The organism is Maricaulis sp. B-26, assembly GCF_056857855.1.
Window position 1 is genome coordinate 53,925 of record NZ_JBSXNX010000027.1, and the last position, 55,151, is coordinate 109,075.

Here is a 55,151-nt window from a genome sequence, read left to right on the forward strand (position 1 = left end):
CATGGCGACATGAACAGCGTCTGGCAGCGCAGCCATGCGTGTGAGCACATCCGTCCCCCCCTCCAGATAGTCCAGCTGCACGCCGTCACGGCGGGCAGTGTCGATAATGACCATTGCGGGCGGTGTGGCGGCAGTCCAGCCTCCCCGTTGCAGATTGACGGCCTGAAGCTGAACCGAAACGAGCCATGGTTCGAGCGGCTGAAGGGCCGAGACCGGCAATCCGAGGCGTCCCGCGGCGGTCTCTACTCTGTCGAACAATTCCGGTTCGACGGCGTCCGCCAAATCGCGGCCATCGCGGAACACGCCCAATTCCACGACCGCGGCCTGCATCTCTGCCTGCGCATCGGCGCTGGTATTGTCCGCCTCGAGTACGATGCGATCCGCCGCGGAAAGCGCGGCATCGAAGCGGGCGTCCCGCCAATCCGTCCCGTCGCTCATGAATTGCGGCAGGCCGAACAGGTGGATCGTCGTGTCCGCGTCCCGCAGGGTCCAGAGCGCCGGCGCGGGCAGGGCCACGTCCGGCTCACCGCCTTGAGCGAATGCAGAAGAGCCAGCCGTCAGCCCCCACATTGCAGCCGTTGCAGCCAGGATCGGACGCAGCAAAGCTCGTCGTGCTGAAATCAGCATCGTCAGTCTCCTCTTCAAATAAAGTTTAGGTGTGCGGTTCGGCGGGCTAGCCGGTTTCCGCCTCATCGGTCAGGGAGAAAACCTCTTCTACCGGGACGCCGAAATAGCGCGCCAGCTTCAGGGCAATCACGGTCGACGGCACGAACCGCCCGACTTCGACCGTCGAAATCGTCTTGCGAGACACATCGATCGCTGCGGCCAGCTCGCTCTGGCTGATATTGCGGGAGGCTCGCAACACGCGTATCCGATTGGCCAATGGTGCACTCATCACGGATTCCCTGCGCCATGCTCGACGCGCCCCAGAAGGAAGAAGCTCAGCGAGAACACGAGAAGCGCACATGCGATCATGCCGTCGAGCAAAACCGGAGCCGCGACTTGCGAGAGCAGATGATCACCCAGCAGCGTCAACAGGATCATGCCGAGCATCATGGCGCAGAATGCCGTCAGCGCGGCGCGGCGCAGGACTGTTCCGAAGAACTCGTCCCCTTTCCAAGGATCGACCGCCGCACCGCCGAACCCCGTCTTCAAATGATAGAAGAGCGGCAACAAAACGACCAGAACGGCAAGACCGCCGATCAGTTGCGCCGTGTCGAGCCAGCTGGACACCGGACTACCGGTATACGCCTCCATGACCTTCGCGAAATAGACCAGACTCGCCAGGCCGGTTCCGGTCGCCGTCAGGATCGCCAGACTGTCGCTGGCCTCCGCCCGTGAAGAAGGCTTCAAGAAAGACATCGCATACCTCTGAGCATCATCATGATACCCTAAGGTTACAAATGATACCCTTCGGTGTCAATATGAGTATTCAAGGTATCACATTAACGCCCCGCCGCCTCGCCGATTTCGTCCAGACGGCTGTCCGCTTCCTGCGCGAAATCCACGATCGCCGCCGAGGCGTCCTGGAAGAAATCCAGCGTCATGTTTTCATAAGTGTCGGTCGGCTGATGGTAGTGCGGGTGAAAGTCGACGCCGAGATAGATGAAGGGGATGCCCTCCGCATGGAAGGCGCCACTATCGGTCAGCATGGTCCAGTCCGCGCCCGGCTGTTCGCTTGGCTCGTCATAGCCCATGGGCATGGACACGCTGGCCCGTTCCGCAACCGTCTCCACCAACGGGACGAGGAAGGGATAGTGATAGGTGCCGACCGCCCAGAGGATACGGTCCTCAGACATGGCCACCATGTCGAGATTGAGATTGAAGGCGATCCGCGCCTGCTCGACCGGCGGCTCATCCACGAAGGCAAAGGCGCCCGACAGCCCCTTCTCCTCGGCATCGAGCGCCACGAAGATCACGTCATGCTCCGGCGGGTTCGCCGCGAAGGCATCGGCAACGGCGAAAAGCGCGGCGACGCCCGATGCATTGTCGTCCGCGCCGTTCCATATCTGCTCCTCGGCCATGCCTTCATGGTCGTAATGTGCGGACACGACCATGACCCGGTCGCTATCGCCGGTGCCAGCGATCCGGCCGATGATGTTGACGCCTTCGCGCATGGCGCCACCGTCCTCGCGGGATTCGAATTCGAAGACCGACTCATACCCATCGCCGACCGGTTCGATGCCCAGAGCCTCGTAGCGTTCGATGATATAGGCTCGCGCCCGTGCATTGCCGGGCGTCCCGGTCTCACGGCCTTCCATCTCGTCCGAGGCGAGCACACGCAGATCGGTCAGCAATTGTTCGCGGTCGAGTGCATGAGCAGTCCCGGAGGCCTGAGTCTCTGGCGCCGAACAGGCGCTCGCGAACAAGACACCCGCAAGGGCGGCGGACAGAGTGAAACGATGCATGGAAGCTCCCCGGACTGGCATTGATCCGCGGGAGTTTGGCATGACCGGCGCGTCAGCCCCACTGAAAATTCGGTAGGGAAGCCGGTCGCGTCAGAACCAGCGGCTGGGCCGGGCAGCCGGTTCGCCCTCCAGCGCCGGCCATTCCGCCTCCGAGCGTTCGAGATAGCCCGGGATATCCTCCTCCCAGCGTCTCTGGATGCGCGGGCTGAAATTCATGTAGAGCACGCCGTCCACGACCCGGTAGGCGAGCGGATCGGACCGCACCTTGCGGCCGTCCGCCAGCGCATAGGCGCAATGCCCGTCATAGGCCGGCGCGTAGCGGACCGGGTCGACGATGAAGGCATCGCGATTGGCCTCGCTGGCGAAATACCAGGTCACGCCATTGTATTCGGCAGTAATGCTTTCCAGCCCCATCACCGGGCCGTCCGCGTCGAAATAGCTGACCACGTCGTAGCCGCCGACGGGACGTCCATCCCGGTCGAGATATTGCTCGCCCGCATCGGCGATTCCGGCCAGAAAAAGCACGGCGAGCACGAGGTTTGCGAGCCCCAGTGTCATCCGGACGATTGTGCGTACTGCGAAGATGTCTGCCATGGCCTTTTCCCTTGCCGTCACTCTGATTAGCTTGCAGACGATATGCCCCCTTGCCGCTTCGGCGATAAGGGCCTCATCGAACACGAACGCTCACGGCCCGGCGCAATCGCGTGATCGGCCGGGAGCGGCAGCGAAACCGGAACCGACGCCATGCCCATGCCTGCAGACGACATCATCGCCCTGATCAAGGCCGGTATTCCCGATGCCGAGGTCGAGATGGAAGATCTCGCCGGCGATAACGACCACTGGAAGGCCGTCGTCACGAGCGAGAGCTTCCGCGGCAAGCTGCGGGTTGCCCAGCACCAGATGGTCTATGCTGCCCTCGGCGAGAAAATGGGCGGGGAACTCCACGCCCTGGCGCTGGAAACCCGGACGCCCGATGCCTGACCCGGCACGGACGCGACCCGCTCGATGATCGACAACCCTGCTCTCAGCCGGCTCGGTTTCGGCGTAACCGGCCCTCATGCCGGACTTGGCCAGTCGCGGCGCGCGACCCATATGCTGATCCGCGAGGCAGTCGGCCTTGGCATGACGCTGTTCGACACCGGTCCGGCCTATGGCCGCGGCGAAGGCGAGCGGCGGCTGGGCGAAGCGCTGCGCGGGATACGGCGCGATCGGGTTTTCCTCTCGACCAAGGCCGGCATCCACGCCGGCGGACGACGCGATTTCTCTGCCGGTGCCGTCGAGATGTCGCTCAAGGCCTCGCTCGACCGGCTACGGACCGATCATGTCGACCTCCTGCTGCTGCACGGGCCGTCACCCGAAGACATGTCCGACAAGCTGTTGCGGCGCCTCCAGGCGTTCAGGGAGCGGGGCATGATCCGCCATATCGGCGTCTGCGGCCGGGGCGGCGAGCTCGATGCCGCGATCGATGCGAAGGCTTTCGACGCCATCATGGCCCCGCTTCACCCCGGTCTCGACGAAGCCGCCCTCGCCCGCCTCGACCGGGCGAAATCGGCAGGCCTGTCCGTAATCGGGATCGAGACCATGGCCGGCACGGCGGGCGGATTGAGACTGCCGCTCAGCCGGGGCGCAGCCTGGTATGCCGCTCGCCGGATCAAGCAGATGATGACGGGCCGGGTCCAGCCGCCCACGGACGTCTCGCCTGCCGAAGCCCTGAAATGGGCTCTCGCCCGACCGGCCTGCAATGCGGTAATATGCCTGACGACGCGCGCGGCCAATCTGGAAGCGAATGCGCGGCTTGCCGGACTTGAACCGGGCCGCCGGGTTTCCTAGGTCAGGCGCAAGATTTCACTCAGGAGACATCCATGTCCGACACAGCCCACGACGCCATCAAATCCACCATCGAGTCCAATGACGTGGTGCTGTTCATGAAGGGTACGCCGGTCTTCCCGCAGTGCGGCTTCTCTTCTGTGGTGGCCCGTGTCCTGGATCACCTCCAGGTCGATTTCGAGAGCGTCAACGTGCTTGAGAACGACGAAATCCGCCAGGGCATCAAGTCCTTCTCCAACTGGCCGACCATTCCCCAGCTCTACATCAAGGGCGAGTTCGTCGGCGGTTGCGACATCGTCAAGGAGATGTTCGAGTCCGGCGAGCTGCAGGGCTATCTCCGCGAGAAAGGCCTGATCGAGGCCGCCTGATAATGCGATGCTGACCCTGTCCCGCCTCCGCCTGGAACCCAGCCCGAGCCACCCGATCACCATTCGGGCTTCGGACGGGCAGGTTACAGTGCGGGCCGGGTCCGGCATTCTCGCCCGCAGCGAGCGGGCGCTGATCCTTCACGAACACGCCTATGCGCCGGTCGCCTACTTCCATCGTCAGGATTGCGCGATGGAGCGGCTGGAAGCGTCCGAGCATCATTCCTGGTGTCCGTACAAGGGCGAGGCGCGCTATTTCCATGTGCGGCTGGAGGACGGGTCCCTGCTGGAAAACGCCGCCTGGACCTATGAGACCCCGTTCGGCTCCGTCGAGGAGATCGCAGGTCGGCTGGCCTTCTATCCCGGCAAGGTCGAGATCGTCGAGGCCTAGCGGCGCGCAGCGACCTGCGTGCGCTCCTCATACCAGTCCCAGGGCCGGTTATCGACCGGGTTGAGAAGCACGATCTGGCCTCCGGGCGGCACGCCGAGTTCCTCGAAACCGAAGCCCAGCTGGATCCCCCAGGGGACATCGCCGCTGCAGCGGTCTTCCATATCCCGCACCAGACTGACGGTGTAGATGTCCTCGTGATACTGCACCACATTGACCACGAAATCGGAGCGGGCCGTACAGCCATTGGTGTCGGCATGCACGATCAGGATGTCGTCCTCGATCACCCGCCAGTAGATCACCGGCTCGAGCGACGGGTCCGGGCGCGGCGCCTCGCGACTAGTTCCCGGAATACGCACGTCAGAAATCTTGATGACCGGCAGTGACGGGATGGAGGGCATGGGCGGCAGGAAGCGCGTTCGAGCCTCCTCGCTCTCACTATTCGTTGTTGCACAGGCCGACACAGATACGGCCACGCAGATCGCAGCCAAGACACCCCACACCGATTTCACGATACGCCCCCAATTTACCCCATAACCCTGTTGCGCCAGTCTTTTGTAGCCCCGGACCGGCTGCAACCTGGACATCTAGTCGAAAGATTTACGAAGAATCAACCATATGCGCGTGTGAGGGGAAGCCGGAGCGCAGATCGCGTCATCCGCGAGCAGGCCTGCCCCCAGACCGGGCAGATAAAAAGGCCGCCCCGGATAACCGGAGCGGCCTTTTCTGATCGATGTCGTCCTCGATTACGAGGAGTAGAATTCGATGACGAGGTTCGGTTCCATCTGCACCGCGTACGGCACTTCGGCGAACTCCGGCATGCGGACGAAGGTGGCCTTCATCGCTTTCGGATCGAGATCGACATAATCCGGGATATCGCGCTCCGGGCTTTCCAGGGCTTCCAGGACCAGGGCCATCGAACGCGAACGCTCGCGGACCTCGACCACATCGCCCGGCTTGCAGCGGTAGGACGGGATATTGGTGCGCACGCCGTTCACCAGCACGTGGCCGTGGTTCACGAACTGACGCGCCGCGAAGACGGTCGGAACGAATTTGGCGCGGTAGACGATGGCATCGAGGCGGGACTCGAGAAGGCCGATCAGCAGCTCGGCGGTGTTACCCTTCCGGCGCGAGGCTTCGTCATAGGTGCGGCGGAACTGCTTCTCGGTGATGTTGCCGTAATAGCCCTTCAGCTTCTGCTTCGCCATCAGCTGCAGGCCGAAATCGGACATCTTGCCCTTGCGGCGCTGACCGTGCTGGCCCGGGCCGTAGGAGCGGGAGTTCACCGGAGACTTCGGACGGCCCCAGAGGTTTTCACCCATGCGGCGGTCGATTTTGTATTTCTGCGAATGACGCTTCGACATTCTGATCTCTCTTGTATTCGACGCGGACCGGCAACCCCACTATCGGGATTGCGTTTTCAACGGCGGCGCTCGCATCACCCGTCATGTGTCCCGCATCCGGAAAGACCCCGGGCGCGAGAAGCGCGGGTTTTACCTGTGTGGACAGGGAAGTCAATGGGTGTGGACTGCGGATGCTTCCGCGGCACTCTCGGAGTGCGATCATATTGACGCTGCGCGGCCAATCGGACTTCATGGGCGCCATGAAAACTCTGGTTGTAATTTCACTGCTTGCTGCTGCGTCGACCTTCGGTCCGTTTGCCGGCCTCGCCCGCGCTCAATCCGGGATGCCGTCCTGCCGCTTCGAGACCGAAGCAGCGGGCTGGGACATAGAGACACGCCTGCGCGGCCGCATGAACCTGCCACGCTTGGACGCGACCATGCAGGGCGAAACCATCAGTGTGAGCCTTGAATCGGATCCCCCGGAATGGGTTGTGCGAACCGTCGAGCTGACGATGCCGGTATCCGGCGAAGGAGAGCGCCCGGAGACTGCCAGCCTACTGCTGGAAGTCAGCGAAACAGTCGGGATGCTCCTTCCCGTATCAGACGGCGACCTCCGCCGGTCCTGGCGCAATGCCCGGCGCCCCTTGGAGGCGAGGCTTCGCGTGAGCGACGAGGACTATCAGCACATCATCAGGGCGGTTGATGGCCCCGCCAGGTTGACGCTTGTCGAAGGGCCAGACGCGGACGGCGAAATCACCAGAACCGAAGAGAGCATGACAGTCGACCTGACCGGGTTCCGGGAAGCGAGCAATATTCTGCACCAAGAGACGAACCAGCTGATCAATCGCTATAGCCGCGGCGTTTGCTGGACCGACGACTAGCGCAGCAGCCCGCCTCAGTCCTCCCGCACCACACGGGCCTTGCCGCGGCCGAGCGCCAGCGCCTTGACGGCACCGCGGAAGGTGCGGACTTCCTGTTCGGTCCAGCGGCCGCGAATGAAGGCATTGCGCAGATTCTGGATCATGAGCGGCGTCTTGGACGGCGGATAGAAGAAGCCGGCGCGCTCGAGCTCGTATTCGAAATGCTCGAACATGCGCTCCAGGTCCTCGCGCTTGGCGATATCGGAAACCGGCTCGAACTCGACCGGGGCGCCCTCTTCCGCCTGCCATTCATACGCGATCACGGCGACGGCCTGGGCAAGATTGAGCGAGGAGAAGGAGCGGTCGACCGGCAGGGTAATGATGGCATCCGCCATGGCGACCGCCTCATTGGGCAGGCCGGACTTCTCGCCACCGAAGAGAACGCCGACCCGCTCGCCGGCACCGATGGCGGCGCGCATCTCGGCGACAGCCTCGCGGGCGGTGAGGACCGGCTTTTCCATACCGCGGGGCCGGGCTGTGGTCGCATAGATCCGCGAGAAGTCGTGGATCGCATCGGACATGCGGTATTCGACGCGGGCATTGTCGAGCACGGGCGAGCCTGCCGCCATGGTGATCGCCTTGTCGTTGGGCCAGCCGTCGCGCGGATCGACGACGACGAGGTCCGGCAATCCGAAATTGCCCATCACACGGCAGGCAGCGCCGATATTCTCGCCCAGCTGCGGGTTCATCAGCACAAAAGCGGGCGTACCGGGTTTTTGGGTCATGGAACCGGGCCTTCACCTTGGCGCGCACCGATGCTAGAGAGCGCGCGAATTTCACGTCCGCGCTGTCCTAGCGCGTCTCACGTACGTCCGAAAAGAAAGTAGAACACCATGGCGAAGATCAAAGTCGATACCCCGGTCGTCGAACTCGACGGCGATGAGATGACCCGCATCATCTGGCAGATGATCAAGGACAAGCTGATCCTGCCCTATCTCGATATTGATCTGGAATACTACGACCTCTCGGTCCAGAAGCGCGATGAGACGGACGATCAGATCACGATCGATGCCGCCAACGCGATCAAGAAGCACGGCGTCGGCGTCAAATGCGCCACCATCACGCCGGACGAGGCCCGCGTCGAGGAATTCGGTCTCAAGAAGATGTGGCGTTCGCCGAACGGCACCATCCGCAACATTCTCGGCGGCGTCGTCTTCCGCGAGCCGATCGTGATCTCCAACGTTCCGCGCCTGGTTCCGGGCTGGCAGAAGCCGATGGTCATCGGCCGTCACGCCTTCGGCGACCAGTATCGTGCCACCGATTTCCTCGTTCCGGGTCCGGGCAAGCTGACCATGACTTTCGTGCCGGAAGGCGGCGGCGAGCCGATCGAGCGCGAAGTCTACGACTTCCCGAGCTCAGGCGTCGCCATGGGCATGTACAATCTGGACGAGTCGATCCGCGACTTCGCGCGCGCCTCGTTCAATTACGGCCTGCAGCGCGGCTGGCCGGTCTACCTGTCCACCAAGAACACGATCCTCAAAGCCTATGACGGCCGCTTCAAGGACCTGTTCCAGGAAGTCTTCGACGCCGAGTTCAAGGACGCCTTCCAGTCCAAGGGCATCTCCTACGAGCACCGCCTGATCGACGATATGGTCGCAGCCGCCATGAAATGGTCCGGCGGCTTCGTCTGGGCCTGCAAGAACTATGACGGCGACGTGCAGTCCGACACCGTGGCCCAGGGCTTCGGCTCGCTCGGCCTGATGACGTCGGTCCTGATGTCCCCGGACGGCAAGACGGTCGAAGCGGAAGCTGCCCACGGCACCGTCACCCGTCACTACCGCCAGCACGAGCGCGGCGAGCAGACATCGACCAACTCGATCGCATCCATCTTCGCCTGGACGCAGGGTCTCTATCACCGCGGCCGTATGGACGGAAACGACGATCTGATGGCCTTCTCCAAGAAGCTCGAAGAGACGATCATCAAGACCGTCGAGAACGGCTATATGACCAAGGACCTCGCCCTCCTGGTCGGCGACCAGCAAGGCTGGCTGTCCACGGAAGGCTTCCTCGACAAGGTCGACGAAAACTTCCAGAAGGCGATGGCCAGTTAAGGCCCCCTCGCCACGCAGCGAACACGAAAAGGCGGAGCCGGCGGCTCCGCCTTTTTCTTGGCCGAGACTCACGGGATCAGACCGGACGGCTCAGCGTCGCGGGCAGCTTGTCCGGATTTCGCATCACATAGATCCAGCCGATCCGGCTCGAATCCCCGTTAGACGGCGTGACCGTCATCAGGAAATCCGCCTCGCTGCCGTCGAGAATGGCGATGGCCGGGCGGCCATTGACCCAGACCAGGTCCGGCTTGCGATGCGGCGGCTTGCGGGTCGCGAGCGCGTGCATGACCTGGGCGGTCTCCGCCGCTCCGAGTAGCGGCCGCAATGCCGCGCGTGCCCGCCCGCCGCCATCGCTGACGGCGACGACATCCTGGGCGAGGAGTTCCGCGATTTCGGCCAGATCGCCCTTCGCATAGGCGGTCATCATTTGTGACATCAACGCCATGATCGCTTCCGGGGCGCTGTCCGGACGGGCCGGACCGGCCTGCGTCTTGCGGCGTGCCCGCGAAACGAGCTGGCGGCACGCGGCCTGCGACCGGCCGAGTATTCGCCCCAGCTCGCCATATCCGATATCGAACGCTTCACGGAGGATAAAGGCGGCGCGCTCGTCCGGCGTCAGGCACTCCATCGCCCAGAGGAGAGCCAGCTCGGCCTGCTGGGCCGTCTCGACCCGAGCGACCAGATCGCCCGCCGGGTCATCCAGCCAGGGTTCGGGCAGCCAGGGACCGGTATAGGCTTTGCGCCGGACCCGCATTTTCCTCAACTCGTCGATCGCGAGCCGCGTCGTCGCGGAAGTCAGCCAGGCTTGGGGATTGTCGACCCGGCCGGGATCGGCCGCCTCCCAGCGCAGCCAGACGTCCTGGACCACATCCTCGGCCGCCATGCGCTCGCCGAGCATGCGGTAAGCGATGGCGACGAGGCGCGGGCGTTCGGCCTGGAAGGCCGTCAGTGCCGGGTCGGGTGTCATCATACGGCGTTGACTGTTTCGCTTTGCCCGTCCACGTCAAGCCGCCGGCAGACAGAGCCGTACCCCATCAGCTTCTTCAGAGCGGGATATGTCCGCGACACGGTGACGGTCAGGCTGATCGTGGCAAGGCTGGCCTCGCCGCACCGGTCGATAATCGCCTCGCGCAGCGTGTCGGCCTCGACATCACCGGCCAGCACAGCTTCCACGAAGCGAAAGCCGAGCTCCGACAGCGGGTGCGCCGCCTCGAAATCACGCCGAAGAAGCGCACGCATTTCGTCTGGCTCAGCACCGTCTGCCCGCATCATGTCGAGCGTGAGCTGGGCGCAGGGGCCGCAATCTTCATGCAGGCTCGCAGCAAGCGCCGCACCATGGCGCAGCGGGGCGGGCGCCTCACGGCTGGCCTGAGCGATAGCCTGCAGCGCCATCAGGAAGCGTGCCGAATCCGGTACCAGATCGAGCAGCCGGTGCTGGTATGTCGCATCGTAGGACCATTGCGCCTCGAACCGTTGCAGCCCCGCATGGAGAAGACGGGCCATGCCCGCGCCCAACCCGCGCATCGGCGTATTGATGGCAGCCACGAGGAGGATCATGGCGGGCAGGATCACCCCGCCGGCATCGGTCCACCAGGCCAGGGTGGACACGGCTCCGTGCTGGACGAGGCCGGCGACATGAAACGCGCCGTGCAGGACAGGCCAGCCCAGCCCGGCCAGGATCAGGCTGCGCTGGCGCAGCCAGACGCCCGCACCGATCGCCGCTCCGGAGACCAGAAAGGCGAAGGCGATATCGATGATGAAATGCCCGTTATAGCCGCCGGTCTCGGCAACGCCCGGCGTGCCCTGAAACCAGTCGACCGGACCGCTCAGCATGCTCACGCCGATCACGAGATAATAGGCGGCGCCGATATAGAGTAGACTGCGAGACATCATCGGGAACTCCCTTGCTTGTTCGGGAGTCAGACGTTTCTCGCTCGCAATTTGTGACAGACGCGGCTGCGCTAAACAGGGCCGCCCGCGCGCTTGAGTGTCACGAAGGTCTCGCTCTCTATGCGCCAGGCGGCGCCGTCGAAGCGCCATTTGGCGAAATAGCGGCCGGTATAGCGGATCTCGAAGCCTTCCGACGTCCAGCCACCGCGCCAGCGTCCGGTTTCGGCGGCCAGGCCGCCATCCTCGCTGATCTCGATACGCTGCGGCGATCGGGTATAGCTGGCGTCATCGGACTGACCGAAGATGGACGACCACGCGTCCAGCTGGGCCTCGCGGCCGCAGATCGGATCCGCCTCGTCGCCGGGCACCAGCCAGCAATTCTCGGCCAGCGCCTCGGCAATGGCGTCGATATCGCGCGATCCGATGGCCTCGTTGAAGCGCGCCCGGATGGCCGCAATCTCGCGCCCGGCCGCCTTGTCGCCCGTCAGCTGGATATCGGACCCGGCCGGTTTGCGCGAACGGGCCATCAGCCAGCGAGCGCCTCGCGGATGGCCGCGAGACCGGCATCAGCCTTGGCGCCGTCCGGTCCGCCAGCCTGGGCGAAGTCGGGACGTCCGCCACCGCCCTTGCCGCCTACGGCTGCGGAGCCCGCACGAACGAGTTCGACCGCGCTATAGCTGTCCTTGAGATCGTCGGTGACGCCCACGGCGAGCGCCGCCTTGCCGTCATTGACGCCGATAAAGGCCGCCACGCCGGAACCCATCTGGGATTTGGCCTCGTCGATCAGACCGCGCAGATCCTTGCCGCCCACGCCCTCGACGACGCGGCCGATGAAGCTCACGCCATTGACCGTCTCCGGTCCCGCCGGCGCGGCACCGGCGCCGCCGCCCATGGCGAGCTGCTTCTTGGCCTCGGCAAGCTGACGGTCGAGCTTCTTGCGCTCGTCCATCAGCGCCCTCACGCGGTCGGCGAGATCGGGCGGGGAAATTTTCAACGCATCGGCCGCGGCGCGGCCATAACCGATCTGCTCTTCCATGTACCGGCGCGCGCCCTCGCCGGTCATCGCCTCGATCCGGCGCACGCCGGAGGAAACGGCACTCTCGGACACGATCTTGAAGAGCGCGATATCGCCCGTGCGCGCGACATGGGTGCCGCCACACAGCTCGACCGAATAGGTCTTGTCGCCATCGGCCAGGTCTCGTCCCATGGAGAGCACGCGAACGCTGTCGCCATACTTCTCGCCGAAGAGCGCGAGCGCCCCCGCCTCGATGGCGGCCTCCGGGCTCATCTCGCGCGTGACGACCGGAGCGTTCTGCCGGATGACAGCGTTCACCTGGGCCTCGATCTTCGCAATGTCCTCGGTGCTCAGCGACGTGTTGTGGCTGAAGTCGAAACGCAGCCGGTCGGGGCCGACATAGGAGCCCTTCTGGGTTACGTGCGGGCCGAGCACATCGCGCAGCGCCGCATGAACCAGGTGGGTGGCCGAGTGATTGGCCTTGGTCGAGGTCCGGCGCTCCGCCGCGACGTCCAGCGTCGCCGCATCGCCGAGCGTCACCTCGCCATGCTCCATCACGCCCATATGGACATGCATGTCGCCGCCGCGCTTCTGCGTATCCTCGACACGGAAGACGGCGCCATTCTCGAAAGTGATCAGGCCGGTATCGCCGCACTGGCCGCCACTTTCGCCGTAGAAGGGCGTTCGGTCGAAGACGAGCTCGCCCTGCTGGCCGGTGCCGATCGCCTTGGCCTCGGTCGCATCAGCCACGATGGCGACCAGCTTGCCGTCGCCTTTCGTGCCGTCATAGCCAAGGAATTCTGTCGCACCGACCTTGTCGTGAATGGAGAACCAGACCGCATCCGGCGCCACCTGACCGGACGAGAACTTCGCGGCCCGCGCACCGGCGCGCTGTTTCTCCATGGCCGCGTCGAAGCCGCTCTCGTCGACCGTCATACCCTTGGCGCGCAGCGCATCCTGGGTGAGATCGAGCGGGAAGCCATAGGTATCGTAGAGCTTGAAGGCGGTCTCGCCGGACAGGGCATCGCCCTCGCCAAGGTCCGCTGTCGCTTCCTCGAGCAGGCCGAGGCCGCGGCCGAGCGTGCGCTGGAAGCGCTCCTCCTCGACCCGCAGCGTTTCCTCGAGCAGAGCCTCGGCGCGGCCGAGTTCGGGATAAGCATCTCCCATCTCGGTCTTCAGCGCCTGCACCAGTTTCCACATCACCGGCTCGCTCGCGCCGAGCAGGTGCGCATGGCGCATGGCACGGCGCATTATGCGGCGCAGCACATAGCCCCGGCCTTCATTGGAGGGCATCACCCCGTCCGCCATCATGAAACAGGTCGAGCGCAGATGGTCGGCAATGACGCGGTGCGAGGCAAGCGTATCGCCCTCGGCCTTCACACCGAGTACGTCCTCGCCGGCCCGGATGAGATTGGCGAAGAGATCGACATCGTAATTATTGTGCTTTCCCTGCAGGATCGCTGCGATGCGCTCCAGGCCCATGCCGGTATCGATCGAGGGCTTGGGCAGATCGATCCGGTTGTCCGGCGCGAGCTGCTCGTACTGCATGAAGACCAGGTTCCAGATCTCGATGAAACGGTCGCCGTCCTCATCCGGCGAGCCGGGCGGGCCGCCGGGAATATCCGGGCCATGATCGAAGAAGATTTCGGAACAGGGGCCGCAGGGGCCGGTATCGCCCATGGACCAGAAATTGTCCGAGGTCGAAATGCCGATAATGCGGTCGTCGCTGATGCCGGCGATCTTGCGCCAGAGCGCCCGCGCCTCGTCATCCTCGGAAAAGACGGTCACAAGGAGCTTGTCCTCGGGCAGGGCGAATTCCTTCGTCACGAGTTGCCAGGCATGCTCGATCGCCTGTTCCTTGAAATAATCCCCGAAGGAGAAATTCCCGAGCATCTCGAAGAATGTGTGGTGACGCGCCGTATAGCCGACATTGTCGAGATCATTGTGCTTTCCCCCGGCCCGCACGCATTTCTGCGAAGAGGTGGCCCGCGGAATCTCGCGATGTTCCTTGCCTGTGAAGACGTTTTTGAACGGGACCATGCCCGCATTCACGAAGAGCAGGGTCGGGTCGTCCTGGGGAACGAGCGGTGCCGACTGGACCACTTCGTGTCCATTGCGGGCGAAGTAGTCGAGAAAGGTGGCACGGATGTCGCGCAGGCTGGCCATGAATCCCAAATCCGTCGGCTGGTGTGATGCGTCCGGCCGCAGGGGCCGCAACGCCTGTTCATCTGTCTACCCCATATAGAAACGGGTGCCCGGCCTAGCCAAGCACCCGTTTGCAATATAGCTGCGTTTCCTTGCACCGGCAGCGCCAGTCCAGGGCGTCCGGAGGTTGCCGGATCAGCTGGCGGCGACTTCTTCCTCATCGCCCGCGAGATCGGGACCGGTGAGCATTTCATCGGCGATCAGACCGGCATTGGCGCGCACCTTGCGTTCGATCTCATCCGAGATATCCGGGTTCTCGAGCAGGAATTTCCGAGCGTTTTCACGCCCCTGCCCGATCCGTTCGGAGTTGTAGGAATACCAGGATCCGGACTTCTCGATCACATCGCCCTTGACGCCGAGATCGAGCAGCTCGCCCATCTTGGAGATGCCCTCGCCGTAAAGAATGTCGAACTCGACTTCGCGGAAGGGCGGCGCGACCTTGTTCTTCACGACTTTCACGCGGGTCTGGTTACCGATCACCTCGTCGCGATTCTTCAGTGCCCCGATACGGCGGATATCGAGACGGACCGAGGAGTAGAATTTCAGCGCATTACCGCCCGTCGTGGTCTCCGGAGATCCGAACATCACGCCGATCTTCATGCGGATCTGGTTGATGAAGATCACCAGGCAGTTCGACTTGGAGATAGAGCCGGTCAGCTTGCGCAGCGCCTGGCTCATCAGGCGGGCCTGCAGGCCCGGCAGGCTGTCGCCCATCTCGCCTTCCAGTTCGGCCCGCGGCGTGAGGGCCGCAACGGAGTCGATGACCAGAATGTCGACCGCGCCGGAGCGGACCAGCGTGTCCGCGATCTCGAGCGCCTGCTCGCCGGCATCGGGCTGCGAGACGAGCAGCTCACCCACATCGACGCCAAGCTTTCCGGCATAGACCGGGTCGAGCGCATGTTCCGCGTCGACGAAAGCCGCCACGCCGCCAGCCTTCTGAGCCTCGGCGACCGTGTGCAGGGCCAGCGTCGTCTTGCCCGAGCTTTCCGGTCCGTAGATCTCGATGATACGGCCCTTCGGCAAGCCGCCGATACCCAGAGCGATATCCAGCCCCAGCGAACCGGTGGACACCGACTCGATGTCGCTATTCGGCCGGTCGCCGAGCTTCATCACGGAGCCCTTGCCGAATGCCTTGTCGATCTGGCTCAGAGCGGCCTCGATGGCCTTCTGCTTGTCCATGTTCTTGTCGTCTTTCACGAGTCGAATCGCGCCCTTGCTCATAGCCTGTATCCCTTATTTCACGCCCCTCAGGTCCGGGCAACTGATGCAAGGCGTACCAGTTTTGTTCCGGGAACACAAGCGGAACATTTCATGGTTAACAAAACGGAACGTTGCGCGCACATCCCTGTGACACAAGGCCAATCCGAAATGACCATGGTTAACGCGGCGAGCCCGTGCGGTCGCAGGAACGAGCCGCATGTACCGGACCGTCCGCCGAAGGTACGCCCGCAGTCGCATGGACGGGCACGCCACCCCCTCATCGCCGCCGGTGCCAGTCTGGGATTGTGCGCCGAGTCGGCACCGTCGCGTAGGAGAAGACCGCTCTCCGGCATCAGCTCATAAATGATTTATGAGCCCGCCGGGGCGCCGGGACGGTCTGTCATTCAGCAATATCGCAAGCTTTGTGCGGCAGTCTGGCCTCTGTCGGCACTCGCGCCTTGCCGTGGCCGTGCCGATTGCTTCAGCTGCTCCGAGGACGCCGCACTCCATGAACCGCACGCTCATCACTGCAGGTCTTGCCGCCGCCTCTCTCCTCGCCCTTGTCCAGGCGACGGGACATGGCGAGCGTGCCTGCCGCGGCGGCTTCTCCAAGGCGCGCAGTGCGATCGAGCTGCAGGAACAGGCCCGCTGCCACCGGATCCGGTGGGATCTGGCGGCGGATGATGCGGACAATCCCGGTCCGGTCTAGCCGAGCGTCAGTTCCGACACGTCCCGGAAATTGCCCAGCTTGCCGCGCACGAACGTGTTGAAGGCGATGGAATGGCGCGGATCTGCGGCCGAATTCACCTCCACCAGATGCTGCAGGCTCGACGCGAAGAGCAGTATCTCGTTCTTCTTCGGCGTCACCGCATTCATTGGCGCGTTATAGATATTCGTCTTGTCGCGCTCGGGCCGCAGGTCAAGCTGCTGGTACTCGCGGTGCCGGTCGAAGATCATATTCCCCGGCGGGTTGGGCAGATCAGTGAAATAAAGCGAACCGGAGATGATCGAATTCGAGTGGGAATGCCCGTGCATTCCGAAATTCGGACGATTGATCAGCGACCAGGACTGCGTGACATAGAGCTGCTGGGAAATCCCCATCACCTCGTTGGCATAGACGTCCAGGACTTCCTGGACGGCGTCCTTGATGCTCTTCAGCTCGGGTTCCTCGAAAATGTAGAGATTGTCCGAGATCTGATTGGTCTTGTTCTGGTTCATCGGCAGACGCTTGATGAACTCGACCTGCGCGTCCGAGATCGCATGGCCGATATCCGCCCGGAAAATCGGCTCCACGAATAGCGGCTGAACTTCGTACTTCCCCAACGCCATGGATTGCGCCCCCTCGCTTTCCACTTATGACAAAACTGTAATGGTCAATCTGGCCGAAGGCGGTTCGGCCTGCAAGGGATGGAGTGCAGGCGCTCTGTGGCAGGCAAAATCCGCCAGGCACTGCCTGGCTCCCAAGCGCGCCCCACTTGAACGACTGCAACAAGGCGTCAGGCTTCTAAACTGCGAGGGTGATGATTCGGGAGAAGGTGCGTGCGACGCAGTCTGCGAGTGCTGGACGTCCTGATGTGGATCATGGTGGCGGACCTGACAGGTCGCGGCCTGCTCGCGCTCCTATTCTGGACGGCGCCCGGTCAGTTGCTGCAGATCTGGCCAGCCGTCCATGGAATTCTGGACAGCGTGACCGCCTTCCAGGTCACCCTGCCCTTCCTGCTTTTGCCGCCCATGATCTACTTCGCGCTCCGTTTCCGGCGACACCCGGAAGCCGCCCTCGCCTTCGTGGCCGGATTCTTCATCATGCATGGCGGCCTGGTCGCGGTCAGCGTCATGAACTCACCGACCTACTCCGACCATTGGGGCCATTACCTGTTCCTTGTCGAGGCCGCCAGCGTGATGCTGCTCGCACGGTACACGCTTGAAAGCAGGTCCGGCCCAGCAAGTCAGGCCCGCAAGGGCAAAGGCGACTAGCCGCCCTTTCCGCCCAGTTCCTCCTTCACCTTCTCCGCCAGCTGGGTGAGCGTGAAGGGTTTGGGCAGGAAGGAGACGTCGGCTTCATCGGAGAGCGTCTTGGAGAATTGTTCCGCGGCATAGCCGGAGATGAAGACCACGCGCGTATCCGCCAGCATGTCGCGCGCCTTTTCGAGCAGGCCTGGCCCGTCCAGCCCCGGCATCACGACGTCGGAGATCAGCAGGTCGAAGCCTTCCTCGTCGTCCTCGAGGATTTCGTAGGCTTCCTCGCCATCCTCTGCCTCGACCACGTCATAGCCGCGCTTGGCCAGCGTCTTGGCCGCGATATTGCGCACCGCATCCTCGTCCTCGACGAGCAGTATCCGTCCCCGGCCGGACAGGTCCTCGGGCGCTTTTTCGACGGTCTTGGCGACCTCTTCCTCGCGCATCTCGACCGCTTCCTCCTCGGTCGGCTCATGCCCCGGCAGATAGATGGTGAACGTCGTGCCCTTGCCCACTTCGCTGTCCGCGAAAAGAAAACCGCCGGACTGTTTGACGATGCCGTAGACCGTGGCGAGGCCGAGCCCCGTACCCTTGCCGGCCTCCTTGGTCGTGAAGAAAGGTTCGAAAATCTTCTCCAGCGTCGCTGCGTCAATGCCGTGACCTTCATCGGCCACTTCGACGGCCAGCCAGTCGCCCTCGCGGACGTTCGGCGCACCCGCATTGCGGACCACCTCGTCGCTGACGCGGCGCGTGCGGATGGTCAGGGCGCCGCCGCCCTGGTCGCGCATGGCGTCGCGCGCATTGGCTGCGAGATTGATGATCGCGGTTTCGAGCTGGCCCTTGTCGGCCTTGATCAGGGGAAGTTCGCGACCGTGCACGATGTCCAGCCGCACGGTCTCCTCGACGATCTGGCGCAGCAGGACCGAGACGTCCGAAAGCAGATCGCCTACATCAAGCGTTTCCATGCGGAAGGTCTGCTTGCGCGAGAAGGCCAGGAGCTTGCGCACGAGGCCCGCCGCACGGGCGACGGTCTGGTTGATGGACTGCAGCTCGGAATAGTCCGGATCGCCGACCGGGTGACGATTGAGCAGCTCGTCGCAATTCAGGCGAACCGCGGTGAGCAGATTGTTGAAGTCGTGCGCGACGCCCCCCGCCAGCTGGCCGACGGCCTGCATCTTGTTGGACTGGCTGACCTGACGCTCCAGCTCCTTCCAGCCGGTGATGTCGATCACATAGGCGACGCGCTTGCCGCCGCGGGCCGGCGAGAAGGCCAGGTGGACATAGGTCGTCTTCTCGGTCGCCAGACGCGCTTCCGCTGGCTCTCCGCTGCCGGCCATGGCCGGTGCGAAGGCGTCGGTCGGGGAGCGGCCGTCGTCCCAGTTGAACAATTCCTTGAAGGTGACGCCCGGTATGGCCTTGCCGCCGGTCAGCTGGACCAGGGCCGGATTGACGTCCTCAACGATCGCGGTTTCCGGGTCCGCCCCGTCGAGACGCACGACGCCGAAGGGCGAATTGCCGAACATGTCGTCCATCGCGGCACCGACGGCAGAGCCGCTATCGGCCCGGCTGCCGACGCTGGGCGGCGCACCGGTGGCGGAGAGCCCGTAGATCACCACGCGTCCGACCGGCGGTTCCGACCCGTCCCAGTCCACGGCGAGCGCGACCGGCGCCTCCGCACCGTCGAGCGCACGCATGCGTGCATCGACGCGGGCAATCCCGTCACCGCCGCGGGTCAACAGAACCGCATTGGCGCCATCGCCGGCGAGCACGTCGCGCAACGGCGGAAAATAATCGCCTTCCGGCAGGCCGAGCCAGTCGCGGAATGTCTGGTTGCTACCGAGGATTTCGCCTTCCACGCTCAGCGTGAACAGGCCGACGGGCGCGTGGCGCGCCCAGTCAGCGCCCGCGCCGCCGGGCTCGCTCGCAACGCCGAGATTGGACGACAGCCGCCAGAGAACGAGCTTGCCGTCCTGCGGCGCAGCCTCGAGCTGAAAGCGCAGGATTTCGCCATCGCCGAGTTCCAGCGGCGGCAGGAGTTCGCAGGCGCCCTCGCCGCGCGCCGCAGCGCGCGCGAGCCGGTAGACGGTCCCGTCGCCGCCCCCGGAGCTTCCCCAGATGCGATCGATGGTGGGCAGTCCGAACGTCTGACCGACACCACCGATGCGCTCCGCCAGTTCGCGATAGGCGTTGTTGGCCCAGCGCGGTGCGCCCCTCTGGTCGGTGATCAGGACCGGATCCGGAAAGGCTTCGATGGCCCGGAAGGCCAATGTCGCGGGCGTGGGTATCTGCTCGCGCGAGATCCGGGCCCGCAGATTGCGGCCCGCCGTTTCCCCGGCCGCGATCGCGTAGAGCACCAGGAAGCTCACCGCCGCGAGGCCCGATAGATAGATGAAGCCCTGTCCGCCATCCTGGCCCGCAGCCAGCAAGGCTGCGATGGCCGCGATCACGGCGATGACGCCGCTCACCCAGAAGGCCACGCGTCCGAACGGTTTCTCCCAGAGCGGTTTGCGGTCGTCGGGATCGGGAAGCGATGTGTCGGCCATGCGGCGGCTCCGGCGCGAATCAATACGGATGGGAAAAGCTTACTCGCTCGGACGGTATTGTGCGCGTCGTCCCTGCGCGAGCGAGAGAACATAGCCGATCACCTTGGCGACTGCCTGGAAGTGGTCGACCGGAATTTCGGCATCGAGATCGGCCGTCGCGTGCAGCGCCCGGGCCAGCGGCGGGTCCTCGACGATCGGGATACCGTGCTCCTCGGCGACTTCGCGAATGCGCAGCGCCACCGCGTCGACGCCCTTGGCCACGCAGATCGGCGCCGGCGTCGTGCCCTGTTCGTACTTCAGCGCGATGGCGTAGTGGGTCGGGTTTGTGATGACGACGGCCGCATCGGGAACTTGCGTCATCATGCGGCGCTGGGCGCGCTCCTGACGCAACTGGCGCAGCTTGGCCCGGATATGCGGGTCGCCCTCGGACTGTTTGAGCTCGTCCTTGATCTCGCGCCGCGACATGCGGTTTCGCTTCATGAAGCTCTGGCGCTGGAAGAGATAGTCGAGCCCGGCAATGATGGCATAGACAGTCAGTGCCGCCAGCATCAGCTCGATCGCAGACTGACGCACAATGCCCAGAACGGACGCGATATCCAGCGCCGGCAGTCCGGCGAGTATCTCGCGCTTGGGATAGATGACCACGAATGCCGCCAGTGCCACCAGCGCCATCTTGCCCACGCCCTTGAGGAAGTTGGCGAGGCCCTGGGGCCCGAAATTCCGCTTGAACCCCTCGATCGGATTGAGCTTGGAAAGCTTCGGCTGGATCTTCTCGGTCGTGAACAGGAAACCCTGCTGGACGTAATGTCCCGCAAAGCCGGCGATCGCAAGCAGAAGAATGGGAAAGCCGACGATCATCGTCACCTGCCAGGCGGTTTCCTGCATGGTCGCCAGCATGACCTGGGGCTCGACGGAGAAACTGTGCGCCTCCGCGAAGAAGACCTGCATGGTCGAGGCCAGCCGCCGGGCCATGCCGGGCAGCATGAAACCGATCAGGACCAGCCCCGAGGCGAGCACGAACCAGCCCGGGATTTCCTGGGATTTGGCGACATCGCCTTTCTTGCGTGCGTCTTCGAGCCGCCGCTGTGTCGGTTCTTCCGTTTTCTGGCTGTCGTCGTCGCCTTCGGCCATATCCTAGCTCGCTAAACCAGATCGACGGCGAAACGCTGCATGCGTTCCAGCCAGACCGCGCTCATCGCGCCGAGCGCGATGGCCAGAATGAACAGCCCCACCATGATATTCGAGGGCATGGCGATAAAGAAGATCTGGGCTTGCGGCATGAGCCGCGACAGCACGCCGAGCGCCAGATAGAAAATCAGCCCGAACACGATCAGCGGTGCTGCCAGCTGTACGCCGATTCGGAAAGAATCGATGAAAGCGTTGAGGGCCCACTGGGCCGCATCTGACATGTCCGGAAGGCCGCCCGCCGGGAAGACCTGATAGGAATTCGCCATCATCTGCAGCAGGAGATGATGCGTGTTCGTGGCGAAGAGCAGCACCATGAAAACCAGGTTCAGGAAGGTCGCGATGAGCGCGCCCTGCTGGCCTTGCGACGGGTCGAAACTCTGGGCCATGGCAAGACCGCTCTGCATGCCGATCACCTGTCCCGCGACCGCCGCGACCGAAAGGAAGATGCGCGCCACCGCGCCGATCATCAGCCCGGTGATGACCTCGGCCATGACCGTACCGGCCATCGGCAAAGGCTCGGCCGGCATGGCGGGCAGTTGCGGTGCGATGATGGGCCCCATGATAAGCGAAACGAGCAGCGCGAACGCCAGGCGGATACGCACCGGTATGCTCGGTTCGCCGAAACCCGGCATCAGCATCAGGATCGCACCGATCCGCGCGAAGACCAGACCGGCCGCATAGACGAGGGCGGGAAGGTCCGGCATCAGGGATTGGCGATGCGGTCGAAAATGACCGTCATGAACCCGGCCATCAGCCCGCCCATGAGCGGCAGGAAAAGCAGCAGCGCGATGAAAATGGCGATGATCTTCGGCACGAAGACGAGCGTCATCTCCTGAACCTGCGTCAGGGCCTGGAACAGCGCGATGGTCACGCCGACCGCCAGCCCCACGATCATGATCGGGGAGGCCATGGCCAGCATCAGCCAGATCGCCTGGCGTGCAAAATCGAGGACTTCAGGTCCGGTCACGGGTCTCACCTCGGCTGGGCGGAGGGAATCGAGCTTACGGTTAATTATGTTTACGAATGCCCGCTCGCCGTTAAGAAAGAGTCAATTCTGGTAAACGTGGGGAGGCACCCGACATGCGATTGCGCAAACTTCTGATCGGCGCGAGCTCGCTCGCTTTCGCAGCTGCCTGGGCACCGGGCGCGGCCTTCGCCCAGGCCGATCCGGCACCGGCCGCCGCAGAAGCCGCTTCTGCCGAACAGACCGAAACCGAGCGCCTCTATGCCTGGTTCCAGGAAGAGTTCCAGCGCGAGCTCGAATTCTCCCCGGTCTTCAAGACCTATCTCGGCATGCTCGACGATCTGGAAGCCTACGGCCAGTGGAACGATCCGTCCGAAGAGGCCTTCCGTGCCAGTCTGCAGCGCGGCGCCGAGCGCCTGCGCTACATGCGCGAAAACTTCGACTATGACGAACTGACGCCGGATGCGCAGGTCAGCTACCGGTTTGCGGAATTCATCGAGACCAATAATTCCCAGCAGTCCGAGTTCTGGGATCACGGCTATATCTTCACCCAGTTCTTCGGCCCGCACACCCAGCTGGCAACCACGCTGATCGGCTATCACCGCGTCGATAATGTCGACCACGCCGAAGCCTATATCAGCCGGCTGGAAGGCATGGGCGACGTTCTGCGCGTGCAGACCGCCCAGGCCGACGAGCGTGCCGAGGCCGGCGTGCTTGCCCCGGCATTCGCCTATCCGATCGTCGTCACCGCCGCGTCGCGCTTCATCACCGGGGCGCCCTTCGACGACAGCGGCGAGGATTCGCCCCTGCTCGCCGATTTCCGCGGCAAGGTCGAAGCACTCGACATCGAACAGGCCCAGAAGGATGCGCTGATCGAACGCGCCGTCGCCGCCCTGACCCAGAGTGTCGGCCCGGCCTATGAAAACCTCATCGAGACCATGCAGCGCCATGGCGAGATGACGGAAGGCCGCAATCAAGGCGCCTGGGCGCTGCCGGAGGGGGAGGCCTTCTATCGCAGCCAGCTCGACAATTACACGACCCGCACCGACCTTTCCGCCGCCGACATCCACCAGACCGGCCTCGACGAGGTCGAGCGCATTCACGGCGAGATGCGCGATATCATGGCGCAGGTCGGTTTCGAGGGAACGCTGGCCGAATTCTTCGAATTCATGCGTACGGACGATCAGTTCTACCTGCCCGACACCGAGGAAGGCCGTCAGCAGTATCTCGACCAGGCAACTGCCTTCGTCGATGCGCTCATGGAAGCCGCTCCGGACTATTTCGACACGCTCCCGCGCGCCGATCTGGAAGTTCGCGCGGTCGAGGAGTACCGCATCGATACGGCCACCGGCGCCTTCTACGAGAGCGGCTCGCTCGACGGTACGCGTCCGGGGGCCTACTACGTGAACCTGGCCAATATGCGGGACAACCCGACCTATCTGATGGAAACGCTGTCCTATCATGAGGGCGCGCCGGGCCATCACTTCCAGCTTGCCCTGGCGCAGGAGCTCGAAAACGCCCCCATGTTCCAGCGTCTGGCCGGCTATTCCGCCTTCTCGGAAGGCTGGGGCCTCTACGCCGAGAACCTCGGCAAGGACATGGGCTTCTTCACCGACCCCTACCAGGATTTCGGCCGCCTCTCCTATGAGGTCTTCCGCGCCGCGCGCCTGGTCGTGGATACCGGCATCCACGCCATGCAATGGAGCGAGCAGGACGCCATCGACTACATGATCGCGAACACGCCGATGCCGGAAGGCGATATCGAGAACGAAGTGCGCCGCTACATGGTCTGGCCCGGCCAGGCCGTGTCCTACAAGGTCGGCATGCTGACCATTCTGGAACTGCGCCAGCGCGCCATGGACGAACTCGGCGACGATTTCGACTGGGGCGAGTTCCACGATGTCGTTCTGACCAACGGGTCGATCCCGCTCACCCTGCTCGAAGAGCTGGTGAATGCGTGGATCGCCGAAAAGCAGGCAGGCTAGGCCGTCACCGGGCAGCGCCGTCGATTGACAGTCACGCTGTCCGGCGGGCTAATCTGCCGCACGAACGAATATCGGGCAGCCGCCGCAGCCTGTGGCGGCTGCCTGCTTTATCGGGGCCAGGCATTGAACTGCCCGCCCCGACAGCGATCATGAGGGCGGGAGGCCGTCACGATCGCCGGCTCATCGAGACGCCGGATCCTATGGGGAGATCATCATGCTGAAGACCTATCGCCTGCCGCTTGCGGCCTCGATCCTCGCACTCGCCACAGCCTGCTCGCAGCCGCAAGACGTGGCGACGGCACCGGATACCGGCGCTCCGGCTTCCGTCGAGACCAGCGCCAACACTGCATCCGCCGAACAATCCGAGAGCGAACGCCTCTATGCCTGGTTCGAAACCCTGTTCGAGGCCGACCTTGCCCGGTCGCCGCTGCAGCAGACCGCGATGGGCCGGATCGACGATCTGGACGCCTATGGACGCTGGGACGATGTCAGCGACGAAGCACTCGAGGCGGCCCAGCAGCGGCGCATCGAACGGCTCGCCCATCTGCGCGAAAACTTCGACTATGATGCGCTCGACAGCGATGCCCGCGTTTCCTATCGCATCTTCGAATACCTTCAGGAAGCAGGCATTCGCGAATACGGTTTCAGCGATCAGACCTACGTATTCACCCAGATGTTCGGGCCCCATACCGGCATGCCGTCCACGCTGATCGGCCAGCACCGGGTCGAGAATGCCGACCATGCCGAAGCCTACATCTCTCGACTTAACGGTGCCGGACCGGTTTTCGACATTCTTGTCGAACGGGCCGACGCCCGGGCCGAGGCTGGCGTCATCCCGCCGCGTTTCGCTTTCGACTACCTGATCGGCAATACGCGCGCCGTCATCACCGGCGCTCCATTCGACGACAGCGAGACGGCCTCTCCTCTGCTCGCCGATTTCACCGCCAAGGTCGAAGCTCTGGAGCTCGATGATGCGGCGGAGGCCGATCTGATCGAGCGCGGCACGCAAGCCATGCTGACCTCGGTCGGGCCTGCCTATGAAGCCCTCATCGCCATGTTCGAACGGCACGCCGAAATGGCCGATGATCGCGACGGGGCGTGGAAGCTGCCGCGGGGCGAGGCCTATTACCAGAGTCAGCTCGCCACCTTCACCACCCTGCCCGATCTCTCGGCGGAGGAAATCCATGCCACCGGTCTCGCCGAGATCGAGCGCATCCATGGGGAGATGCGCGGCATCATGTCCGAGGTCGGCTTCGAAGGCTCGCTGCAGGACTTCTTCGAATTCATGAGAACGGACGAGCAGTTCTACTATCCCAGTACGGATGAGGGCCGCGCCCGCTACATTGAGGAAGTGAATGCGGTCTTCGATCGCATCCGCGAGGTTCTGCCTGACTATTTCAACACCATGCCGGCTGGCGAGATGGTGGTACGCGAAGTCGAACCCTATCGGGCAGCCGGCTCCCCGACCGCCTTCTACAATACCGGAACGCTCGACGGTTCGCGGCCCGGCATCTACTACGCCAATACGCTGAACATGCGGAACCTGCCCATCTACCAGATGGAAACGCTGGCCTATCACGAAGGCATTCCGGGGCACCATTTCCAGCTCACCCTCGCACAGGAGCTCGAGGATGCGCCCATGTTCCAGCGTCAGCTCTATCTTTCCGCCTTCGGCGAAGGCTGGGCGCTCTACGCTGAAAGCCTCGGCAAGGATATGGGCCTGTTTACCGACCCCTATCAGGACTTCGGCCGCCTCGCCTATGAACTCTGGCGCGCCGGACGCCTCGTCGTCGACACCGGCATTCATTCCATGCGCTGGAGCCGCCAGGACGCGATCGACTACCTGCTGGAGAACACGTCCTTCACCGAGGAAGAAGTGGTCCGCGAAGTCGAGCGCTATATCGTCTGGCCGGGTCAGGCGACATCGTACAAGACCGGCCAGATGCGCATCCGGGCACTGCGCGACTTTGCGCAGGAGGAGCTGGGCGAGGCCTTCGACTACGGTGAATTCCACGATGTGGTGCTGACCAGCGGTTCACTGCCCTTGCCGGTGCTCACCGAATTGGTGAACGAGTATGTTCAGGAAAAGCGTGCCGATGCCGGTTCCGGCAGCGGTGCGATGGAGGAGTAAGAAGGGGATGACCACCATGAAGATGAAGCATCTGGTACTGACCGTGTCCGCAGCCGCGCTGATCGCGGCGTGCTCGGAGCCGGCTGATGAAGCCGCAGCCAATGCGGCCAATACTGCACCAGTGGTCAACGAGACCGCATCCCAGGCCGAACAGACCGAAAGCGAACGCCTGAACGCCTGGTTCGAGGACGTTTTCCAGCGCAATGTCGCCCGCTCGCCGATGGCGCAGACTTTCCTCGGCATGAAGACAAGCTACGACCAGTGGGACGACGTTTCGCCGGAATTCCAGCAGGAAACCTTCGAGATGGGCCAGGCGGACCTGGCCTATATGCGCGAGAACTTCGATTTCGACGCCCTCGACGAGAGTGCCCGGCTCTCCTGGCGCCTGTTCGAATACAATGCGGAACGCGATGCCGCGGGCCGGCGCTGGGAAGATCACGGCTATACCTTCACGCCACGCTCCGGTGCCCATATGCGGGCCCCGACCTTCCTCATCAACAATCACCGCGTCGACAGCGTCGAGGATGCCGAGGCTTATATCGGCCGCCTGCGCAATTTCGGCGACTATATGGACCAGAACATCGCCAATTCCCGGCGCTCCTTCGAGATGGGCGTCTATACGCCGCTCTGGACCTATGAGCCGATGATCCAGACTGCCCGCAACGTGACGTCGGGCGCGCCTTTCTCCGAGGGCGAGGACAGTCCGGTCATGGCGGACATCCGCCGCAAGATCACCGGGCTCGAGCTCGATGAAGCCGAAACGGAGCGCCTCATCGGCGAGGCGGAAGCGGCGCTGACCGAAGTCGTCGGTCCAGCCTATGAGCGCGTTATCGCCCTGTTCGAGGAGCAGGCCCAGACGGCCACGAATGATGACGGCATCTGGAAGCATCCGGACGGCGCCGAATTCTACGATCACCTCCTGGCGGGCTACACCACGACCGAGATGACGGCCGAGGAAATTCACCAGCTGGGTCTTTCGGAAGTCGAACGCATCCACGGCGAGATGCGCGACATCATGACCGAAGTCGGCTTCGAGGGAACGCTGCAGGACTTCTTCGAGTTCATGCGCACCGACGAGCAGTTCTACTACGACAATGACGACGAAGGCCGTGCGGCCTATCTGGCCGACGCCACCGCGCTCATCGACACGATGATGGAAACCCTGCCGGAGATGTTCCACACCCTGCCGCAGGCCGATCTGGAAGTGCGCCGTGTGGAACCCTTCCGCGAGGCTTCGGCCGGAAAAGCCTTCTACAACCGCCCGGCACCGGACGGCTCGCGCCCGGGTTACTACTACGCCAATCTGCGCGATATGAGCCTGATGCCGACCTACCAGATGGAAGCGCTCGCCTATCACGAGGGCGCGCCGGGTCACCACATGCAGCTGGCCATCATGCAGGAGCTGGAAGGCGTTCCGTCCTTCCGCCGCTTCGGCGGCTACACGGCCTATACCGAGGGCTGGGGTCTTTACACCGAGTACTTCCCGAAGGAATTCGGTTTCTACGACGATCCCTATTCGGATTTCGGCCGTCTCGCCATGGAGCTGTGGCGCGCCTGCCGCCTCGTGGTCGATACGGGCATCCATCATCACCAGTGGACGCGCGAGGAAGCCGTCCAGTATCTGGTCGAGAATACGCCCAACCCCGAAGGCGATGCCCGCGATGCCATCGATCGCTATATCGTCTATCCGGGCCAGGCCACGGCCTACAAGATCGGCATGAACGAGATTCTCCGCCTGCGCGGAGAAGCCGAGGAAGCGCTGGGCGAAGCCTATGACATCCGTGACTTCCACGATGTCGTCCTGACCCAGGGCGCCATGCCGCTCTCCATCCTGGAAGAGCGCGTCAACGCCTACATCGCGGAAACGCAGTCGGCCGAATAGGCCCTCGCCGACACGCAAACGGAAAAGGCCTCCCGGATCATCCGGGAGGCCTTTTTCATGCTGTCATGCAAAAATTCTCAGATCGGCATGCGCAGGATTTCCTGGTAGGCGCGGACCACTTCGTCGCGTACGGCGACGACAGTCTCGAGCTGGAGTTCGGCGGCGGACACGGCCGTAACCACGTCGATCAGCTCGGCATCCCCGGTCGCGGCGGCCGCGGTCATCTGCTCGGCCTGCTGCAGGGCGCCGCCCGTCTCGGCGATGGCGCCGGAGACCATGCTGCCGAAGTCGACGCCGGCACTTTCATTGGCGGAGCCGGAGGACTGGGTGGATTGCTGGGCCGCGCGAATGGCGGCCTGATATGCCTGTACGGCGGAGAGATCTGCGGCCATGGCCTTGTCGTCCTATCCTCGTTCTGCGGTCAGCGCCGGCTTTTCTAGCGGCGCAGCAGGTCCAGCGCACGCTCCTGCATGCGCTTGGAATTCTCGATCATGTTCAGATTCGCCTCATAGCTGCGCATGGCTTCGCGCATGTCCATCATCTCGACGAGAGTCTGGACGTTCGAGGTGCGGACATAGCCGCCTTCATCTGCGGCCGGATGGCCCGGATTGTATTCCAGGGTGAACTCGCTCTGATCGTGGGCGACATCGGTCATCCGGACCCGGTTCGTGCCCGTTACCCGATCGAGCTCCGCTTCGAAAACAGGTATCTGACGGCGATAGGGGTCGCCGCCCGGCTCGCGCGCCGTGGATTCGGCATTGGCGATATTCTCCGAGATGATGCGCATCCGCGCAGCCTGCGCGCGCAGGCCGAATGCGGAGATCTGCATTGCGTCAGAGGCGTTTCCCATAACTTACTCCGTCCTATCGGGCCGGCGGCTTGATCGCCATGCGGATCAGGCCGAGGTTTTTCTGGTAGAGCGTCAGTGCGGTCTCGTAGCGCATGCGGTTTTCCTGGCCGCGCACCATCTGCTCTTCGAGCACGACCGAATTACCGTTGATCGTGGTCTCGCTGTCCGGGGAGTTCTGAACCCGCCATTCCGTCCCGCCGCCGGCGTTGCCGCCGGACGGGATATGCCCGGCCGAGCTCGTGCGCAGGCGCGTCGCCGGACGATCGTCCGCGCCGCCATTCAACTGAGCCCGAACCGCACGCTGGAAATCGGCTTCGTCGATATCGCGCGCCGTATAGCCGGGCGTATTCGCGTTCGCGACGTTCTCCGCGATCACCTGCTGGCGATCGGCGTGAAAATCCATCGATTGTCGAAGCGCTGCCATGACGGGCAGATCACCGGGCCGCATGCGCGAATCCCCTTTTCTACTACCCTCGAACGTGCGCGCGCACAGTTAACGCCGACTTAACCGCATCACCCGACAAGGCAGGTATTCTTTATGAGTACGGAACCGATGAGCGACGTCGTCAGCTGGCCCCATTACCTCTTCGCCCTGTCTATCCTCCTGGTGCTTCTGGGCGGGCTGGGCCTGTTCGGTCTGGCAGTCAGAAAAGGCTGGATATTCCAGGGCATGACCGGGCTTCGCCCCTTCATGGGCGAGCGCAAACGCCTGGCTGTCACCGAGACCCTTGTCATCGATCCGCGCCGCCGGCTCGTCATCCTTAGAACCGACGAGACCGAACATGTCGTCCTGCTCGGTGCCGAGCAGGAAACGATTCTTTCCAGTCAGCCGGTCACCGAACCGGCAGTCATTCCCGGACACGAAGCGGAGGCGGTATGATGAAGAAGGGCTTCTGGACCTATCTCATTCTCTTCATCATCGGCATTGCGACGCTTGCGGGCGCCAGCGCCGAGGCGCAGAGCATCACGATCGACACCGGCACCGAGGGCGATCTGACCGAGCGCGTGCTGCAGCTGATCGCGCTTCTGACCATCCTTTCCCTGGCGCCTTCGATCGTCATCATGACCACCAGTTTCGTGCGCATAGTGGTGGTGCTTTCCCTGCTGCGTACCGGTCTGGGCCTGCAGCAGAGCCCGCCGAACGCGGTTCTGGTCTCGCTCGCGATCTTCCTGAGCGCCTTCATCATGGCGCCGGTCTTCACCCAGTCCTACGAGGACGGCATCCAGCCGCTTCTCAATGACGAGATCGAGATGGGCGAGGCGTTCGAACTGTCCACGGCGCCGCTCAAGACCTTCATGCTGGCGCATACCCGCGAGGACGACCTGGCGCTCTTCATCGATATTTCCGGTGAGGCGGTGCCGGAGACGCCGGAGGATACGTCCTTCTGGGTGGTGGCGCCGTCCTTCATGATTTCCGAGCTGCGGCGGGCCTTCGAGATCGGCTTCCTGCTCTTCATCCCCTTCCTGATCATCGACCTCGTGGTGGCCTCCATCCTTATGTCGATGGGCATGATGATGCTGCCGCCGATCGTGATCTCCCTGCCCTTCAAGCTGATCTTCTTCGTGCTGATCGACGGCTGGCGGCTGGTGACCGGATCGCTCGTACAGAGTTTCGGCACGATACCCTGACCGGGTTCGCGGCACTTTTCCCAAAAATCAAAGCGAGTGCGTGACGCCTCACCGTCCGGTCAGGACGGACCGCCGCCATTGTTGAAGCGGGCCCGGAAGGGTTCCATGAAGGCTTCCAGCGTATCGATGCTGGCGATCCGGCCGGCCAGGTCGGAGAAGCGCACATTGCCCTGGCGGGCATCCTCATCGGTCAGCAACGCGAAAGCGGCCGACTGGTCCGTCTCGGCCATCAGCGCGCTATAGCGATCGCCGAGCCGGTTGGCCGCGACCGTGTCTCTGGCAAGACTATAGGCGATCGCCGCGCGCATGACGTCGGCCTCTTCGGACAGATCGAGGCTGGTATCGTCCTGGAAGCGGCCGCCCAGAATCGCTTCGAGACGCTGTCCGGCCGCCGCCCAGTCGCGCTGGTCCCATGCGATGTCGGCGCGCAGGCGGGCCGCGCCGGGCGAGCGGTCGCGAACGACGAGCTCGAGCGCCTGGTCGTGGCGGCCCAGTTCCGCAAGGGCCCGCGCCTCGAGCAGATAGCGTTCGGAGACAAGCTCGGACGGCAGACGGGCAACGCGGGAATTACGCAGCGTGTTGAGCGCGTCCTCGAACCGGTTGTCCATCAGGTAGACGACGGCGAGATCCGTGGCCACGCGGGCACGGGCAACGGGTTCACGCAAGCGGTGATCGACCTGGTGCTGGAGCAGTTCGGCGGCCGGATCGAGCAGGTCGAAGGCGATCAGCCGGTCCGCCAGGCGACGGATCATGCGGTCGCCATCCGTGCCGATCGGCGCCAGATGCTGATACTGGTAGAAGATCGCGACCGCCTCGATCGGATCCATGCGGTCGGCCTCGCCGTCGAGGAAGAGCCGGCGGAAAATGCCGACCATGTCCTCGCCGATGCGTCGCCCGGCCTCGGTATTCGGGAAGCGTGCCTGGGCGGTGTTCATCGTCTCCAGGCCGCGCGCATACTCGCCCGAGCGGACATAGAGTTCGCCGAGCGCGCGTACGGTTTCCAGCTCCAGCGTATCCCCGCGCCAGCGAAAGCGAAGATTCTCGAGCGCCTCGATGGCTTCTGCTCGGGTCAGAACGCCCGCATCCAGCTGCAGCCGGTAGAGATCGAACAGGGCCTGGGCTTCCATCTGCTCATTGCCGGAGCGCGACAGCGTTTCGAGCATGTCGATAGCCCGTTCCGGATTTCCGCGCGCCTCGTGAACCCGGGCGCTGACATAGCTTGCCCGAAGACGCGTTTCCGTGTCCGGCTCGCCATTCTCGACCTCGTAGAGCCATTGCTGCGCCGCTGCAGTGTCGCCCACTTCGAGCGACGCGCGTGCATTGGCCACGTAGAAACGGGCCCGCCATTGCGGCGGATAGTAGAAGATCGTGCTCTCGCCGCTCTCGAAGCGACGGCGTGCATCCTGCCAGCGCTCCTCGCCGACCGCGACCATCCCGCGCCAGAGATCCGCGGCCGGTTCCAGGTTGAGCGAGGCATGGGAGAGATAGGCCTCGGCATCGCCGAGCCGGTGCATCATGTAGCTCGCAACGCCCTGCAGGGCGCGCACATGCGGGTCGTTGGCCAGAGACGGATCGGCCTCGATCGCAAGCTGCAGCATACCCAGCGCTTCCGGCGCGAGCTGATGGCTCAGCATGAAGCGGGCCAGCGCGATCTGTCCGTCCGTACCCTCTTCCAGGGCCGTCCGTCGCATGCGTTCGCGCCACTCCTCCGGGAAGTCGCCATCACCGCCCCAGGCGTCGAAGAACATCAGCGCGGGGGAGGAGATATTGGCCAGCACGGTGCTGTCGTCCGAAACCTGCGCGGCTTCGCCGGCCGGGGTCAGGTCGATGCCGGCGGGTCGTCCCACGGCAGCGCCCGAACCGGTCAGGTCGAGTTCGAGATCTTCGGCGATGGCCTCGACGGCACCGCCGTGCGCACTCGGCAGCAGGGCGCCGCCGACGAATTCGCGCCGCGTCGCCAGACCCTGCACCGGCCCCTCAGCCGTAATCACGCCGATACGATCGCCCACCATGGGGTCCTCCACCCAGCGAATGGCATGAGCGCCGGCAAGGTCGAGAATGATTCGTCCGGGGCGATTGCGCCGCGCATCGCGCCGGACCCCGATCGGGCGCGGCGGTGCGTCGATGCGTTCGGACAGGATTATGGTCCAGCGGCCCTCGTCGATGCGGGCCTCGGCCTGCGAGGTGCTCGGTACGATGATGCGGGCCGCCGAATAGTCGGGGCCGCGGAAGCTGTCGAAATTGCGCACATGCCGCCGGTTGGCGAGATCGAGCTCGCTCAGATCGAGATCGGCGGCCGCGTCGAACACGACCCAGATCGCCTCTCCCCGGCGGAAGACGGCAGCTCCCAGGGATGCAGCCCAGTCGAAATCCACGCGAAGGTCGCCGTTCAGCTCTGACAGCCTGGCGCGGACGATGCCGTCGGCGGGCACCGGGTCGATATTGCCGACAAAGCGCGTCGGCGCCTCCGGCTCCGGCGTATCCGCCACAGCCTCGTCCGCAGGGCCGGGCTGTGTGACGGTCTCGGCAACGTCAGACGCAATGGTCGCGTCATCGCCGGCGACGGTCTCGGCCGCGCCGGGGGCGTCCGTTTCAGCCGTATCCGGCGTGTCCGGCGTGTCCTGTTCGAGCCCGCCGAGCTGAGCCAGGAGCGCTTCGGCTCCCAGAACAGCCGGGTCCGGCAGATCGACCGCAATACGCCCGCCCTCGTCCCAGGCACGGGCGCGCACGCCATCCTCGACATTCAGGCGCAGAACCCATTCATCGCCCTGGCGCTCGGCCTCGGCACTCTCGAGAAAGCGCGGCGGTGACCCGGTCAGCCGGCTGATATCGATATCCGCCGGCATACTGAAACGCAGCTCGGCGACATTGCCCGTCTGCTCGAGCGCGTAGCCCACATCCTCCGGCCAGATGAATTCGATCCGCGTGTATTCGGTGGCCTGACCGACGCGATACTGGACCGGGACGGGATCGGCCGGCGGGGGCGGCGGCGGATTGGCCGCCAGCGCGGCCGCCCGACGGGCCGCTTCGCGCTCGCTGGCTTCGCGCGGCGAAACGATCGGCGCAGGCGCAGGCGTACCCGGCGGCACGATATCGATCGCCACAAGATCGTAACTGGAGGAGACATGGGCGTCGGCGGAGCGGTTCAGCGCAATCCGCAAGGTCGATCCGTCAGGATCGAGACGGGCGCGCGCCGCCCAGGCGCCGAGCGCGGGCACGAGCGTGGAAATATCCGCCTCGAGCGGTTCGCTGAGGCGGGCAATCAGGACGGTATGGGCGACGGATACGTCAGCATCCGGACGGCTTTCGGCCACCCCGTCAGCATAGTCGATCAGGATACGGGCCGCATTGCCCTCCCGCTCGACGGTCAACACGCCCGGCGTCTGGGCCAGGGCGGTCGAGCTGAGCAGGAGCGGCAGCAGGCCTCCGGCGAACCGGCGGATATGTCTAGCCGCCTTCGGCAATCCGCGCCTCCAGTTCGGCCACGGTTTCGGGCAAATTGCTGCGGGTCGCCATGCGCTCGGTCAGGCGCGCGGCGGCATCGGTCCCCATCTCGGCGAGGATCGGACCGAAGGTCCGCTGCGACATGCGCGAAGCGATCTGGATCTGGGTGTCCATGTCGAGACCGGCGATCCGCTCGGCCGCATCGCGGGCGTCCATGGCGGCATACCAGGCGACGATCACCTGCATGTCCTCAGATTCGCGCTCGGTCAGGGAATCGGTGAGTTCGATAATCTGGTCGCGCAGCGTGTTGAGCTCGGCAATCTTCGCGTCGACGCGCTGCTCCATGGCGAGCATGAGCGCCTCGCGCGTTTCCAGCTGCTCCTCGCGGCTGTCGAGCTGTTCGGACCGTTCGCGCAGACGATAGATGACGCGCTCTTCCTCGGCGGTGCGCACGCCCGTGGCCATGCGTTCGGCGAAGGCTTCTGTCGGGGCTGGCTCGACCGCTTCGGCTTCCGGCTCGGCATCGAGACCGGTCTCCGGCATCAAGGGCGCTTCACCTTCGCTGTCCGCTTCATCTTCCTGGGACGCGGCAGCCTCGAGGGTCGCGGCATGCGCGCTCCACCAGTCCGACGCGCCATTGGCGAAAGTGAGGGCTTTCAGGCCGAACAGGCCACCCATCAGGACAGCCAGAACGGTCAGGAGGCGAATGGGTTCGCGCATGGGATTATCTCACGTCCTTGAGGTCGTTGATCACACGCGAGCCGGCACCGTCCGGAAAGATGTCGCTGGCGCGCCGGCGCGAAGGACGGCGATTGCTCATGCTTTCCGCGGTCTTGTCGGCACGACCGCTGATCAGACGCAGTTCGTCGGCCAGTTTGCGGGCCTCGGCGACGCGGGCTTCCAGCTCCTCGCCGGAATGCGTCGTGGCGCGCTCGAGGGCCGCGAGGCTGGCGCGGGCCCGATCGGTCGCCTCATTGAGCGCGATCACCGACTCCCGGACGCCGTCCTGGCCGGTCTTGAGCGCCTTGAGCCGGCGATCAACGCGCAGGCAGACGAAGACAGCCACCACGAGCAGGGAGGCAACCAGGCCTTCGAAAATCAGAGCTGCGAGCGTCATGCGAACCTCATCATCGCTTTCTTGGCACCCGGCGAGAGCGGTCCGCCCAGCCGGAGTGCAACATTGTGTCCGATACGGCCCATACGACCGCGCGTCAGCGGTACGGCACCGCAACGCAATTCAACTTCACTCATCGGGGTGGCATCGAGGAAAAGCGTATCGCCCACCTTCAGGTCGGCGACCTTGCCGAGGGGAACACGCTGCTCGTCGAGCACCGCCTGGACTTCCATCTTGGTCGACCAGAGCTCGGTGGCGAGGTGGCCTTCCCAGATGTTGTCGCGACCGAACTTTTCCCCCATGAACTGCTGCAGCAGCATTTTCCGGATGGGTTCCAGCGTCGCGTAAGGCAGAAGAAGCTCGATTCGACCGCCACGGTCTTCCATGTCGATCCGCAGCTTCACCAGAATGGCCGCGTTCGCCGGGCGCGCAATGGCCGCGAAACGCGGGTTGGTCTCGACGCGCTCGAGGTCGAAATCGACATCTGTCAGCGGCGCGAAGGCCTGTTTGGCATCGCCCAGAACGACTTCGATCATGCGCTGCACCAGCATGCGCTCGATCGTGGTGTAGGGACGGCCCTCGATACGCATGGCCGAGGTGCCGCGGCGGCCGCCGAGCAGCACGTCCACGATCGAGTAGATCAGGTTCGAGTCGACCGTCAGCAGGCCGTAATTGTCCAGCTGCTGCGCCCGGAAAACGGCGAGAATGGCCGGCAGCGGGATCGAGTTCAGATAGTCGCCGAAACGGATCGAGGAAATATTGTCCAGCGAGACTTCCACATTGTCGGAGGTGAAGTTCCGCAGGCTCGTCGTCATCAGCCGGACCAGCCGGTCGAAGACGATTTCCAGCATCGGCAGGCGTTCGTAGGACACCAGGGCCGAGTTGATGATCGCGCGAATGCCGGACTTGTCGGCCGCGTCGTCGTCGGAGAGCGAGAAGCCGAGCAGGCTGTCGATCTCGTCCTGGTTGAGGATGCGCTCGGGGCCACCGCCGACCGTCGGCAAATCCTGGCCGTCGTCCTCGCCGCCGACCATGGCCTCCCATTCGGATGCGAGATCGAGGTCGTCACCGCCGTCCTCGGCCATCGCCTCCCACTCGGCTGCCAGCGCATCTTGGTCCATATCGTCAGACATGTGCTCTGTCCTGTCGGTCCTAGTCGGTAATCATGAAGTCCTGGATCCACACCGCATCGACCTGTGACGGCTCGATCGCGAGGTTGACCCGGCGCAGCAGTTCCATGCGCACGCGCTGCATGCCGGCGGAACCGTAGAGATCGTCTTCGCGGAGCTCGCGCAGGAACATGATGAACTGATCCATGATCGGATCGACATGCTGCTCGAGCACCGGGCCGAGATCCGGATCGGTGGATTCAAAGGTGATCTTGAGCTGCACGATGACCGGGCGGCCATCGGTCGACCGGATATTTGTGATGATCGTCTCTTCCGAGCCGTCACCCTCGCGCAGATCATAATAATATACTTCTTCGCTGGCATGGGCGGCATCGGCCGACTGGTGCTCGTTTCCGTCACCATGTCCGGCCTCGGCAACATGTTCGTCGTCACTGCCACCACCGGCGAACATCATGAAGCCGCCCACGCCCGCGAGCAGAAGAATCAAAGCGGGCAGGCCGATAAAGAGAACCAGTTTCAAAGGGTTCTTCTTCTTCGGCTCGTCTTCGTTCTCGACGTCCTCGTCGAAATCTTCGGTATCTTCAGCCATTGCGGGCTCCCAATGGGGAATCGTTTGAAACCATTAACCGTGAGCGCGGTTAACACTCCGTAGCGATTCCGGCGAACCCGGCAATTACTTCCCACCACCCCGGCGCCCTTTGCCGTGAAGACTTGCCGCCCTTCAGGCCAGCCCTCCCCCAACACGTTGATAACCAAGGAAATTAACCTTGGCACGCTGCATGCAGCTGTTCGGGCAACCACCGCAGACGACGGTGGACACCAGGTATCCAGAAAGGAAACCGCCCGATGGACAACGCACTGATGATAGGCCTGACGCGCCAGATGACCCTTCGCCGGTCGATGGACGTCGTTGCCAACAATATCGCCAACGCCAATACCGCCGGCTTCAAGGTCGAGCAGTTGCTGCTGGAGAACGCCCCCGCGCGGACTGCCGAGCACAGCGACGGCCCGTCCCAGCTCCAATACGTCAATACCTGGGGCATGGGCCGCGATTTCAGCCAGGGCGCGCTGGACTATACCGGCCGCCCCTTCGATGTTGCCATCGAGGGCGAAGGCTTCTTCGCCGTCGAGAGCAATGGCGAAATCCAGTACACGCGTGACGGCCGCTTCCACATGGATGCGAACGGCCAGCTCGTCGCGGCCGACGGTTCGCCCGTACTCGACGGCTTCACCCGCGCCCCGATCCTGCTCGATCCGAACGCCGGCAATACGGCCATCGTCGAGAGCGGCGCGGTCATGCAGGACGGCATGGAGGTCGGACGCGTCGGTGTGTTCGAAATCGCCAACCGCGCGGACATGTCCAAACAGGGCAATGGCCGCTACTCGGTTCCACCGGCCGACAATCCCGGCGACGAGCCGCAGCCCATTGACGCACCGAACGTCCAGCAGGGCTTCGTCGAGCAGTCCAACGTCCAGTCGATCGTCGAGATCACCGACATGATGACCATCATGCGGTCCTACCAGTCGGTCTCGAAATTCCTTCAGCAAGCCGAAGATCTGAACAAGCGCGCCATCGAGCGCCTCGGCAAGGTCTAAGGGAGGAGACACAGCTATGCGCTCTCTCACCACCGCCGCCTCGGGCATGCAGGCCCAGCAACTCAATGTCGAGGTGATCTCGAACAACCTGGCCAACATGAACACGACCGGGTTCAAGCGCCAGCGCGCCGAGTTCCAGGACCTCCTTTACCAGAACGTCCAGCAGATGGGCATGGCCTCCTCGGATGCCGGCACGATCGTGCCGACGGGCGTCCAGGTCGGTCTGGGTGTCCAGGCCGCCTCGGTCTACCGCATTACCGAGCAGGGCTCGCTGTCGAATACCGGCAATCCGTTCGACCTGGCGATCTCCGGCCACGGCTATTTCCGCATCCAGATGCCGGACGGCTCGGACGCCTATACCCGCGCCGGCAATTTCGCCATCAGCCCTGAAGGCCAGATCGTCACCGCCGACGGCTATACCGTCGCGCCGGGCGTCGCCATTCCGCAGGGCTCCCGCGAAGTCGCCATCAACGCCCAGGGACAGGTCCAGGCGCTGGTCGACGGCCAGACCGAACCGCAGACCGTGGGTCAGCTGGAACTGGCGACCTTCTTCAACGATGCCGGCCTGGAAGCCACGGGCGACAATCTGTTCCTGGAGAGCGCCGCCTCGGGCACGGCCACGGTCGGCACGCCGGGCTCGCCGGGTTTCGGTTCGATCCGCCAGGGCTTCGTGGAAGCGGCCAATGTCAACGCCGTCTCCGAGATCACGGCACTCATCCAGGCCCAGCGTGCCTACGAGATGAATGCCCGCGTCATCACCGCCGCTGACGAGATGCTCGCCGCCTCGTCCAACCTTCGCTAACGGGAGCAGATGATGATCCGCACCAGCCTCATCGCCCTCGCCTGCCTCACCACGGCACCGGCTCTCGCCGGCGAAGCGGTGGTCCTGCGCGAGACCGTCACGGTCGAAGGCGGCCATGTCACGCTCGGCGATCTCTTCGCCAATGCCGGCGACGCCGCCGAAGTGGTCCTCGCCCGCGCTCCGGCGCCGGGCAGCCGCACCTCGATCGACGTCGGCTATGTGCAGCGCATCGCCGCGCAGCACGATCTCGACTGGGCCAATGCCGGCGGCGTACACCGCGTCGCGGTGTCCCGCCTGAGCCGGGCCGTCAGCGCCGACATGCTGACCGACATGCTCGAAGGCGAGCTCTTCGCCCGCACCGGCGAAGCGCACGAAGTCCAGCTCTCCAACTCGGCCATGGCGCTGCACGCGCCGGTCGGGAGCTTCGGCGGGCCGCAGATCGTGTCGCTGAATTTCGACAGCCGCTCCGGCATGCTGGCTGCGGAAGTCGCTCCCTATGACGGCGCCAACCCGGTGCGTGTCACCGGTCGCGGCCATGTCACGGTCGACGTCCCGGTCCTCGCCCGCCCCGTCGCGGCCGGCCAGACGATCACGGAAGACGATCTGGTCTGGATCTCCTGGCGCAGCGACCGCGTCCGCCCGGACGCGGTGCTGAGCGCCGACGGCATTGTCGGTCAGGAAACCCGCCGCGCCCTGCGCCCCAACGAGCCGCTGCGCGTTTACGACCTGCAACAGCCGCAGCTGGTCGCCCGCGGCGAACTGGTCACGCTCGTCTTCGAAGCCCCGGGCCTGCAGCTGAGCGTTCGCGCCCGGGCCCTGGAAAACGCGGCGGAGGGCGAGCTCGCCCGCTTCGTCAATCTGCAATCCAACCGCACGGTGGAAGCCCTCGTCGACGGGCCGGGCCGCGCACGTGTCGGGGCCAGCCCGGCAGTCGCCTTCTGATAAAGGGAGAATCCCCATGATCCGCAAAATTGCCGCCCTCGTCGTCGCCGCTGCCGCCCTCCAGGCCTGCGCCGCTACCGACCGCCTCTCCTATGTCGGCCAGACTCCGCCGATGACGCCGATCCAGAATCCGGACCAGCTCGCCGGCGCCGGCCCGCAGCAAATCCCGATGCCGACCTATGCCGCGCCGCAGCCTCGTGCCGCTCAGGCGCACAGCAATTCACTCTGGAACGCCAATTCGCCGACCTTCTTCGGCGATCCGCGGGCTGCCCGCGTCGGCGACATCCTGACGGTCAATATCGACATTTCCGACAGCGCCCAGCTGCAGAACCAGACCAACCGGTCCCGCACCTCCGCGGAAGACGCCGACCTGACGAACTTCTTCGGCGCCGACCTGACCGGCTTCTTCAACGACAGTATCGACCCGTCCTCCATCACCAGCTTCGGCAATTCCTCTTCGCTGCAGGGATCCGGCTCGGTGAACCGGACGGAGAGCATCTCGCTGACCGTCGCGGCCCTGGTCACCCAGGTTCTGCCGAACGGCAATCTCGTTATCGCCGGCCGCCAGGAAGTGCGCGTCAACAACGAGGTTCGCGAGCTGCTCATCACCGGCATCGCCCGCCCGCAGGACATCGCCTCGGACAATACGATCGAGCACACGCAGGTCGCCGAGGCCCGCATCTCCTACGGCGGCCGCGGACATCTCTCCGACTTCCAGCGCCCCTCTTACGGCCAGGAGCTCTACGACCTCCTCATGCCGTTCTAAGTTCCCGCCACCATCGGGTTCACTCGGGCCGTCGCGTTCATTCGCGGCGGCCCATTTTTTGTTCGAAAGGGGTATGGGCCGCTTGCCGGACCCGCGCGCCTTCATGCCCGCGGAACCGGGGATTACGGCCTTGTTCGCATCGCCCCTTCTCATCCACCAGCGGCAGATGATCGAGACATCAGCGTGAACTCAGCGAGGTCCGGAAGTCCGGATCAGTCGTCGCGGTGGACGCGTTCCTTGCGCTCGTGGCGCTCCTGCGCCTCGAGCGAGAGCGTGGCCACCGGGCGGGCATCGAGGCGGGCGAGCGAGATCGGTTCGCCCGTTTCCTCGCAATAACCGTAGGTATCTTCCTCGATGCGGCGCAGGGCGCTTTCGATCTTCGAGATCAGCTTGCGCTGGCGGTCTCGGGCGCGAAGTTCCAGGGAACGGTCGGTTTCCGTCGAGGCGCGATCAGCGAGGTCCGGCAGGGCACCCATGTCTTCCTGCAGGTTGGAAATCGTGGATTTGCTCTCGCGAAGGATTTCTTCTTTCCACGCCAGCAGTTTGCGGCGGAAATATTCCTTCTGACGATCATTCATGAACTCTTCGTCGTCAGACGGCACATAATCCTTCGGGATCTCGATCGTTTCAGCCTTGCTCATCGCTTTCGACTCAACTCCACGCAGCTGCGCGCTCTCCCCCAGAAAGCCGGGCGGAGCATATTCACGGAACTTCGCGAGTCAACGAGATCGAGCTGTTGCGAGCATGCCCTGCCTCGCAAAACCAGAATTTATCTGGGTGATTTGGGAATCCGCTTGACGCTTGCGTCAGCCGAACTTGGCCAGTTCGACGGCGGCACGAATCTCGACTTCGTCCAGAGCGGCTTCGAGTTTCGCGTCATTGGTCTGGTCGCGACGCGTCTGCAGGAGGTCCATCAGCGCAACCAGTTTGGCACGCGGAAGCCCGCCCTCAAGCAAGGCGATCTTCAGTTCGTCGAGCACGTCCAGCATGTCGAAGGCACGCTCGGTGGCGCGCTTGCGGGCCTGGGTGAAGTCCTCCACGCCCTGGAGGGCGAGAATGGCATCGACGGACTGCACCGAGGATGCGGCGCTGGCGGACATCGTGCCACGCGACTGGGCCGGCGTATCGACCTTGAATCCGTCGCCGCTGGCGCGGGACGTGGTCTTGCGCTTGCTGCTCGATACGGAGTTCGTCGAATTGGGTCCCGATATCTTCATGGCGGAATCATTGCCTCTCATCGATAGGTTAATGCATGAGCGCGGCCGCTTAACAGAGACTTAACCGACCCATCCGAGTCGGCAAAATCTGCCCTCCTCAGAAGCCGCCCGGTCGCTTTTTCCGTGCCGTTTCGCGCGACTAAGATTGTAACTTATTGTTTTTGCGCGTCTTATTTTATTAACCCTGTCCGGCATTCTGGCACGGTCTTGGCAAGGACGTGGGCGAACGAATTTCGGAGACCGCAAAATGCGCTGGATCATCACCCTTCTTGCCGCCCTCACCCTCGCCGCACCGGCCGGGGCTTCTTCGCGCATCAAGGACATGGTCGATGTCGAAAACGTCCGGGAGAACCCGCTGGTCGGTTACGGCCTCGTCGTGGGACTGGACGGATCCGGCGACAGCCTCCGCAATTCCAGCTTCACCAACCAGTCGCTCAACGCGATGCTGGAACACTTCAACGTCAATACGCGCGACGCCAACCTCAACACGCGCAATGTCGCGGCGGTGATGGTGACGGCCAGCCTGCCGGCCTTCTCCTCGCAGGGATCGCGCATCGATGTGACGGTCTCCGCCATCGGCGACGCCGACAGCCTGCAGGGCGGCACGCTGATCGCCACCCCGATGTTCGACAGCCATGGCCGCGCCTGGGCCGTCGCCCAGGGCACGCTGACCGTGGGTGGCTTCGAAGCCGCCGGCGACGGCGCCAGCATCACGCGGGGCGTTCCGACTGCGGGCCGCATCGCCAATGGCGGCGTGGTCGAGAACCCCTATGAGGGCACAGGCATCAATCCCTGGGCCGATATCGCAAACCGCAGCTCGCTGCGCCTGTCCCTGCGCAATCCCGACTTCACCACGGCGCGCCGTATGGCCCGTGCCATCAATGCCTATGTTGGTGTCGGTGCCGCTCGCGCCCTGGACCCGGGCTCGGTCGAGCTGACCCGTCCGGCTTCCTACAATGGCGACATGATCGACCTGCTGGCGGAAGTCGAGCAGCTGCGCGTCGAGGCTGACCAGCCGGCCCGCATCATCATCGACGAGAATACCGGCACGATCGTCATGGGCGAGAATGTCCGCGTCTCCACCGTCGCCATCGCCCAGGGCAATCTGACCATCACCGTCTCCGAGCGCCCAGTCGCCAGCCAGCCCGCGCCCTTCTCCGAAGGGGAGACGGTCGTGCTGCCGCGCACCGACGTGGCGGTCGAGGAAGACGATATGCAACTTGGCGTGCTGGAAGAGTCAGTCTCGCTGAGCCAGCTCGTCGACGGTCTCAATGCGATGGGCGTCACGCCGCGCGACATGATCACAATCTTGCAGGCCATCAAGGCTGCAGGCGCGCTGCAGGCCGATATCGAGGTTCTCTGATATGGATAACCTGCTCCAGCTCCAGCTTGCCAATGCGACCGGTGCCGGTCGCGCCGAAGGTGCCCCGGACATTTCCGGTGTGCGCACCGAAGAGGAGGCGCGCGCGGTTGCCGAGGAGTTCGAAGGCTTCTTCCTGTCCCAGATGCTCGAGCAGATGTTCGCGGATGTGGGTGAGGACAATCCCTTCGGCGGCGGCGCCGGCGAACGCGCCTTCCGCGGCCTGCTGCACGAGGAATACGCCAAGGTGATGTCGCAATCCGGCGGTCTGGGTCTTGCCGACCGTCTGACCACCGAGATCCTGCGCTACCAGGAAGCCGGAGAGTAATGTCATGACCGAACTCGCCGCCGCCAACGGGCGCGAACGCGCCGAAGCCATGCTGAAACTGACCCGGCGCCTGACGGAGCTGATCACCAGGGAAACCGAGCTCTTCCGCGAGCGTCGCGCCGAGGAGGCGCTGGCCCTGCAGGACGAGAAGGGCCAGCTGGCCAATATCTACCGCGCCGAAGTCGCGCGCGCCGGACAGGATGCCCGCCGCTTCGAGGGCGCACCGGAAAGCTTGCGCGCCCAGCTGCGCGAAAGCACGACCGCCTTCCACGATGCGCTCGCCGAGAACGGACACGTGGTCAACGCCATGAAGACGGTGACCGAGGGGGTGGTGAAAGCGATCGCGGACGAGGCTGTGCGCCAGCGCTCCAGCGGGTCGGGCTATGGCCCGGGTGCGGCGCAGAGCAGCGCCCCCTCTTCCGGCTTCTCCATCGCCGTCGACCGCAAGGCCTGATCCCTGCCTTCATCCGCCAGGCTTTACGCGCCGCATTGCCGATGGCATGTCAGCGTGTGCAAGGAGCCCGGCCATGACGCGCGACATCCCCGCCCGCACTGCCTATGAACGCTGGGCCGCCATCTACGACAGCAATGACAATCTCACACGCGACCTGGACGCCCAGGTCCTGCGGGGGGCGGACCTGCCGCTGAACGGGGCCTTCGTCGTCGAGCTCGGCGCGGGGACGGGCAAGAATACCGATTTCATTGCCGGCCATGCCCGCCGCATCGTCGCGCTGGATCTCTCGCCGGCCATGCTGGAGAAGGCTCGGGTGCGCACGCCGGGCAATCATGTCCACTTCATCGAACACGACATACTCAAGCCCTGGCCGGTCGAGGACGGCGATGCCGATCTCGTCATCGGCAATCTGGTTCTGGAACATGTCGAGGCCCTGGCACCGGTCTTCACCGAGGCCGCGCGCGTCCTGCGGCCCGGCGGTCTGTTATTCATCAGCGAGCTGCACCCGGAACGCCAGAAACGGGGCAGCCAGGCGCACTTCGAGGAAGACGGAGAAACCCGCTTCGTCGAGGCCTATACCCATACGCTGTCGGATTATGTGATGGCGGGCGAAGGGGCCGGCCTCGAACTGTCCGGCATCCAGGAGGCTATCGAGGCGGAGGCCGCGGACGATCCGGAGACGCCACCGCGCATCCTCGCCCTCACCTTCGAGAAACCGCTCGGTCAGAAATAGGCGCTGGTGCCGCCGCCCGAATTGAGGCGCGAAAGACCGGCCTGGTAATTCGCCAGCTGCGCCGAGAGATATCCGGGAACCGTGCCGCCGCGCTTGCCGGCCTTGGGACCTTCCAGCAGCGCCTTCAGCGCCGGATCCGTCGTCAACTCGCGATAGGCGCGCTGCACCATGCTGATCGCATTTTCCAGCGACTCGTAAGCCGCCTGGGCGTCGTCGAGACTTGCGAGAGACAGCTTGACCGGCAGGTCGAGCGCGAACAGGGGCGGCCCGTCCGAGGTCTTGGTGTCCTTGTCGAGCAAGGAGCCGGTATTGACGATCGCGCCCGGTGCCATGCCCAGCGCCTTGAGCAGGTCGCGTCCCTCACCGCCGGCGAAAAGTTCGATCGTCTTGCCCTCGGCAGCCTTGATACGCAGGCGATCGCCTTCGCTCGAACGGCGGACGTCGGACGTGCCGTCGAGCACGAGGGCCGCATTGATCTTGAAAGTCAGCGAGCGGATCGTGTCGCCGGATTCCAGCGATATCTTCTTGCGGCGGCCGCCGTCGACCGACAGGTAGAAATAATCGCCCTCACGTGCGGAGCTGCGGTCGGTGATCACGCGCGTATCCGAATAGGTCAGCGTCCCCGTCGGCAGACCCAGCGCGTCCAGCACGGAATCATCCGCCGCCTGGATGGCGAGGCCGTTGGCTTCGGCGAGACCGCCCCGGCCCGAGAACTGGCTCGCCCAGTCGAGCGTGCCGGTTGCGGCGTCGATCTGTGCCGCGAAGGCATCGCGCTCGCCCTGCAGAGTATTCCCGTCGATACCGCCAAGCGTCTTGCCCGCGATATAGACTTTGCCGTTGTGGATCTGGATACCGGCGGCACTGTCGTCCGCGTCCGAACCGACGAAGGTCGTGTAGGCCACCGTCGGCGATGCGCCGTCGGACATCTTCACGACGAAGGCATCCCGCACGCCGCCCGCATGCGCGCCCACCGGAGCGGAGGGCGAAAAACCGGCGCCCGCAGCACCGGTCAGATAGACGTCGTTTCCGTCGACCACGACGGCCTCGATCCGGCCGCCGTCCAGGCTGCCGAGATTCTGCTCCCACATGGCCGCCGAGGTATCGTCGGCAGAATTGTATTTGCGCAGAACGGCGTCGCCATTCTCTTCGCTGGCAATGACGATATTTCCATCCGTCATGACCGCGATCGCGGACACGATCTCGTCCTGGGTCAGAGCAATGCGGCGTGTATAGAGCGTCGTTCCGTCGGCGCCGATTGCGCGGACATAGCCGTCCGTCGCACCGCCGCCATGGCTGTCGCCGCCGAAGGCCGTTTCGGAGCTGCCGCCGACATAGACCGTGCCGTCATCGGCGACGGTGAGAGTGTCGGCCGTATCGTCGCCGGTACCGCCGAAGCGCTGCACCCACTGCTCGACGCCGGCCGAATTGTATTTGGCGACGATGGCGTCGCTGCCGCCGATATCGGTGGTTTCGCCCAGACCGCCCGTGACCTGGCCGGAGACGACGACATTGCCGTCCGCATCGACCGCGATGGACGCGCCCTCCGCCGTCTCGGCGGCGCCAAGCACCCGGCTCCAGACACGGTTGCCGAGGGAATCGTATTTGGCGAGGACAAGGTCCTGCTCGCCCTTGATCTCTTGCCCGTCGGCCGAAGCGGTCGTGTGACCGACCACGAAAATTCCGCCGTCCGCCGCAGCAGCGGTCGCCTGAATCTCGAGCGGATTGTCTTCAAGCTTGAGACGCGTCTCGCCATCCTCGGAGCCGACGACCTCGACTTCCGTTTCGTTCGGGTCCGCACTGAAGCGGGTGGAATAGTCGGTGGTCGGCGTACCGCTGGCGAGGTCGGTGAGCTTGACGACCTGGCCGCCTGCCGTGTCGTTGATTCCGGACACGCCGGCGAAATACAGCGCGGGCTGGGCCGCCGGCGCGGAGAAGCTGACGCTCTCGGTCGACACGCCCTTGATCAGGAAGCCGAAATCGTTGCCCTGCACGATGCCGTTATCGTCCTCGACGCCGATCTTCGTCCGTTCGAACCGCGTCACCATACCGGCCGCTTCCAGCTGCGTGTTGATGTGGGTGGCGATGTTGTCGAGATTGCGCGTCGTAGCGCCCATATCCGCGAGATTGATCGCGATGTCCTGCTGGACGCCGTTCTTCGTCACCGAAACTGTGAACTGGACGTCGCCGGTCAGGCTGGCGACCTCCGCATCAAAGGCCCCGCTATGGATGATGCCCGAGGTGAATTGCGATACGCCCCGCGAGATCGCGACATCGCTCTCAGCCTTCGAAAGCTGTTCCCCTTTGAGCAGGGTAAGCTCGGTCAGATCCATCCCGTCGAAATAGCTGTCGAGCTGGGCCACGCCGCTTGTGAAATTACGCTGCAGGAAATCGCGCTGGATATCGGACGTCGATTTCTCCTTGGCCTCCTCGGCCAGAGACAGCATGCGCTTTAGCCCCTGATAGAGCGAGAACAGACTCTTGTGATCGCCCGGTGCGTCGAGGTCGGAGAATTCGCGCGTCGGATCCTTGAAGAACAGGCCCGAGGCCAGCACTTTGCGCCGCATGTCCTCGAGCGACTGGACATCGCCGTTCACATCCCAGGGCGGCAGAACGTCATTGCCGGAATTCGCACGGCTGCCGGACGCCTGGGCAAGCGGCGAGCTCGACACCAGCGACGCATTGATGCGCGACTGGTACCAGCCCGTAAGTAGCCCGACATTCAATCCGATAACCGACACGGCCCGAATCCCTTTCTCTCTGACCTGCCAATCTGCCTGTCGAACGCAAACAAAGTCTTTCCAAACGTGGTAAATCGACCGGATTTCAAGGCATTCCGAGACGCGAAATCGCGCATGCGAACAGCCCGGTCGGCCCATGCCTAACGCGGCGTTAACCCGGGCAGCGCAGCGTCGGGTCCAACATCACGAATCACGAGGCTTCCATGGCCAGCAATCCAGCGTCCGCGAGTAAAGGGTCCGTCCCGCAACGCAGCTTTCTCGAACCGCGCATGGCACTGGACGGCAAGACCATCCTGGTCACCGGCGGGACGGGGTCCTTCGGCTACAAGCTGACCGAGACGATCTGCGCTGGCTACAAGCCGAAAAAGCTCATCATCTTTTCGCGCGACGAGCTGAAACAGTATGAAATGGCTCAGCGTTTCTCGCCGGACGACTATCCCTTCCTGCGCTATTTTATCGGCGATGTCCGCGACGAGACACGGCTCGACATGGCCATGCGGGACGTCGATATCGTCATCCACGCAGCCGCGCTGAAACACGTCCCGATCGCCGAGTACAATCCGTTCGAGTGCATCAAGACCAATGTCATGGGTGCCGAGAATGTCGTCCGCGCCGCGATCAAGCGCGGCGTCTCACATGTCTGCGCCCTGTCGACGGACAAGGCGGCGAACCCGATCAATCTCTACGGCGCCTCGAAACTGGCCGCCGACAAGATTTTCACCGCCGGCCAGAATATGGGCGGTGAAGGCGGACCGGTTTTCTCGGTCGTACGCTACGGCAATGTCGTCGGCTCGCGCGGTTCCGTCATTCCCTTCTTCCGCAAACTCCTCGCCGATGGGGCGACCGAGCTGCCGATCACCGATCCGCGCATGACGCGCTTCTGGATCACCCTCGAACAGGGCGTGAATTTCGTCCTGTCGAGCCTCGCAATGGCGAAGGGCGGCGAAGTCTTCGTCCCGAAAATCCCGTCCATGAGCATGATCGATCTGGCCAAGGCGATGGCGCCGGACCTGCCGCACAAGATCATCGGCATCCGGCCCGGCGAGAAGCTGCACGAGATCATGATCCCGGAAGACGATTCCCGGTCCACCGTCGAACTCGACGACCGTTATGCCATTCTGCCGGGATATGACACGGCACTTCTGGACCATTACCGCGAGAGCGGCGCTCGCCAGGTGACGGACGGCTTCGGCTACGTGTCGAACACCAATCCGGAACAGCTCGACGCAGACGCCCTCTACCGGCTCATCGAGACGGCCTAGCTCCCCAGCACGGCCCTAAGCGCGTCGGCGACGCGAGACGGGTCCGTATCCGACATCCCGACGAAGAGCGGCAGGCTGAGCGTGCGTGCGTAATAGCTCTGCGCACCGGGCAGATCCTGCGCGCCGTAAAGGTCCGTGTAGTAAGGCTGGTCCGGCACCGGGATGTAGTGGACCTGGGTGCCGATACCGCGCTCGCGCAAGCCATCCATAACCTCCGTCCGGGACAGCCCGGCCGCCTCGAAATCGATCCGGACCGGATAGAGATGCAGACAGGGCTCGCAGTCCGGCGTTCGGTGCAGCGGCTGCACCAGCGGCGCGAGGGACGCGATGGCCTCGTCGTAGAGCGCGGCGAGCCGGACCCGCGTACGGACGAATTCCGGCAAGCGTCTCAATTGCGAATGGGCCAGCGCGGCCTGCATGTCGGTCAGCCGGTAATTCCAGCCCAGCGCCTGCATTTCATGCCACCAGGGCTCACCCGCCTGGCGGCGGTGACGGGCCGGATCGCGCTCGATCCCGTGACTGCGAAGGAGGCGCATGCGATCCGCAATGGCAGCATCATTCGTCGTCACCGCCCCGCCCTCGCCGGCGGCGAGCGTCTTGACCGGATGGAAGGAAAAGGTCGAGGCGAGACTGTCACGGCAGGCGCCGACGGGTGCGCCGCGATACTGCGTCCCGACTGCATGGCAGGCATCCTCGACCAGAATGGCGCCTGCCTCGGCGGCCAGCCCGGCCATGCTCGGAATATCCTCGCATTGTCCGGCGAGATGGACCGGGAGGACCGCTTTTACCGGCCGCCCGGCCCGCTCGATCGCAGCGGACAGGGTTCCGGGCGTCATCAGCCCGGTGTCGGGATCCACATCGGCAAAAACCACGTCGGCCCCGCAATAGCGCGCCGCATTCGCGGTCGCCATGAAGGTCACGGCGGGAACAATGCAGATATCGCCCGGCTGTGCACCCGACGCCGCCAGTGCCAGATGAAGCGCGGTCGTCCCGTTGGAACAGGCCACGGCATGCTCCACCTCGACGGCTTCGGCAAAAGCGGCCTCGAACCGGTCGATCGCCGGTCCTGTCGTCAGCCAGTCGCCACGCAACACCTCGGTCACGGCCTCGATATCGCTCTCGTCGATCGATTGGCGACCATAGGGCAGGAATGGATCTGACATGGCGGTCTCCTCGGGACACCGGAACTACCGGGACGGGATCATGAAATGAGTCGCCCAAACAGAAACGGCTCCCGTCGCCGGGAGCCGCTCCGTGGTGGTAGGTCTGTGTATTCCTAGCCCTGGAAGAGGCTGAGAATGATCTGCGGCTGGCCGTTGGCGATGGACAGGGCCTGTACGCCAAGCTGTTGCTTGACCTGCAAGGCCTGCAATTTCGCACTTTCCACCGCAAGATCGGCATCGACAAGGTCGCCGACACCCGTGGTCAACGCATCGGAGAGCTTGCCCACGAAGGCGGTATGCGCCTCGATCTTCTTGGTGTCGGAACCGAGATTGGCCAGCGCCTGGTTGACGTTCTCGAGGCTCGTCTTGATGTCCTGGACCACCGTCGCCGAGAGCGTCGGCGTGCCAAGGCTGGCGGTGGCCGCCAGCGTGATGATCGTGCCGCCAATGCTCATATCCTGCGATTTCAGTGTGATCGTGCGGGCGGCGTCGGCATCGGCGAGGAATTCGATACCATTGGTGATCGAACCGTTGAGAATGTTCGCACCGTCGAATTCGGCGTTTTCCAGGATGACCTGGACCTGGTCCAGCAGCGCCTTGAAGTCCGCATCATACGCCTGGCGGGAGAAGGCATCGAGCGAGGGGTCCATGGCGGCCGTGGCCTTTTCGCGCATCTGCACGAGAAGGTCGGAGATCGACTCGCCCGCTGCGAGCGCAACATCGCCGATAGTGGAAGCCCGGTTCAAAGCCGTCTCGACCGCGCCGAGGGCCCCGATGTCAGAACGCATCCCCTGCGCGACCGCGTAGATGGCTGCGTTGTCCTTCGCGCCGGCAATCTCCAGACCCGTATTGATCCGGTTCTGAGCGGACTGCATGTCAGCATTGGTCTTGTTCAGGTTCTGGAGCGCAATCATCGCTCCGGTATTGGTGTGGACGCTCATCGTCATGCGACATTCTCCCGCGTAATCTGCAAGCCGCCCTTCAGCGGCCGTTCGGATCACAATTGGCAAATGCCGTGCCGATTTGGCACGAAATACTTTATCGTGCCAAAACAATAGCTTATGTTTTTTCGGGTGTCGGCGCCGGGAGCGACTGGGTCGCAGATTGCCGGGCTGGGGCCGTCCGGGCGGTCAGAATTGCCGGGTCGAACGGGTATCAGGCGATGCGGTCGATGAGCCCCGCCGTGCGGGTCCTCAGATATTCCAGAAGGTCGGCATGCGTCTCCGGCGGCCAGCGGCGAATGGTCTCGCCGGTATCCTGATCGATCATCAGGTAGATGTACTGGCCGGACGTGTCGTCCTGGAGAATCTTGAGCCGGGAGTTTGCGAACGCGTCGGATGCGAGGCGTTCGATATTGGCAGTACGGTCTTCTTCATGCTGGTCGTCCGTCAGGGAAGCGGATGCATCCTGCTTTTCGACCGGTTCCACCCGTCGCGCCGTCTCGCGCGTCTGGTCGGACTGGAAGTCTCTGGCCTCGGCGACGCCTGCCACCGGAACAGATCTCGTATTGAACCCCGTCTCTGCCATTTTCCTAATCGCTGACGCTTCTGCGTCAGTGCCTCAATACGCCTTCGCGTCGATCGAGGAGAAGTGGATGACGGGGCCGAGCCCCGCCATCCGGTCCCCCGATTAACGGAAGTAACCCAGGATCGTGCTGGGAGCCGAGTTGGCGATGGACAGAGCCTGCACACCCAGCTGCTGCTTGACCTGCAGCGACTGAAGGCGGGCGCTTTCCTTGGCCAGGTCGGCGTCGACCAGGTTGCCGATGCCCTTTTCCAGGCTGTCGGACAGTTTGGTCACAAAGCCCTTGTGAACTTCCAGGGACTTGGAAGCCGTGCCGAGCTTTGCCAGCGAAGAGTTCAGGTTGTCCAGCGAGGTCTCGATGGTCGAAACCAGCGTGGAGGCGTCACCGGCGGTCGCGAAGGAGGAGGTCGCCGTCACCGTGACCACGCCGCCGCCCAGAGAGAAGTTCTGGTCGGAGATGGTGATGGTGTTGGAACCGTCAGCGTTCGCGAGAGCGGAGATCGACGTCACGGAACCATTGATGAGGTTCGTACCGTTGAATTCGGCGTTGTCGACGATCGTGGTGACCTGGTCGCGGAGCGCTTTGAAGTCTTCGTTCAGAGCGGTGCGCGAAGCAGAGTCGAGCGACGAGTCGGAAGCGGCCAGGGCCTTTTCCTTCATCTCGATGAGGAGATCGGAAATGGCTTCGCCGGCAGCCAGGCCAACGTCGGTGGTCGAAGCAGCCAGGTCGAGCGAGTTGCCGACCGCGCCGTAACCAGCCACATCGGAACGCATCTTCTGCGCGATCGCATAGATGCCGCCATTGTCCTTGGCAGACGCAACAGCCAGACCCGTGTTGATACGGTTCTGGACCTGCTCGATGTCCTTATTGGTCTGATTGAGGTTCTGGAGCGCGATCATCGCGCCGGCATTGGTGTTGATGGTAGCCATTTCTTGGCCCTTTCCTTTCTAGATATCGAACGAGCGTTTTGCTCGCCAGGTCTTCTGACCCAGGGCAGGAAAGAGCAAAGGCCGGGCCAGTTTCGCATTGACCCCATTGGTTAATCCCGGTTCGCCTGATTCGCAGGGAGATTTTTGCCGGGACCATTTCTGCCCGGTAACCATTCGGCCGGCAGGAATTGCCGGGATACGCCCCCAAATCGCAGGGAAAATTTTGCCGACCGGCAAATTTTTATGATTTACAAGAGGTTAATTTTGAATTCAGCGCGCACGAATGCGCACCAGTCGGGAAGCAGAAAAAAAATGTCGGGACCGCCAAGAGGCGGTCCCGACCGACGAACCTAGTTGAAGAACGACAGAATGGTCTGCGGCATCTGGTTCGCAATGGAGAGTGCCTGGACACCCAGTTGCTGCTTGACCTGCAGCGACTGAAGCCTTGCGCTTTCCTTTGCCAGATCCGCGTCGACCAGATTGCCGATGCCTTTCTCAAGGCTGTCAGCCAGCTTGGTCGTGAAGGTCTTGTGGACCTCCAGCGACTTGGAAGCCGTACCGATCTTCGCGAGTGAGCTGTTGAGGTTGTCGAGGGAGGTTTCGATCGTAGACACGAGGGTCTGCGCATCGCCCGCCGTCGCAAAGGAGGAAGTCGCGGTAACGGTGACCACACCGCCGCCCAGAGTCAGATTCTGGTCGGAAATGGTGATCGTGTTGGATCCGTCCGCATTGGCAAGAGCCGAAATAGAGGTAACCGTCCCGTTGATCAGGTTGACCCCGTTGAATTCGGCATTGGACACGATCGTCGTGATCTGATCGCGCAGGGCCTTGAAATCTTCATTCATGGCCGTACGCGATGAGGCATCGAGTGACGTATCCGCACCCGCCAGCACCTTCTCCTTCATTTCGATGAGGATGTCCGAAATCGCCTCACCTGCAGCCAGCGCCACATCGGTCACGGAAACAGCCAGGTCCAGACTGTTGGAAACCGCACCATAGCCGGCCACCTGCGAGCGCATGCGCTGGGCGATGGCGTAGACACCGCCATTATCCTTCGCGCCTGCGACCTCGAGGCCGGTATTGATACGATTTTGAACCTGGGTCATTTCCATGTTCGTCTTGTTGAGGTTCTGCAGCGCGACCATCGCGCCCGGATTGGTGTTGACCGAAAGAGCCATTTTTTAGTTCCTCCATTCTGGAAGCGATAAAGCTGAATTTTTCAGCCCGGGACCTTTTGTCCGACCTCACGCACCGCAAATGCCGTGCCGTTTTCGACTCAGATTTGCTTGTGCGTTTTCAGGAGGTTATGGCAAAGAAAAAGGGCGCCTCGCATGAGACGCCCGGACCTGCCTGCTTCATTTTGCCCAGCGGGCAATTCTTACCCGACGGCCTGCTCTCCGGCACCGGCATTGGCCTGCGGCATGAGCCCCTGCATAACGGTGCGGTTGATGTCGACGAGATCGTCGATCGCTTCGGGGTCCCGCATGGCCACGGTGCCGTGCTTGGACACGAAGATGGACAGGGAGATGATCGCTGCACGCAAGGATTCCGGAAGCTGGTTGTCCTTGCTCGCGCAATCGACCGCCATATTACTCCAGATCCGCCGGTTCCAGTCGATCGCCGAGACACGCCCCTTGATATCTTCCTTCGGCAAGGACTTCGCGGCCATCAAGGCTCGCGTGACCTGTGCGAATAGGCGGTATTCGGTGGCACGAGGATCTTCGCTGCGATGGGCTGCAGCGCTATACGCTTGAAGGGACATCAGCTCAGCCTCTCGGCTTCATAGGCCATCAGTTTCCGGCACCCCATAAGAGCCTTGTAGTATTCGGTCGCCATAACATCACGGCTGACCGACACGCACACGGCAAGGGTTTCCGGGTCCGACACGACGCCCATGAACTCATTCATGCGCAGGACGAATTCGTCATAAAGACTGTCGTCGGTCTTGGCGGACAGATACATCATCATGATCGGGAAGTAGATGCGCTTCACCGGCGTATCCACGTCCTCTTCCTGGAGGATATCCTTCTCGCGCAGAACGGATGCCTTGTTCTTGAGAACGAGATTTGCGCGACGGTCTCCGTTTTCGATAACGGCCCCGTTGAGCACAAATTTCTCGCCAGGCTTGAGCGAGATTTTCAGGGGCATCCGCAAACTCCGTCGGCTTCCAAAGCGCGATCATAGGATTCGAGGAGGAAGGGTGGCAATGCGGGGTGAAGAAATCGTTTCCAAGCCTTGAGAGCGCACTGCGCATAGCGTTAGCGAGTTCTTAAAGCGAATCTCGTGCGTTTCCGTCTACGCTGCCACAGGTGAAATGAACATGCAGAACGCCCCGGCCCTCGACCTGGATGCGGAAATATCCGCTGACGCCGAAGCCCAGCGAAACGAGACCCGCGACGCGGTCGGTTTCGGCAATGCGCTGCGCGTGGAAACCTATGTCGAGCAGATGCCGAGGGAGAAGCGCAAGGCCTACACGAAAGTGGCCAGCCTCGCGAAACGGGCCCTGAAACTGTCTGCCGCGGGCGATCATTCCGCCGGTGCACGCCTCGCCTGGAAAGCCGTCGAACAGGCCCCCGATCTCGCCCTCGCCCATCACGTTATGGGCATGATGCTGTTCCGGCTCGGACGCCTTTCGACGGCGCTCGACTCGTTCGAGCGCGCCTGGAAGCTCGACCCGAAGGACGCGGAAATCTACCAGAAGCTCGGCCTCGTCGCGTGGAAGCTCGACATGCTGGACGCGGCGGAAAAATTCTACCGGATCGAAAGCCAGCTCGCCCCGAACAAGGTGGAGAGCGCGATCAATCTCGGCGGCGTCCTGCGCGACCAGGGCAAGTTCGAGGAAGCGATCGAGATCCTGCGCACCGCGATCTATACCAATCAGGAAAACTACGAGCTCTGGAACTCGCTC

General features: G+C 63.6%; 59 protein-coding genes (2 of these 59 cut by a window edge). 23 read left to right on the forward strand and 36 right to left on the reverse strand.

Translation table 11 applies throughout. The annotated features are described in order from the left end of the window. The 5 genes from AC13HB_RS13880 to AC13HB_RS13900 form a co-directional block, all read right to left on the reverse strand. A protein-coding gene (locus AC13HB_RS13880; RefSeq protein WP_482950372.1) for a TraB/GumN family protein crosses the window boundary here: on the reverse strand, positions 1 to 627 show its 5' portion. The gene continues 306 nt to the left of window position 1, outside the view; only the first 627 of its 933 coding nucleotides appear in the window; the start codon lies at positions 625 to 627; its stop codon lies beyond the left edge, outside the window. Positions 628 to 673: 46 nt separating this feature from the next. Further along, positions 674 to 895 (reverse strand): helix-turn-helix transcriptional regulator, encoded by a 222-nt coding sequence (locus AC13HB_RS13885; RefSeq protein WP_482950373.1) that lies wholly within the window; start codon positions 893 to 895, stop codon positions 674 to 676. Then, a complete protein-coding gene (locus tag AC13HB_RS13890) occupies positions 895 to 1,362 on the reverse strand; it encodes a hypothetical protein (protein ID WP_482950374.1) in 468 nt (155 codons plus the stop codon). The genes AC13HB_RS13885 and AC13HB_RS13890 overlap by 1 nt, the downstream gene beginning before the upstream one ends. 83 nt (positions 1,363 to 1,445) lie before the next feature. Then, positions 1,446 to 2,408, reverse strand: coding sequence for a M28 family peptidase (locus AC13HB_RS13895; RefSeq protein WP_482950375.1), 963 nt, complete (start codon positions 2,406 to 2,408; stop codon positions 1,446 to 1,448). Positions 2,409 to 2,498: 90 nt separating this feature from the next. Continuing rightward, the gene (locus AC13HB_RS13900) at positions 2,499 to 3,002 is read right to left on the reverse strand and encodes a YHS domain-containing (seleno)protein (RefSeq protein WP_482950376.1); all 504 of its coding nucleotides are present in this window, start codon (positions 3,000 to 3,002) and stop codon (positions 2,499 to 2,501) included. A 150-nt stretch (positions 3,003 to 3,152) separates the two neighbouring features. Between AC13HB_RS13900 and AC13HB_RS13905 the strand changes: the two genes are divergently transcribed. Genes AC13HB_RS13905 through AC13HB_RS13920 form a run of 4 tightly spaced genes read left to right on the forward strand, consistent with a single transcriptional unit; the run spans position 3,153 to position 4,991 of the window. Next, complete coding sequence (locus AC13HB_RS13905) at positions 3,153 to 3,389, forward strand: BolA family protein (protein WP_482950377.1); 237 nt, start codon at positions 3,153 to 3,155, stop codon at positions 3,387 to 3,389. Positions 3,390 to 3,413: 24 nt separating this feature from the next. Then, positions 3,414 to 4,238, forward strand: coding sequence for an aldo/keto reductase (locus AC13HB_RS13910; RefSeq protein WP_482950378.1), 825 nt, complete (start codon positions 3,414 to 3,416; stop codon positions 4,236 to 4,238). Between the two features lie 32 nt (positions 4,239 to 4,270). Then, positions 4,271 to 4,603 carry a Grx4 family monothiol glutaredoxin gene (gene grxD, locus AC13HB_RS13915; RefSeq protein ID WP_482950379.1) on the forward strand — a complete coding sequence of 111 codons (333 nt, stop codon included), beginning with the start codon at positions 4,271 to 4,273 and terminating at the stop codon, positions 4,601 to 4,603. A 7-nt stretch (positions 4,604 to 4,610) separates the two neighbouring features. Next, positions 4,611 to 4,991 carry a DUF427 domain-containing protein gene (locus AC13HB_RS13920; protein ID WP_482950380.1) on the forward strand — a complete coding sequence of 127 codons (381 nt, stop codon included), beginning with the start codon at positions 4,611 to 4,613 and terminating at the stop codon, positions 4,989 to 4,991. Here AC13HB_RS13920 and AC13HB_RS13925 read toward each other — a convergent pair. Then, a complete protein-coding gene (locus AC13HB_RS13925) occupies positions 4,988 to 5,500 on the reverse strand; it encodes a hypothetical protein (RefSeq protein ID WP_482950381.1) in 513 nt (170 codons plus the stop codon). The genes AC13HB_RS13920 and AC13HB_RS13925 overlap by 4 nt on opposite strands. Positions 5,501 to 5,734: 234 nt before the next feature. Next, entirely contained in the window at positions 5,735 to 6,352 is a 618-nt protein-coding gene (gene rpsD / locus AC13HB_RS13930; protein ID WP_482950382.1) for a 30S ribosomal protein S4, read from the reverse strand. 203 nt (positions 6,353 to 6,555) lie between these two features. Between rpsD and AC13HB_RS13935 the strand changes: the two genes are divergently transcribed. Next, on the forward strand, positions 6,556 to 7,212 hold the full coding sequence (locus tag AC13HB_RS13935; RefSeq protein WP_482950383.1) for a hypothetical protein: 657 nt from the start codon (positions 6,556 to 6,558) through the stop codon (positions 7,210 to 7,212). A gap of 14 nt (positions 7,213 to 7,226) precedes the next feature. Here AC13HB_RS13935 and AC13HB_RS13940 read toward each other — a convergent pair whose 3' ends face one another. Beyond that, positions 7,227 to 7,976 (reverse strand): RNA methyltransferase, encoded by a 750-nt coding sequence (locus AC13HB_RS13940; RefSeq protein WP_482950384.1) that lies wholly within the window; start codon positions 7,974 to 7,976, stop codon positions 7,227 to 7,229. A 108-nt stretch (positions 7,977 to 8,084) separates the two neighbouring features. On the opposite strand from AC13HB_RS13940, the gene AC13HB_RS13945 reads away from it, so the two are divergent. Continuing rightward, entirely contained in the window at positions 8,085 to 9,302 is a 1,218-nt protein-coding gene (locus AC13HB_RS13945) for an NADP-dependent isocitrate dehydrogenase (protein ID WP_482950385.1), read from the forward strand. Positions 9,303 to 9,378: 76 nt separating this feature from the next. Here the strand turns inward: AC13HB_RS13945 and sigJ are convergent, their stop codons facing one another. From sigJ to recA, 5 genes are all read right to left on the reverse strand, one after another. Continuing rightward, positions 9,379 to 10,272: an RNA polymerase sigma factor SigJ gene (gene sigJ, locus AC13HB_RS13950; RefSeq protein ID WP_482950386.1), complete on the reverse strand. Its 894-nt coding sequence runs from the start codon at positions 10,270 to 10,272 to the stop codon at positions 9,379 to 9,381. Then, the gene (locus tag AC13HB_RS13955) at positions 10,269 to 11,195 is read right to left on the reverse strand and encodes a hypothetical protein (protein WP_482950387.1); all 927 of its coding nucleotides are present in this window, start codon (positions 11,193 to 11,195) and stop codon (positions 10,269 to 10,271) included. Before AC13HB_RS13955 ends, sigJ begins: the two co-directional genes overlap by 4 nt. Positions 11,196 to 11,263: 68 nt before the next feature. Continuing rightward, complete coding sequence (locus tag AC13HB_RS13960; RefSeq protein WP_482950388.1) at positions 11,264 to 11,719, reverse strand: nuclear transport factor 2 family protein; 456 nt, start codon at positions 11,717 to 11,719, stop codon at positions 11,264 to 11,266. Beyond that, a complete protein-coding gene (gene alaS / locus AC13HB_RS13965) occupies positions 11,719 to 14,373 on the reverse strand; it encodes an alanine--tRNA ligase (protein WP_482950389.1) in 2,655 nt (884 codons plus the stop codon). Before alaS ends, AC13HB_RS13960 begins: the two co-directional genes overlap by 1 nt. Before the next feature lie 174 nt (positions 14,374 to 14,547). Beyond that, positions 14,548 to 15,633: a recombinase RecA gene (gene recA, locus AC13HB_RS13970; RefSeq protein ID WP_482950390.1), complete on the reverse strand. Its 1,086-nt coding sequence runs from the start codon at positions 15,631 to 15,633 to the stop codon at positions 14,548 to 14,550. A gap of 487 nt (positions 15,634 to 16,120) precedes the next feature. On the opposite strand from recA, the gene AC13HB_RS13975 reads away from it, so the two are divergent. Then, a complete protein-coding gene (locus tag AC13HB_RS13975) occupies positions 16,121 to 16,321 on the forward strand; it encodes a hypothetical protein (protein ID WP_482950391.1) in 201 nt (66 codons plus the stop codon). Here the strand turns inward: AC13HB_RS13975 and AC13HB_RS13980 are convergent. Next, complete coding sequence (locus tag AC13HB_RS13980) at positions 16,318 to 16,941, reverse strand: putative 2OG-Fe(II) oxygenase (protein ID WP_482950392.1); 624 nt, start codon at positions 16,939 to 16,941, stop codon at positions 16,318 to 16,320. The genes AC13HB_RS13975 and AC13HB_RS13980 overlap by 4 nt on opposite strands. Positions 16,942 to 17,151: 210 nt before the next feature. On the opposite strand from AC13HB_RS13980, the gene AC13HB_RS13985 reads away from it, so the two are divergent. Then, entirely contained in the window at positions 17,152 to 17,586 is a 435-nt protein-coding gene (locus tag AC13HB_RS13985) for a hypothetical protein (RefSeq protein WP_482950393.1), read from the forward strand. Here AC13HB_RS13985 and AC13HB_RS13990 read toward each other — a convergent pair. From AC13HB_RS13990 to fliQ, 4 genes are read right to left on the reverse strand one after another with little or no spacing between them, the layout of a single operon-like run. Next, positions 17,583 to 20,111 (reverse strand): hybrid sensor histidine kinase/response regulator, encoded by a 2,529-nt coding sequence (locus AC13HB_RS13990; RefSeq protein WP_482950394.1) that lies wholly within the window; start codon positions 20,109 to 20,111, stop codon positions 17,583 to 17,585. The genes AC13HB_RS13985 and AC13HB_RS13990 overlap by 4 nt on opposite strands. Positions 20,112 to 20,150: 39 nt before the next feature. Then, entirely contained in the window at positions 20,151 to 21,242 is a 1,092-nt protein-coding gene (gene flhB / locus AC13HB_RS13995) for a flagellar biosynthesis protein FlhB (protein ID WP_482950395.1), read from the reverse strand. Between the two features lie 11 nt (positions 21,243 to 21,253). Beyond that, positions 21,254 to 22,003, reverse strand: a complete 750-nt coding sequence (fliR, locus tag AC13HB_RS14000; RefSeq protein ID WP_482950396.1) for a flagellar biosynthetic protein FliR — start codon at positions 22,001 to 22,003, stop codon at positions 21,254 to 21,256. Beyond that, entirely contained in the window at positions 22,003 to 22,266 is a 264-nt protein-coding gene (gene fliQ / locus AC13HB_RS14005) for a flagellar biosynthesis protein FliQ (protein WP_482950397.1), read from the reverse strand. Before fliQ ends, fliR begins: the two co-directional genes overlap by 1 nt. Positions 22,267 to 22,379: 113 nt before the next feature. Here fliQ and AC13HB_RS14010 point away from each other — a divergent pair, with 113 nt between their 5' ends. The 3 genes from AC13HB_RS14010 (at position 22,380) to AC13HB_RS14020 (ending at position 28,261) form a co-directional block, all read left to right on the forward strand. Further along, entirely contained in the window at positions 22,380 to 24,248 is a 1,869-nt protein-coding gene (locus AC13HB_RS14010; RefSeq protein ID WP_482950398.1) for a DUF885 domain-containing protein, read from the forward strand. A 214-nt stretch (positions 24,249 to 24,462) separates the two neighbouring features. Beyond that, positions 24,463 to 26,379, forward strand: coding sequence for a DUF885 domain-containing protein (locus tag AC13HB_RS14015; protein ID WP_482950399.1), 1,917 nt, complete (start codon positions 24,463 to 24,465; stop codon positions 26,377 to 26,379). A 16-nt stretch (positions 26,380 to 26,395) separates the two neighbouring features. Next, positions 26,396 to 28,261: a DUF885 domain-containing protein gene (locus AC13HB_RS14020; protein ID WP_482950547.1), complete on the forward strand. Its 1,866-nt coding sequence runs from the start codon at positions 26,396 to 26,398 to the stop codon at positions 28,259 to 28,261. Between the two features lie 77 nt (positions 28,262 to 28,338). Here AC13HB_RS14020 and fliE read toward each other — a convergent pair whose 3' ends face one another. Genes fliE through flgB form a run of 3 tightly spaced genes read right to left on the reverse strand, consistent with a single transcriptional unit; the run spans position 28,339 to position 29,559 of the window. Then, positions 28,339 to 28,653 carry a flagellar hook-basal body complex protein FliE gene (gene fliE / locus AC13HB_RS14025; RefSeq protein ID WP_482950400.1) on the reverse strand — a complete coding sequence of 105 codons (315 nt, stop codon included), beginning with the start codon at positions 28,651 to 28,653 and terminating at the stop codon, positions 28,339 to 28,341. A 44-nt stretch (positions 28,654 to 28,697) separates the two neighbouring features. Then, positions 28,698 to 29,111, reverse strand: coding sequence for a flagellar basal body rod protein FlgC (flgC, locus tag AC13HB_RS14030; RefSeq protein WP_482950401.1), 414 nt, complete (start codon positions 29,109 to 29,111; stop codon positions 28,698 to 28,700). 13 nt (positions 29,112 to 29,124) lie between these two features. After that, positions 29,125 to 29,559, reverse strand: coding sequence for a flagellar basal body rod protein FlgB (gene flgB, locus AC13HB_RS14035; protein ID WP_482950402.1), 435 nt, complete (start codon positions 29,557 to 29,559; stop codon positions 29,125 to 29,127). A gap of 105 nt (positions 29,560 to 29,664) precedes the next feature. Between flgB and AC13HB_RS14040 the strand changes: the two genes are divergently transcribed. Continuing rightward, positions 29,665 to 29,991: a hypothetical protein gene (locus tag AC13HB_RS14040; protein WP_482950403.1), complete on the forward strand. Its 327-nt coding sequence runs from the start codon at positions 29,665 to 29,667 to the stop codon at positions 29,989 to 29,991. Further along, positions 29,988 to 30,740: a flagellar type III secretion system pore protein FliP gene (gene fliP / locus AC13HB_RS14045; protein ID WP_482950404.1), complete on the forward strand. Its 753-nt coding sequence runs from the start codon at positions 29,988 to 29,990 to the stop codon at positions 30,738 to 30,740. The genes AC13HB_RS14040 and fliP overlap by 4 nt, the downstream gene beginning before the upstream one ends. A 59-nt stretch (positions 30,741 to 30,799) precedes the next feature. Here fliP and AC13HB_RS14050 read toward each other — a convergent pair whose 3' ends face one another. The 5 genes from AC13HB_RS14050 to AC13HB_RS14070 all read right to left on the reverse strand — a co-directional run bounded on the left by AC13HB_RS14050 (position 30,800) and on the right by AC13HB_RS14070 (position 37,017). Continuing rightward, positions 30,800 to 34,204: a hypothetical protein gene (locus AC13HB_RS14050; protein ID WP_482950405.1), complete on the reverse strand. Its 3,405-nt coding sequence runs from the start codon at positions 34,202 to 34,204 to the stop codon at positions 30,800 to 30,802. After that, complete coding sequence (locus AC13HB_RS14055; protein WP_482950406.1) at positions 34,188 to 34,904, reverse strand: MotE family protein; 717 nt, start codon at positions 34,902 to 34,904, stop codon at positions 34,188 to 34,190. The genes AC13HB_RS14050 and AC13HB_RS14055 overlap by 17 nt, the downstream gene beginning before the upstream one ends. 4 nt (positions 34,905 to 34,908) lie before the next feature. Then, on the reverse strand, positions 34,909 to 35,301 hold the full coding sequence (locus tag AC13HB_RS14060; protein WP_482950407.1) for a DUF6468 domain-containing protein: 393 nt from the start codon (positions 35,299 to 35,301) through the stop codon (positions 34,909 to 34,911). Then, positions 35,298 to 36,383, reverse strand: coding sequence for a flagellar motor switch protein FliM (fliM, locus tag AC13HB_RS14065; RefSeq protein ID WP_482950548.1), 1,086 nt, complete (start codon positions 36,381 to 36,383; stop codon positions 35,298 to 35,300). The genes AC13HB_RS14060 and fliM overlap by 4 nt, the downstream gene beginning before the upstream one ends. A gap of 67 nt (positions 36,384 to 36,450) precedes the next feature. After that, entirely contained in the window at positions 36,451 to 37,017 is a 567-nt protein-coding gene (locus AC13HB_RS14070; RefSeq protein WP_482950408.1) for a flagellar basal body-associated FliL family protein, read from the reverse strand. A 257-nt stretch (positions 37,018 to 37,274) separates the two neighbouring features. Between AC13HB_RS14070 and flgF the strand changes: the two genes are divergently transcribed. From flgF to flgH, 4 genes are read left to right on the forward strand one after another with little or no spacing between them, the layout of a single operon-like run. Then, positions 37,275 to 38,024, forward strand: coding sequence for a flagellar basal-body rod protein FlgF (gene flgF / locus AC13HB_RS14075; protein WP_482950409.1), 750 nt, complete (start codon positions 37,275 to 37,277; stop codon positions 38,022 to 38,024). 16 nt (positions 38,025 to 38,040) lie between these two features. Further along, positions 38,041 to 38,826 carry a flagellar basal-body rod protein FlgG gene (gene flgG, locus AC13HB_RS14080; RefSeq protein ID WP_482950410.1) on the forward strand — a complete coding sequence of 262 codons (786 nt, stop codon included), beginning with the start codon at positions 38,041 to 38,043 and terminating at the stop codon, positions 38,824 to 38,826. 12 nt (positions 38,827 to 38,838) lie between these two features. After that, positions 38,839 to 39,768, forward strand: coding sequence for a flagellar basal body P-ring formation chaperone FlgA (gene flgA / locus AC13HB_RS14085; RefSeq protein ID WP_482950411.1), 930 nt, complete (start codon positions 38,839 to 38,841; stop codon positions 39,766 to 39,768). Between the two features lie 16 nt (positions 39,769 to 39,784). Then, complete coding sequence (gene flgH, locus AC13HB_RS14090) at positions 39,785 to 40,534, forward strand: flagellar basal body L-ring protein FlgH (RefSeq protein WP_482950412.1); 750 nt, start codon at positions 39,785 to 39,787, stop codon at positions 40,532 to 40,534. A 212-nt stretch (positions 40,535 to 40,746) separates the two neighbouring features. Here flgH and dksA read toward each other — a convergent pair whose 3' ends face one another. Continuing rightward, entirely contained in the window at positions 40,747 to 41,175 is a 429-nt protein-coding gene (dksA, locus tag AC13HB_RS14095) for an RNA polymerase-binding protein DksA (RefSeq protein WP_482950413.1), read from the reverse strand. A 165-nt stretch (positions 41,176 to 41,340) separates the two neighbouring features. Then, positions 41,341 to 41,751 (reverse strand): flagellar assembly protein FliX, encoded by a 411-nt coding sequence (locus tag AC13HB_RS14100; protein ID WP_482950414.1) that lies wholly within the window; start codon positions 41,749 to 41,751, stop codon positions 41,341 to 41,343. Between the two features lie 247 nt (positions 41,752 to 41,998). On the opposite strand from AC13HB_RS14100, the gene AC13HB_RS14105 reads away from it, so the two are divergent. The 4 genes from AC13HB_RS14105 (at position 41,999) to AC13HB_RS14120 (ending at position 44,626) form a co-directional block, all read left to right on the forward strand. Next, positions 41,999 to 43,114, forward strand: coding sequence for a flagellar basal body P-ring protein FlgI (locus AC13HB_RS14105; protein ID WP_482950415.1), 1,116 nt, complete (start codon positions 41,999 to 42,001; stop codon positions 43,112 to 43,114). A 1-nt stretch (position 43,115) separates the two neighbouring features. After that, positions 43,116 to 43,439, forward strand: coding sequence for a rod-binding protein (locus AC13HB_RS14110; RefSeq protein WP_482950416.1), 324 nt, complete (start codon positions 43,116 to 43,118; stop codon positions 43,437 to 43,439). Between the two features lie 4 nt (positions 43,440 to 43,443). Beyond that, positions 43,444 to 43,893: a flagellar basal-body protein FlbY gene (locus AC13HB_RS14115; protein ID WP_482950417.1), complete on the forward strand. Its 450-nt coding sequence runs from the start codon at positions 43,444 to 43,446 to the stop codon at positions 43,891 to 43,893. A 73-nt stretch (positions 43,894 to 43,966) separates the two neighbouring features. Further along, positions 43,967 to 44,626, forward strand: coding sequence for a class I SAM-dependent methyltransferase (locus tag AC13HB_RS14120; protein ID WP_482950418.1), 660 nt, complete (start codon positions 43,967 to 43,969; stop codon positions 44,624 to 44,626). On the opposite strand, the gene AC13HB_RS14125 is transcribed toward AC13HB_RS14120, so the two are convergent. After that, entirely contained in the window at positions 44,617 to 47,364 is a 2,748-nt protein-coding gene (locus AC13HB_RS14125; RefSeq protein ID WP_482950419.1) for an autotransporter outer membrane beta-barrel domain-containing protein, read from the reverse strand. The two genes, AC13HB_RS14120 and AC13HB_RS14125, sit on opposite strands and share 10 nt — an antisense overlap. A gap of 203 nt (positions 47,365 to 47,567) precedes the next feature. Here AC13HB_RS14125 and pseB point away from each other — a divergent pair, with 203 nt between their 5' ends. Next, positions 47,568 to 48,626 (forward strand): UDP-N-acetylglucosamine 4,6-dehydratase (inverting), encoded by a 1,059-nt coding sequence (gene pseB / locus AC13HB_RS14130; protein WP_482950420.1) that lies wholly within the window; start codon positions 47,568 to 47,570, stop codon positions 48,624 to 48,626. Here the strand turns inward: pseB and pseC are convergent. From pseC to flbT, 7 genes are all read right to left on the reverse strand, one after another. Then, positions 48,623 to 49,789, reverse strand: coding sequence for a UDP-4-amino-4,6-dideoxy-N-acetyl-beta-L-altrosamine transaminase (gene pseC / locus AC13HB_RS14135; RefSeq protein ID WP_482950421.1), 1,167 nt, complete (start codon positions 49,787 to 49,789; stop codon positions 48,623 to 48,625). The genes pseB and pseC overlap by 4 nt on opposite strands. 113 nt (positions 49,790 to 49,902) lie before the next feature. Further along, a complete protein-coding gene (locus tag AC13HB_RS14140; protein ID WP_482950422.1) occupies positions 49,903 to 50,736 on the reverse strand; it encodes a flagellin in 834 nt (277 codons plus the stop codon). Between the two features lie 208 nt (positions 50,737 to 50,944). Next, complete coding sequence (locus AC13HB_RS14145) at positions 50,945 to 51,316, reverse strand: flagellar protein FlaG (protein ID WP_482950423.1); 372 nt, start codon at positions 51,314 to 51,316, stop codon at positions 50,945 to 50,947. A 102-nt stretch (positions 51,317 to 51,418) separates the two neighbouring features. Continuing rightward, positions 51,419 to 52,243, reverse strand: a complete 825-nt coding sequence (locus tag AC13HB_RS14150) for a flagellin (protein ID WP_482950424.1) — start codon at positions 52,241 to 52,243, stop codon at positions 51,419 to 51,421. Between the two features lie 350 nt (positions 52,244 to 52,593). Beyond that, positions 52,594 to 53,421, reverse strand: a complete 828-nt coding sequence (locus AC13HB_RS14155; RefSeq protein WP_482950425.1) for a flagellin — start codon at positions 53,419 to 53,421, stop codon at positions 52,594 to 52,596. A 200-nt stretch (positions 53,422 to 53,621) separates the two neighbouring features. Further along, positions 53,622 to 54,005 (reverse strand): flagellar biosynthesis regulator FlaF, encoded by a 384-nt coding sequence (gene flaF / locus AC13HB_RS14160; protein ID WP_482950426.1) that lies wholly within the window; start codon positions 54,003 to 54,005, stop codon positions 53,622 to 53,624. Next, positions 54,005 to 54,391: a flagellar biosynthesis repressor FlbT gene (flbT, locus tag AC13HB_RS14165; protein ID WP_482950427.1), complete on the reverse strand. Its 387-nt coding sequence runs from the start codon at positions 54,389 to 54,391 to the stop codon at positions 54,005 to 54,007. Before flbT ends, flaF begins: the two co-directional genes overlap by 1 nt. A 172-nt stretch (positions 54,392 to 54,563) precedes the next feature. On the opposite strand from flbT, the gene AC13HB_RS14170 reads away from it, so the two are divergent. Further along, positions 54,564 to 55,151: the 5' end (the start) of a tetratricopeptide repeat protein gene (locus tag AC13HB_RS14170; protein WP_482950428.1), read on the forward strand. The gene runs 1,197 nt beyond the window's last position; 588 of the gene's 1,785 nt are visible here — the first part of the coding sequence; the start codon lies at positions 54,564 to 54,566; its stop codon lies off the right edge, out of view.

Excerpts from the sequence above, each read along its gene's own strand:
- AC13HB_RS13885 (WP_482950373.1), bottom strand. The coding sequence starts at position 895 with ATGAGTGCACCATTGGCCAATCGGATACGCGTGTTGCGAGCCTCCCGC.
- AC13HB_RS13890 (WP_482950374.1), bottom strand. The coding sequence starts at position 1,362 with ATGTCTTTCTTGAAGCCTTCTTCACGGGCGGAGGCCAGCGACAGTCTG.
- AC13HB_RS13895 (WP_482950375.1), bottom strand. The coding sequence starts at position 2,408 with ATGCATCGTTTCACTCTGTCCGCCGCCCTTGCGGGTGTCTTGTTCGCG.
- AC13HB_RS13900 (WP_482950376.1), bottom strand. The coding sequence starts at position 3,002 with ATGGCAGACATCTTCGCAGTACGCACAATCGTCCGGATGACACTGGGG.
- AC13HB_RS13905 (WP_482950377.1), top strand. The coding sequence starts at position 3,153 with ATGCCCATGCCTGCAGACGACATCATCGCCCTGATCAAGGCCGGTATT.
- AC13HB_RS13910 (WP_482950378.1), top strand. The coding sequence starts at position 3,414 with ATGATCGACAACCCTGCTCTCAGCCGGCTCGGTTTCGGCGTAACCGGC.
- grxD (WP_482950379.1), top strand. The coding sequence starts at position 4,271 with ATGTCCGACACAGCCCACGACGCCATCAAATCCACCATCGAGTCCAAT.
- AC13HB_RS13920 (WP_482950380.1), top strand. The coding sequence starts at position 4,611 with ATGCTGACCCTGTCCCGCCTCCGCCTGGAACCCAGCCCGAGCCACCCG.
- rpsD (WP_482950382.1), bottom strand. The coding sequence starts at position 6,352 with ATGTCGAAGCGTCATTCGCAGAAATACAAAATCGACCGCCGCATGGGT.
- AC13HB_RS13940 (WP_482950384.1), bottom strand. The coding sequence starts at position 7,976 with ATGACCCAAAAACCCGGTACGCCCGCTTTTGTGCTGATGAACCCGCAG.
- AC13HB_RS13945 (WP_482950385.1), top strand. The coding sequence starts at position 8,085 with ATGGCGAAGATCAAAGTCGATACCCCGGTCGTCGAACTCGACGGCGAT.
- sigJ (WP_482950386.1), bottom strand. The coding sequence starts at position 10,272 with ATGATGACACCCGACCCGGCACTGACGGCCTTCCAGGCCGAACGCCCG.
- AC13HB_RS13955 (WP_482950387.1), bottom strand. The coding sequence starts at position 11,195 with ATGATGTCTCGCAGTCTACTCTATATCGGCGCCGCCTATTATCTCGTG.
- AC13HB_RS13960 (WP_482950388.1), bottom strand. The coding sequence starts at position 11,719 with ATGGCCCGTTCGCGCAAACCGGCCGGGTCCGATATCCAGCTGACGGGC.
- alaS (WP_482950389.1), bottom strand. The coding sequence starts at position 14,373 with ATGGCCAGCCTGCGCGACATCCGTGCCACCTTTCTCGACTACTTCGCC.
- recA (WP_482950390.1), bottom strand. The coding sequence starts at position 15,633 with ATGAGCAAGGGCGCGATTCGACTCGTGAAAGACGACAAGAACATGGAC.
- AC13HB_RS13975 (WP_482950391.1), top strand. The coding sequence starts at position 16,121 with ATGAACCGCACGCTCATCACTGCAGGTCTTGCCGCCGCCTCTCTCCTC.
- AC13HB_RS13980 (WP_482950392.1), bottom strand. The coding sequence starts at position 16,941 with ATGGCGTTGGGGAAGTACGAAGTTCAGCCGCTATTCGTGGAGCCGATT.
- AC13HB_RS13990 (WP_482950394.1), bottom strand. The coding sequence starts at position 20,111 with ATGGCCGACACATCGCTTCCCGATCCCGACGACCGCAAACCGCTCTGG.
- flhB (WP_482950395.1), bottom strand. The coding sequence starts at position 21,242 with ATGGCCGAAGGCGACGACGACAGCCAGAAAACGGAAGAACCGACACAG.
- fliR (WP_482950396.1), bottom strand. The coding sequence starts at position 22,003 with ATGCCGGACCTTCCCGCCCTCGTCTATGCGGCCGGTCTGGTCTTCGCG.
- AC13HB_RS14010 (WP_482950398.1), top strand. The coding sequence starts at position 22,380 with ATGCGATTGCGCAAACTTCTGATCGGCGCGAGCTCGCTCGCTTTCGCA.
- AC13HB_RS14015 (WP_482950399.1), top strand. The coding sequence starts at position 24,463 with ATGCTGAAGACCTATCGCCTGCCGCTTGCGGCCTCGATCCTCGCACTC.
- AC13HB_RS14020 (WP_482950547.1), top strand. The coding sequence starts at position 26,396 with ATGAAGATGAAGCATCTGGTACTGACCGTGTCCGCAGCCGCGCTGATC.
- fliE (WP_482950400.1), bottom strand. The coding sequence starts at position 28,653 with ATGGCCGCAGATCTCTCCGCCGTACAGGCATATCAGGCCGCCATTCGC.
- flgC (WP_482950401.1), bottom strand. The coding sequence starts at position 29,111 with ATGGGAAACGCCTCTGACGCAATGCAGATCTCCGCATTCGGCCTGCGC.
- flgB (WP_482950402.1), bottom strand. The coding sequence starts at position 29,559 with ATGCGGCCCGGTGATCTGCCCGTCATGGCAGCGCTTCGACAATCGATG.
- AC13HB_RS14040 (WP_482950403.1), top strand. The coding sequence starts at position 29,665 with ATGAGCGACGTCGTCAGCTGGCCCCATTACCTCTTCGCCCTGTCTATC.
- fliP (WP_482950404.1), top strand. The coding sequence starts at position 29,988 with ATGATGAAGAAGGGCTTCTGGACCTATCTCATTCTCTTCATCATCGGC.
- AC13HB_RS14055 (WP_482950406.1), bottom strand. The coding sequence starts at position 34,904 with ATGCGCGAACCCATTCGCCTCCTGACCGTTCTGGCTGTCCTGATGGGT.
- AC13HB_RS14060 (WP_482950407.1), bottom strand. The coding sequence starts at position 35,301 with ATGACGCTCGCAGCTCTGATTTTCGAAGGCCTGGTTGCCTCCCTGCTC.
- fliM (WP_482950548.1), bottom strand. The coding sequence starts at position 36,383 with ATGGCCGAGGACGGCGGTGACGACCTCGATCTCGCATCCGAATGGGAG.
- AC13HB_RS14070 (WP_482950408.1), bottom strand. The coding sequence starts at position 37,017 with ATGGCTGAAGATACCGAAGATTTCGACGAGGACGTCGAGAACGAAGAC.
- flgF (WP_482950409.1), top strand. The coding sequence starts at position 37,275 with ATGGACAACGCACTGATGATAGGCCTGACGCGCCAGATGACCCTTCGC.
- flgG (WP_482950410.1), top strand. The coding sequence starts at position 38,041 with ATGCGCTCTCTCACCACCGCCGCCTCGGGCATGCAGGCCCAGCAACTC.
- flgA (WP_482950411.1), top strand. The coding sequence starts at position 38,839 with ATGATCCGCACCAGCCTCATCGCCCTCGCCTGCCTCACCACGGCACCG.
- flgH (WP_482950412.1), top strand. The coding sequence starts at position 39,785 with ATGATCCGCAAAATTGCCGCCCTCGTCGTCGCCGCTGCCGCCCTCCAG.
- dksA (WP_482950413.1), bottom strand. The coding sequence starts at position 41,175 with ATGAGCAAGGCTGAAACGATCGAGATCCCGAAGGATTATGTGCCGTCT.
- AC13HB_RS14100 (WP_482950414.1), bottom strand. The coding sequence starts at position 41,751 with ATGAAGATATCGGGACCCAATTCGACGAACTCCGTATCGAGCAGCAAG.
- AC13HB_RS14105 (WP_482950415.1), top strand. The coding sequence starts at position 41,999 with ATGCGCTGGATCATCACCCTTCTTGCCGCCCTCACCCTCGCCGCACCG.
- AC13HB_RS14110 (WP_482950416.1), top strand. The coding sequence starts at position 43,116 with ATGGATAACCTGCTCCAGCTCCAGCTTGCCAATGCGACCGGTGCCGGT.
- AC13HB_RS14115 (WP_482950417.1), top strand. The coding sequence starts at position 43,444 with ATGACCGAACTCGCCGCCGCCAACGGGCGCGAACGCGCCGAAGCCATG.
- AC13HB_RS14120 (WP_482950418.1), top strand. The coding sequence starts at position 43,967 with ATGACGCGCGACATCCCCGCCCGCACTGCCTATGAACGCTGGGCCGCC.
- pseB (WP_482950420.1), top strand. The coding sequence starts at position 47,568 with ATGGCCAGCAATCCAGCGTCCGCGAGTAAAGGGTCCGTCCCGCAACGC.
- pseC (WP_482950421.1), bottom strand. The coding sequence starts at position 49,789 with ATGTCAGATCCATTCCTGCCCTATGGTCGCCAATCGATCGACGAGAGC.
- AC13HB_RS14140 (WP_482950422.1), bottom strand. The coding sequence starts at position 50,736 with ATGACGATGAGCGTCCACACCAATACCGGAGCGATGATTGCGCTCCAG.
- AC13HB_RS14145 (WP_482950423.1), bottom strand. The coding sequence starts at position 51,316 with ATGGCAGAGACGGGGTTCAATACGAGATCTGTTCCGGTGGCAGGCGTC.
- AC13HB_RS14150 (WP_482950424.1), bottom strand. The coding sequence starts at position 52,243 with ATGGCTACCATCAACACCAATGCCGGCGCGATGATCGCGCTCCAGAAC.
- AC13HB_RS14155 (WP_482950425.1), bottom strand. The coding sequence starts at position 53,421 with ATGGCTCTTTCGGTCAACACCAATCCGGGCGCGATGGTCGCGCTGCAG.
- flaF (WP_482950426.1), bottom strand. The coding sequence starts at position 54,005 with ATGTCCCTTCAAGCGTATAGCGCTGCAGCCCATCGCAGCGAAGATCCT.
- flbT (WP_482950427.1), bottom strand. The coding sequence starts at position 54,391 with ATGCCCCTGAAAATCTCGCTCAAGCCTGGCGAGAAATTTGTGCTCAAC.